At 59.1% G+C, this 55431-nt stretch carries 62 protein-coding genes (1 of these 62 only partly in view); 46 read left to right on the forward strand and 16 right to left on the reverse strand.

All coding sequences use genetic code 11. The features are described from left to right. The 36 genes from J1G34_RS02355 to bfr all read left to right on the forward strand — a co-directional run. The coding region (locus J1G34_RS02355; RefSeq protein WP_459077108.1) for a DNA-directed RNA polymerase subunit beta at window positions 1–541 on the forward strand (541 nt) is incomplete at its 5' end. A 64-nt stretch (window positions 542–605) separates the two neighbouring features. Continuing rightward, window positions 606–4805 carry a DNA-directed RNA polymerase subunit beta' gene (gene rpoC / locus J1G34_RS02360; protein ID WP_065888415.1) on the forward strand — a complete coding sequence of 1400 codons (4200 nt, stop codon included), beginning with the start codon at window positions 606–608 and terminating at the stop codon, window positions 4803–4805. Between the two features lie 216 nt (window positions 4806–5021). Further along, window positions 5022–5393 (forward strand): 30S ribosomal protein S12, encoded by a 372-nt coding sequence (gene rpsL, locus J1G34_RS02365; RefSeq protein ID WP_002555494.1) that lies wholly within the window; start codon window positions 5022–5024, stop codon window positions 5391–5393. 118 nt (window positions 5394–5511) lie between these two features. Next, on the forward strand, window positions 5512–5982 hold the full coding sequence (rpsG, locus tag J1G34_RS02370) for a 30S ribosomal protein S7 (protein WP_002555493.1): 471 nt from the start codon (window positions 5512–5514) through the stop codon (window positions 5980–5982). A gap of 30 nt (window positions 5983–6012) precedes the next feature. Further along, the gene (gene fusA, locus J1G34_RS02375; RefSeq protein WP_015886136.1) at window positions 6013–8118 is read left to right on the forward strand and encodes an elongation factor G; all 2106 of its coding nucleotides are present in this window, start codon (window positions 6013–6015) and stop codon (window positions 8116–8118) included. 30 nt (window positions 8119–8148) lie between these two features. After that, window positions 8149–9342, forward strand: a complete 1194-nt coding sequence (gene tuf / locus J1G34_RS02380; protein WP_003176426.1) for an elongation factor Tu — start codon at window positions 8149–8151, stop codon at window positions 9340–9342. A gap of 159 nt (window positions 9343–9501) precedes the next feature. Beyond that, the gene (gene rpsJ / locus J1G34_RS02385) at window positions 9502–9813 is read left to right on the forward strand and encodes a 30S ribosomal protein S10 (RefSeq protein WP_003186070.1); all 312 of its coding nucleotides are present in this window, start codon (window positions 9502–9504) and stop codon (window positions 9811–9813) included. A gap of 81 nt (window positions 9814–9894) precedes the next feature. Continuing rightward, window positions 9895–10530, forward strand: coding sequence for a 50S ribosomal protein L3 (gene rplC, locus J1G34_RS02390; RefSeq protein WP_003194649.1), 636 nt, complete (start codon window positions 9895–9897; stop codon window positions 10528–10530). Between the two features lie 12 nt (window positions 10531–10542). Next, window positions 10543–11145, forward strand: coding sequence for a 50S ribosomal protein L4 (gene rplD / locus J1G34_RS02395; protein ID WP_057014518.1), 603 nt, complete (start codon window positions 10543–10545; stop codon window positions 11143–11145). Continuing rightward, window positions 11142–11441 carry a 50S ribosomal protein L23 gene (gene rplW / locus J1G34_RS02400; RefSeq protein ID WP_002555488.1) on the forward strand — a complete coding sequence of 100 codons (300 nt, stop codon included), beginning with the start codon at window positions 11142–11144 and terminating at the stop codon, window positions 11439–11441. Before rplD ends, rplW begins: the two co-directional genes overlap by 4 nt. A 14-nt stretch (window positions 11442–11455) precedes the next feature. Then, window positions 11456–12280, forward strand: a complete 825-nt coding sequence (gene rplB / locus J1G34_RS02405) for a 50S ribosomal protein L2 (RefSeq protein ID WP_003176423.1) — start codon at window positions 11456–11458, stop codon at window positions 12278–12280. A 16-nt stretch (window positions 12281–12296) separates the two neighbouring features. Beyond that, window positions 12297–12572, forward strand: a complete 276-nt coding sequence (gene rpsS, locus J1G34_RS02410) for a 30S ribosomal protein S19 (protein WP_002555486.1) — start codon at window positions 12297–12299, stop codon at window positions 12570–12572. 11 nt (window positions 12573–12583) lie between these two features. Continuing rightward, complete coding sequence (rplV, locus tag J1G34_RS02415) at window positions 12584–12916, forward strand: 50S ribosomal protein L22 (RefSeq protein WP_003103908.1); 333 nt, start codon at window positions 12584–12586, stop codon at window positions 12914–12916. Window positions 12917–12929: 13 nt separating this feature from the next. Continuing rightward, window positions 12930–13616 carry a 30S ribosomal protein S3 gene (gene rpsC / locus J1G34_RS02420; protein ID WP_003176422.1) on the forward strand — a complete coding sequence of 229 codons (687 nt, stop codon included), beginning with the start codon at window positions 12930–12932 and terminating at the stop codon, window positions 13614–13616. Window positions 13617–13628: 12 nt separating this feature from the next. Next, window positions 13629–14042, forward strand: a complete 414-nt coding sequence (gene rplP, locus J1G34_RS02425) for a 50S ribosomal protein L16 (RefSeq protein WP_003232424.1) — start codon at window positions 13629–13631, stop codon at window positions 14040–14042. Beyond that, window positions 14042–14233 carry a 50S ribosomal protein L29 gene (rpmC, locus tag J1G34_RS02430; RefSeq protein ID WP_002555481.1) on the forward strand — a complete coding sequence of 64 codons (192 nt, stop codon included), beginning with the start codon at window positions 14042–14044 and terminating at the stop codon, window positions 14231–14233. Before rplP ends, rpmC begins: the two co-directional genes overlap by 1 nt. A gap of 2 nt (window positions 14234–14235) precedes the next feature. Continuing rightward, window positions 14236–14502 (forward strand): 30S ribosomal protein S17, encoded by a 267-nt coding sequence (gene rpsQ / locus J1G34_RS02435; protein WP_003176419.1) that lies wholly within the window; start codon window positions 14236–14238, stop codon window positions 14500–14502. Between the two features lie 23 nt (window positions 14503–14525). Beyond that, window positions 14526–14894, forward strand: coding sequence for a 50S ribosomal protein L14 (gene rplN / locus J1G34_RS02440; protein ID WP_002555479.1), 369 nt, complete (start codon window positions 14526–14528; stop codon window positions 14892–14894). 11 nt (window positions 14895–14905) lie between these two features. Further along, window positions 14906–15220 (forward strand): 50S ribosomal protein L24, encoded by a 315-nt coding sequence (gene rplX, locus J1G34_RS02445; protein ID WP_003176416.1) that lies wholly within the window; start codon window positions 14906–14908, stop codon window positions 15218–15220. A gap of 20 nt (window positions 15221–15240) precedes the next feature. After that, a complete protein-coding gene (gene rplE, locus J1G34_RS02450; protein WP_003176415.1) occupies window positions 15241–15780 on the forward strand; it encodes a 50S ribosomal protein L5 in 540 nt (179 codons plus the stop codon). Between the two features lie 13 nt (window positions 15781–15793). Beyond that, a complete protein-coding gene (gene rpsN / locus J1G34_RS02455; RefSeq protein WP_003176414.1) occupies window positions 15794–16099 on the forward strand; it encodes a 30S ribosomal protein S14 in 306 nt (101 codons plus the stop codon). Between the two features lie 209 nt (window positions 16100–16308). Next, complete coding sequence (rpsH, locus tag J1G34_RS02460) at window positions 16309–16701, forward strand: 30S ribosomal protein S8 (protein WP_003176413.1); 393 nt, start codon at window positions 16309–16311, stop codon at window positions 16699–16701. Between the two features lie 12 nt (window positions 16702–16713). Next, window positions 16714–17247: a 50S ribosomal protein L6 gene (gene rplF, locus J1G34_RS02465; RefSeq protein WP_003176412.1), complete on the forward strand. Its 534-nt coding sequence runs from the start codon at window positions 16714–16716 to the stop codon at window positions 17245–17247. 10 nt (window positions 17248–17257) lie between these two features. Next, window positions 17258–17608: a 50S ribosomal protein L18 gene (gene rplR, locus J1G34_RS02470; protein WP_017135964.1), complete on the forward strand. Its 351-nt coding sequence runs from the start codon at window positions 17258–17260 to the stop codon at window positions 17606–17608. A gap of 3 nt (window positions 17609–17611) precedes the next feature. Then, a complete protein-coding gene (gene rpsE, locus J1G34_RS02475; protein ID WP_003176409.1) occupies window positions 17612–18112 on the forward strand; it encodes a 30S ribosomal protein S5 in 501 nt (166 codons plus the stop codon). A gap of 2 nt (window positions 18113–18114) precedes the next feature. Further along, window positions 18115–18291 carry a 50S ribosomal protein L30 gene (gene rpmD / locus J1G34_RS02480; protein ID WP_003176408.1) on the forward strand — a complete coding sequence of 59 codons (177 nt, stop codon included), beginning with the start codon at window positions 18115–18117 and terminating at the stop codon, window positions 18289–18291. 3 nt (window positions 18292–18294) lie between these two features. Next, window positions 18295–18732: a 50S ribosomal protein L15 gene (gene rplO / locus J1G34_RS02485; RefSeq protein WP_003176407.1), complete on the forward strand. Its 438-nt coding sequence runs from the start codon at window positions 18295–18297 to the stop codon at window positions 18730–18732. Continuing rightward, window positions 18733–20061, forward strand: a complete 1329-nt coding sequence (gene secY, locus J1G34_RS02490; protein ID WP_003194637.1) for a preprotein translocase subunit SecY — start codon at window positions 18733–18735, stop codon at window positions 20059–20061. Between the two features lie 28 nt (window positions 20062–20089). Next, complete coding sequence (gene rpmJ / locus J1G34_RS02495) at window positions 20090–20206, forward strand: 50S ribosomal protein L36 (RefSeq protein ID WP_002555468.1); 117 nt, start codon at window positions 20090–20092, stop codon at window positions 20204–20206. Window positions 20207–20335: 129 nt separating this feature from the next. Beyond that, window positions 20336–20692, forward strand: coding sequence for a 30S ribosomal protein S13 (rpsM, locus tag J1G34_RS02500; protein ID WP_003210063.1), 357 nt, complete (start codon window positions 20336–20338; stop codon window positions 20690–20692). 30 nt (window positions 20693–20722) lie between these two features. Continuing rightward, the gene (gene rpsK, locus J1G34_RS02505) at window positions 20723–21112 is read left to right on the forward strand and encodes a 30S ribosomal protein S11 (RefSeq protein WP_002555466.1); all 390 of its coding nucleotides are present in this window, start codon (window positions 20723–20725) and stop codon (window positions 21110–21112) included. Between the two features lie 18 nt (window positions 21113–21130). After that, window positions 21131–21751, forward strand: a complete 621-nt coding sequence (gene rpsD, locus J1G34_RS02510) for a 30S ribosomal protein S4 (RefSeq protein WP_003210056.1) — start codon at window positions 21131–21133, stop codon at window positions 21749–21751. 22 nt (window positions 21752–21773) lie between these two features. Further along, entirely contained in the window at window positions 21774–22775 is a 1002-nt protein-coding gene (locus tag J1G34_RS02515; RefSeq protein ID WP_003176403.1) for a DNA-directed RNA polymerase subunit alpha, read from the forward strand. 41 nt (window positions 22776–22816) lie between these two features. Further along, window positions 22817–23203, forward strand: coding sequence for a 50S ribosomal protein L17 (gene rplQ / locus J1G34_RS02520; protein WP_007918448.1), 387 nt, complete (start codon window positions 22817–22819; stop codon window positions 23201–23203). 235 nt (window positions 23204–23438) lie between these two features. Then, window positions 23439–24887, forward strand: coding sequence for a catalase (locus tag J1G34_RS02525; RefSeq protein ID WP_065935554.1), 1449 nt, complete (start codon window positions 23439–23441; stop codon window positions 24885–24887). 155 nt (window positions 24888–25042) lie between these two features. Further along, complete coding sequence (gene bfr / locus J1G34_RS02530; RefSeq protein WP_003176400.1) at window positions 25043–25507, forward strand: bacterioferritin; 465 nt, start codon at window positions 25043–25045, stop codon at window positions 25505–25507. Between the two features lie 65 nt (window positions 25508–25572). Here the strand turns inward: bfr and uvrA are convergent, their stop codons facing one another. Continuing rightward, on the reverse strand, window positions 25573–28407 hold the full coding sequence (gene uvrA / locus J1G34_RS02535) for an excinuclease ABC subunit UvrA (protein ID WP_065888412.1): 2835 nt from the start codon (window positions 28405–28407) through the stop codon (window positions 25573–25575). 178 nt (window positions 28408–28585) lie between these two features. Here uvrA and J1G34_RS02540 point away from each other — a divergent pair, with 178 nt between their 5' ends. The 3 genes from J1G34_RS02540 (at window position 28586) to tam (ending at window position 31360) form a co-directional block, all read left to right on the forward strand. After that, entirely contained in the window at window positions 28586–29980 is a 1395-nt protein-coding gene (locus J1G34_RS02540; RefSeq protein ID WP_065895691.1) for an MFS transporter, read from the forward strand. A gap of 9 nt (window positions 29981–29989) precedes the next feature. After that, window positions 29990–30505, forward strand: a complete 516-nt coding sequence (locus tag J1G34_RS02545) for a single-stranded DNA-binding protein (RefSeq protein ID WP_003232445.1) — start codon at window positions 29990–29992, stop codon at window positions 30503–30505. A 93-nt stretch (window positions 30506–30598) separates the two neighbouring features. After that, window positions 30599–31360: a trans-aconitate 2-methyltransferase gene (gene tam / locus J1G34_RS02550; RefSeq protein WP_122462394.1), complete on the forward strand. Its 762-nt coding sequence runs from the start codon at window positions 30599–30601 to the stop codon at window positions 31358–31360. A gap of 16 nt (window positions 31361–31376) precedes the next feature. Here tam and J1G34_RS02555 read toward each other — a convergent pair whose 3' ends face one another. Next, window positions 31377–31940 (reverse strand): cysteine hydrolase family protein, encoded by a 564-nt coding sequence (locus J1G34_RS02555; RefSeq protein ID WP_065891607.1) that lies wholly within the window; start codon window positions 31938–31940, stop codon window positions 31377–31379. A gap of 249 nt (window positions 31941–32189) precedes the next feature. Here J1G34_RS02555 and J1G34_RS02560 point away from each other — a divergent pair, with 249 nt between their 5' ends. Together J1G34_RS02560 and J1G34_RS02565 are read left to right on the forward strand one after the other, a co-directional pair. Continuing rightward, complete coding sequence (locus tag J1G34_RS02560) at window positions 32190–33299, forward strand: DUF3182 family protein (protein WP_130138823.1); 1110 nt, start codon at window positions 32190–32192, stop codon at window positions 33297–33299. Then, window positions 33289–34044 carry an alpha/beta hydrolase family protein gene (locus J1G34_RS02565; protein WP_065935550.1) on the forward strand — a complete coding sequence of 252 codons (756 nt, stop codon included), beginning with the start codon at window positions 33289–33291 and terminating at the stop codon, window positions 34042–34044. Before J1G34_RS02560 ends, J1G34_RS02565 begins: the two co-directional genes overlap by 11 nt. 4 nt (window positions 34045–34048) lie before the next feature. On the opposite strand, the gene J1G34_RS02570 is transcribed toward J1G34_RS02565, so the two are convergent. The 4 genes from J1G34_RS02570 to J1G34_RS02585 are packed head-to-tail and all read right to left on the reverse strand — an operon-like array spanning window position 34049 to window position 37953. After that, the gene (locus J1G34_RS02570) at window positions 34049–35005 is read right to left on the reverse strand and encodes a lysylphosphatidylglycerol synthase domain-containing protein (RefSeq protein ID WP_065888406.1); all 957 of its coding nucleotides are present in this window, start codon (window positions 35003–35005) and stop codon (window positions 34049–34051) included. Continuing rightward, window positions 34995–36257 (reverse strand): cardiolipin synthase ClsB, encoded by a 1263-nt coding sequence (gene clsB, locus J1G34_RS02575; protein WP_065932508.1) that lies wholly within the window; start codon window positions 36255–36257, stop codon window positions 34995–34997. The genes J1G34_RS02570 and clsB overlap by 11 nt, the downstream gene beginning before the upstream one ends. Beyond that, window positions 36254–37030 (reverse strand): endonuclease/exonuclease/phosphatase family protein, encoded by a 777-nt coding sequence (locus J1G34_RS02580; protein ID WP_065895686.1) that lies wholly within the window; start codon window positions 37028–37030, stop codon window positions 36254–36256. Before J1G34_RS02580 ends, clsB begins: the two co-directional genes overlap by 4 nt. Further along, the gene (locus tag J1G34_RS02585; protein ID WP_222993222.1) at window positions 37027–37953 is read right to left on the reverse strand and encodes a DUF72 domain-containing protein; all 927 of its coding nucleotides are present in this window, start codon (window positions 37951–37953) and stop codon (window positions 37027–37029) included. Before J1G34_RS02585 ends, J1G34_RS02580 begins: the two co-directional genes overlap by 4 nt. Window positions 37954–38140: 187 nt before the next feature. Here J1G34_RS02585 and J1G34_RS02590 point away from each other — a divergent pair, with 187 nt between their 5' ends. Continuing rightward, window positions 38141–40222 carry a mechanosensitive ion channel family protein gene (locus tag J1G34_RS02590; protein WP_065891613.1) on the forward strand — a complete coding sequence of 694 codons (2082 nt, stop codon included), beginning with the start codon at window positions 38141–38143 and terminating at the stop codon, window positions 40220–40222. 111 nt (window positions 40223–40333) lie between these two features. Here the strand turns inward: J1G34_RS02590 and J1G34_RS02595 are convergent, their stop codons facing one another. Further along, window positions 40334–44581, reverse strand: a complete 4248-nt coding sequence (locus J1G34_RS02595) for an Lhr family helicase (protein ID WP_222993224.1) — start codon at window positions 44579–44581, stop codon at window positions 40334–40336. A 167-nt stretch (window positions 44582–44748) separates the two neighbouring features. On the opposite strand from J1G34_RS02595, the gene J1G34_RS02600 reads away from it, so the two are divergent. Next, a complete protein-coding gene (locus J1G34_RS02600) occupies window positions 44749–45633 on the forward strand; it encodes a sugar nucleotide-binding protein (protein ID WP_083203146.1) in 885 nt (294 codons plus the stop codon). Between the two features lie 124 nt (window positions 45634–45757). Here the strand turns inward: J1G34_RS02600 and J1G34_RS02605 are convergent, their stop codons facing one another. The 5 genes from J1G34_RS02605 to J1G34_RS02625 all read right to left on the reverse strand — a co-directional run bounded on the left by J1G34_RS02605 (window position 45758) and on the right by J1G34_RS02625 (window position 49882). Next, a complete protein-coding gene (locus J1G34_RS02605; RefSeq protein WP_065888399.1) occupies window positions 45758–46456 on the reverse strand; it encodes an OmpW/AlkL family protein in 699 nt (232 codons plus the stop codon). A gap of 288 nt (window positions 46457–46744) precedes the next feature. Beyond that, window positions 46745–47266 (reverse strand): DUF3299 domain-containing protein, encoded by a 522-nt coding sequence (locus J1G34_RS02610; protein ID WP_222993226.1) that lies wholly within the window; start codon window positions 47264–47266, stop codon window positions 46745–46747. Window positions 47267–47277: 11 nt separating this feature from the next. Beyond that, window positions 47278–48543, reverse strand: coding sequence for an ABC transporter permease (locus J1G34_RS02615; RefSeq protein ID WP_222993229.1), 1266 nt, complete (start codon window positions 48541–48543; stop codon window positions 47278–47280). A gap of 1 nt (window position 48544) precedes the next feature. Beyond that, complete coding sequence (locus J1G34_RS02620) at window positions 48545–49255, reverse strand: ABC transporter ATP-binding protein (protein WP_065891618.1); 711 nt, start codon at window positions 49253–49255, stop codon at window positions 48545–48547. A 6-nt stretch (window positions 49256–49261) separates the two neighbouring features. Continuing rightward, window positions 49262–49882 carry a DUF2796 domain-containing protein gene (locus J1G34_RS02625; protein ID WP_222993231.1) on the reverse strand — a complete coding sequence of 207 codons (621 nt, stop codon included), beginning with the start codon at window positions 49880–49882 and terminating at the stop codon, window positions 49262–49264. 131 nt (window positions 49883–50013) lie between these two features. On the opposite strand from J1G34_RS02625, the gene J1G34_RS02630 reads away from it, so the two are divergent. Then, window positions 50014–50358, forward strand: coding sequence for a hypothetical protein (locus J1G34_RS02630; RefSeq protein ID WP_065888394.1), 345 nt, complete (start codon window positions 50014–50016; stop codon window positions 50356–50358). Window positions 50359–50462: 104 nt separating this feature from the next. Here J1G34_RS02630 and trxA read toward each other — a convergent pair whose 3' ends face one another. The 4 genes from trxA to J1G34_RS02650 form a co-directional block, all read right to left on the reverse strand. Then, a complete protein-coding gene (gene trxA / locus J1G34_RS02635; protein ID WP_222993233.1) occupies window positions 50463–51335 on the reverse strand; it encodes a thioredoxin in 873 nt (290 codons plus the stop codon). A gap of 73 nt (window positions 51336–51408) precedes the next feature. Continuing rightward, complete coding sequence (locus J1G34_RS02640) at window positions 51409–52410, reverse strand: Abi family protein (RefSeq protein ID WP_222993235.1); 1002 nt, start codon at window positions 52408–52410, stop codon at window positions 51409–51411. 262 nt (window positions 52411–52672) lie between these two features. Continuing rightward, window positions 52673–53326: a class I SAM-dependent methyltransferase gene (locus J1G34_RS02645; protein WP_065895969.1), complete on the reverse strand. Its 654-nt coding sequence runs from the start codon at window positions 53324–53326 to the stop codon at window positions 52673–52675. Continuing rightward, complete coding sequence (locus J1G34_RS02650; RefSeq protein WP_065891623.1) at window positions 53323–53778, reverse strand: YbaY family lipoprotein; 456 nt, start codon at window positions 53776–53778, stop codon at window positions 53323–53325. The genes J1G34_RS02645 and J1G34_RS02650 overlap by 4 nt, the downstream gene beginning before the upstream one ends. A 140-nt stretch (window positions 53779–53918) precedes the next feature. Here J1G34_RS02650 and nrdR point away from each other — a divergent pair, with 140 nt between their 5' ends. Beyond that, on the forward strand, window positions 53919–54389 hold the full coding sequence (nrdR, locus tag J1G34_RS02655; protein ID WP_065888389.1) for a transcriptional regulator NrdR: 471 nt from the start codon (window positions 53919–53921) through the stop codon (window positions 54387–54389). Then, window positions 54386–55431 carry the 5' portion of a bifunctional diaminohydroxyphosphoribosylaminopyrimidine deaminase/5-amino-6-(5-phosphoribosylamino)uracil reductase RibD gene (gene ribD / locus J1G34_RS02660; RefSeq protein WP_222993237.1) on the forward strand. It continues 82 nt past the right edge of the window, so the window shows 1046 of its 1128 coding nt (coding positions 1–1046); its start codon is at window positions 54386–54388; the stop codon falls past the right edge of the window. Before nrdR ends, ribD begins: the two co-directional genes overlap by 4 nt.

Here is a 55431-nt window from a genome sequence, read left to right on the forward strand (position 1 = left end):
CTTCACCGACCAGGAAATCCTGGATCTGGCGAAGAACCTGCGCGGCGGCGTTCCAATGGCTACCCCGGTGTTCGACGGTGCCAAGGAAAGCGAAATCAAGGCCATGCTGAAACTGGCGGACCTGCCGGAAAGCGGCCAGATGCAGCTGTTCGATGGCCGTACCGGCAACAAGTTCGAGCGCCCGGTTACTGTTGGCTACATGTACATGCTGAAGCTGAACCACTTGGTAGACGACAAGATGCACGCTCGTTCTACCGGTTCGTACAGCCTGGTTACCCAGCAGCCGCTGGGTGGTAAGGCTCAGTTCGGTGGTCAGCGTTTCGGGGAGATGGAGGTCTGGGCACTGGAAGCATACGGTGCTGCATACACTCTGCAAGAAATGCTCACAGTGAAGTCGGACGATGTGAACGGTCGTACCAAGATGTACAAAAACATCGTGGACGGCGATCACCGTATGGAGCCGGGCATGCCCGAGTCTTTCAACGTGTTGATCAAAGAAATTCGTTCCCTCGGCATCGATATCGATCTGGAAACCGAATAACACGTGACGCGAATCGAGAGCGAGGCCGTTTGGCCCGCTCTCTGCTCCGCCAGGAGGAAAGGCCTTGAAAGACCTACTGAATTTGCTGAAAAACCAGGGTCAAGTCGAAGAGTTCGACGCCATCCGTATTGGGTTGGCATCGCCTGAGATGATCCGTTCGTGGTCGTTCGGTGAAGTTAAAAAGCCGGAAACCATCAACTACCGTACGTTCAAACCTGAGCGTGACGGCCTGTTCTGCGCCAAGATCTTTGGCCCGGTAAAGGATTACGAGTGCCTGTGCGGTAAGTACAAGCGCTTGAAGCACCGCGGTGTGATCTGCGAGAAGTGCGGCGTTGAAGTTGCACTGGCCAAGGTTCGTCGTGAGCGCATGGCGCACATCGAACTGGCTTCGCCGGTTGCCCACATCTGGTTCCTGAAATCGCTGCCGTCCCGTATCGGCTTGCTGATGGACATGACCCTGCGTGATATCGAACGCGTTCTCTACTTCGAGAGCTACGTCGTTATCGATCCAGGCATGACCACCCTTGAAAAAGGTCAGCTGCTGAACGATGAGCAGTACTTCGAAGCGCTGGAAGAGTTCGGTGACGATTTCGATGCCCGCATGGGTGCCGAAGCTGTCCGCGAACTGCTGCACGCTATCGACCTGGAGCACGAGATTGGCCGTCTGCGCGAAGAAATTCCGCAAACCAACTCCGAAACCAAGATCAAGAAGCTGTCCAAGCGTCTGAAGTTGATGGAAGCCTTCCAGGGTTCCGGCAACCTGCCAGAGTGGATGGTGCTGACCGTTCTGCCGGTTCTGCCGCCAGACCTGCGTCCGCTGGTACCGTTGGACGGTGGTCGTTTCGCGACGTCCGACCTCAACGACCTGTACCGCCGCGTGATCAACCGTAACAACCGCTTGAAGCGCCTGCTTGATCTGTCCGCTCCGGACATCATCGTGCGCAACGAAAAGCGTATGTTGCAGGAAGCCGTCGACGCCTTGCTCGACAACGGTCGTCGTGGCCGTGCTATCACCGGTTCCAACAAGCGTCCTCTGAAATCCCTGGCTGACATGATCAAGGGTAAGCAGGGTCGTTTCCGTCAGAACTTGCTCGGTAAGCGTGTTGACTACTCCGGTCGTTCGGTAATTACCGTAGGCCCGACCCTGCGTCTGCACCAGTGCGGTCTGCCCAAGAAGATGGCACTCGAGCTGTTCAAGCCGTTCATCTTCGGCAAGCTGGAAATGCGCGGTCTGGCGACCACCATCAAAGCGGCCAAGAAAATGGTCGAGCGCGAACTGCCAGAGGTTTGGGACGTTCTCGCTGAAGTGATTCGCGAACACCCGGTTCTCCTCAACCGTGCACCGACCCTTCACCGTCTGGGTATCCAGGCGTTTGAACCGGTACTGATCGAAGGTAAGGCTATCCAGCTGCACCCTCTGGTCTGTGCTGCGTACAACGCCGACTTCGACGGCGACCAAATGGCCGTGCACGTACCGCTGACACTGGAAGCCCAGTTGGAAGCGCGCGCGTTGATGATGTCGACCAACAACATTCTGTCGCCAGCCAACGGTGAGCCAATCATCGTTCCGTCGCAGGACGTTGTATTGGGTCTGTACTACATGACCCGTGAAGCGATCAACGCCAAGGGCGAAGGTCGCGTATTCGCTGACCTGCAGGAAGTTGACCGTGTGTTCCGTGCCGGCGAAGCCGCACTGCACGCCAAGGTTAAAGTGCGGATCCACGAAACCGTCAACGACCGTGATGGCGGCAGCGTGAGCAATGTCCGTATTGTCGACACTACTGTCGGCCGTGCGCTGTTGTATCAAGTTGTGCCAAAAGGTCTGTCGTACGACGTCGTCAACCTGCCGATGAAGAAAAAGGCGATCTCCAAGCTGATCAACCAGTGCTACCGCGTGGTTGGTTTGAAAGAGACCGTTATCTTCGCTGACCAGTTGATGTACACAGGTTTCGCTTACTCGACTATCTCCGGCGTTTCCATCGGCGTTAACGACTTCGTTATCCCGGATGAAAAAGCTCGCATCATCAGTGCCGCCACTGACGAAGTGAAAGAGATCGAGAGCCAGTACGCCTCCGGCCTGGTAACCCAGGGCGAGAAGTACAACAAAGTGATCGACCTTTGGTCCAAGGCCAACGACGAAGTGTCCAAGGCGATGATGGCCAACCTCTCGAAAGAGAAAGTCATCGACCGTCATGGCGTCGAAGTCGATCAAGAGTCTTTCAACTCGATGTACATGATGGCCGACTCGGGCGCACGGGGTTCTGCTGCGCAGATCCGTCAGCTCGCCGGTATGCGTGGCCTGATGGCCAAGCCGGATGGCTCCATCATCGAAACGCCGATTACCGCGAACTTCCGTGAAGGTTTGAGCGTACTTCAGTACTTCATCTCCACTCACGGTGCTCGTAAAGGTCTGGCGGATACCGCGTTGAAAACCGCTAACTCCGGTTACCTGACGCGCCGTCTGGTAGACGTTGCACAAGATCTGGTTGTAACCGAGATCGATTGCGGCACCGAGCACGGCCTGCTGATGACTCCGCACATTGAAGGCGGTGACGTTGTAGAGCCACTGGGTGAGCGCGTATTGGGTCGTGTGATTGCCCGTGACGTGTTCAAGCCAGGTACCGAGGAAGTTATCGTTCCTGCCGGCACCCTGGTAGACGAGAAGTGGGTCGAGTTCATCGAACTCAACAGCATCGACGAAGTGATCGTTCGCTCGCCGATCAGCTGCGAAACCCGCTACGGCATCTGCGCCAAGTGCTACGGCCGTGACTTGGCTCGTGGTCACCAGGTGAACATCGGTGAAGCGGTCGGCGTTATCGCTGCCCAGTCCATCGGTGAGCCGGGTACCCAGCTGACCATGCGTACGTTCCACATCGGTGGTGCGGCAAGCCGGACCTCCGCAGCCGACAGTGTTCAGGTGAAGAATGGCGGTACCGTCCGCCTGCATAACCTCAAGCACGTTGAGCGAGTGGATGGCCACCTGGTCGCTGTGTCCCGTTCCGGTGAGCTGGCAATCGCTGATGACTACGGTCGTGAGCGTGAGCGTTACAAGCTGCCGTACGGTGCTGTGATTTCGGTCAAGGAAGGTGACAAGGTCGACGCTGGCGCAATCGTGGCCAAGTGGGACCCGCACACCCACCCAATCGTTACCGAAATGAAAGGTACCGTGACCTACGTGGGCATGGAAGAAGGCATCACGATCAAGCGTCAGACTGACGAATTGACCGGTATGACCAACATTGAAGTACTCGACGCCAAAGATCGTCCAGCTGCCGGCAAAGACATCCGTCCTGCCGTGAAGATGGTCGACGACAACGGCAAGGATCTGTTGCTGCCAGGCACTGACGTAATCGCTCAGTACTTCCTGCCAGCCAACGCCCTGGTCGGTGTAGCGGATGGTGCGAAGATCGCGATCGGTGATGTTATCGCGCGTATCCCGCAAGAAACGTCGAAAACTCGCGACATCACCGGTGGTCTGCCGCGTGTTGCCGACTTGTTCGAAGCGCGTCGCCCGAAAGAAGCGTCGATTCTGGCTGAAGTCAGCGGCACCATCGCGTTCGGTAAAGAGACCAAGGGCAAGCGCCGTCTGGTCATTACCCCGAACGACGGTAGCGATCCGTACGAAGAGCTGATTCCGAAGTGGCGTCACCTGAACGTCTTCGAAGGCGAACAGGTAAACCGCGGCGAAGTTATCTCCGACGGCCCGAGCGATCCACACGACATCCTGCGTCTGCTGGGTGTGAGTGCGCTGGCCAAGTACATCGTTAACGAGATCCAGGACGTTTACCGCCTGCAAGGCGTGAAGATCAACGACAAGCATATCGAGACCATCCTGCGTCAGATGTTGCGTAAAGTTGAAATCGCTGAATCCGGCGATTCCAGTTTCATCAAGGGCGACCAGATGGAACTGACTCACGTACTGGTGGAAAACGAGCGCCTGGCGAACGACGAGAAATTCGTTTCCAAGTTCACTCGCGTGCTGCTGGGTATCACTAAGGCGTCGTTGTCCACTGAGTCGTTCATCTCGGCGGCCTCCTTCCAGGAGACCACTCGTGTACTGACCGAAGCAGCGGTAACCGGCAAGCGCGATTACCTGCGCGGCCTGAAAGAAAACGTAGTCGTGGGTCGTTTGATCCCGGCCGGTACCGGTTTGGCTTACCACAGCGAGCGCAAGCGCCGCCGTGATGCTGACAAGCCGTTGCGCGTGAGCGCCAGTGAAGTGGAAGCTGCACTGACCGAAGCGCTGAACTCAAGCGGTAACTGAGTTCTGCGATAGATGAGGCCGGGCCCTGACACCCCCATTCGTCGGATCGAGGCATATATGCCCCGATTCGACGAGAGGGGAGGTCGGGGCCTTGCCTTGACTGGGGACAAGATCCTCTTTAGACTCTTGTACCCCTAAATTTGGCGGGAATTCGTTCCTGCCATTTTGCTTTTCTTGCAAGACAATAGCGTCGCAAGACAACAGTGGAGCTAGTAGATGGCAACTATCAACCAGCTGGTACGTCAGCCGCGTAAGCGTATCGTCGAGAAATCCGACGTGCCTGCGCTGCAGAACTGCCCGCAACGTCGTGGCGTATGCACCCGTGTGTATACCACCACGCCGAAAAAACCTAACTCGGCACTGCGTAAAGTATGCCGTGTGCGCCTGACCAACGGTTTCGAGGTTTCCTCGTACATCGGCGGTGAAGGCCACAACCTGCAAGAGCACAGCGTGGTACTGATCCGCGGCGGTCGTGTAAAAGACTTGCCAGGTGTTCGTTACCACACCGTACGCGGCTCCTTGGATACTTCCGGCGTTAAAGGTCGTAACCAGGGTCGTTCGAAGTACGGTACCAAGAAGCCTAAGTAGTAGCGGCTTTTTGTAAAACTGAATCATCTTATTTTCTGAGTCGATAAGAGTAAGGTCGGAGGCGTCCCGAAAGGGCACCGATTCCGAGCGAACCTGAAGACCGTTTGAGGGCTTATCCATGCCAAGAAGACGCGTAGCAGCCAAGCGCGAAGTGCTTGACGATCCAAAATACGGAAGCCAAATTCTGGCCAAGTTCATGAACCACGTGATGGAAAGCGGCAAGAAAGCCGTTGCCGAGCGTATCGTTTATGGCGCGCTGGAAAAGGTTAAAGAACGCAAGAACAGCGACCCCCTGGAAATCTTCGAGAAAGCTCTCGACGCCATCGCTCCGCTGGTCGAAGTGAAGTCGCGCCGTGTAGGCGGTGCTACTTACCAGGTTCCGGTTGAAGTTCGTCCGTCCCGTCGTAACGCCCTGGCAATGCGCTGGTTGGTAGACTTCGCCCGTAAGCGCGGCGAGAAGTCTATGGCTCTGCGTTTGGCCGGCGAACTGTTGGACGCTGCTGAAGGTAAAGGTGCTGCTGTTAAGAAGCGTGAAGACGTGCACCGTATGGCTGAAGCCAACAAAGCTTTCTCGCACTACCGCTTCTAATTTTAGCTTCACTAATTTTGCGAGGGCTTTATGGCTCGTACTACTCCGATTAGCCGCTACCGTAACATCGGTATCGTCGCTCACGTGGATGCTGGTAAAACCACCACCACCGAGCGCGTACTGTTTTACACCGGCAAAAGTCACAAGATGGGCGAGGTGCATGATGGCGCCGCGACCACAGACTGGATGGTTCAGGAGCAGGAGCGTGGTATTACCATTACTTCTGCTGCCATTACCGCCTTCTGGAAGGGTTCCGAGAAGCAGTACAAAGATGAGCACCGCTTCAACGTAATCGATACCCCGGGCCACGTAGACTTCACCATTGAAGTTGAGCGTTCCCTGCGCGTACTCGACGGCGCTGTCGTTGTGTTCTGCGGTACCTCGGGTGTTGAACCGCAGTCGGAAACCGTATGGCGTCAAGCCAACAAATACGGCGTTCCACGTCTTGTTTACGTAAACAAGATGGACCGTGCCGGTGCGAACTTCCTGCGCGTGATCGGTCAGATCAAGCAGCGCTTGGGTCACACCCCGGTGCCAATCCAGTTGGCTATCGGTTCCGAAGATAATTTCCAGGGTCAGATCGATCTGTTGACCATGGAAGCTGTCTACTGGAACGATGCCGACAAAGGTATGGTTCCTGTTCGCAAGCCTATCCCTGCTGAACTGCAGGAACTGGCTGACGAATGGCGCAACAACATGGTTGAAGCTGCGGCCGAAGCCAACGAAGAGCTGATGAACAAGTACCTCGAAGGTGAAGAACTCACCAACGTGGAAATCAAGGCCGCTCTGCGTCAGCGTACTATCGCTGGCGAAATCGTCCTGGCTGTTTGCGGTTCCTCGTTCAAGAACAAGGGCGTTCCCCTGGTTCTCGATGCTGTGATCGACTACCTGCCGGCACCGGTTGATATTCCTGCCATCAAGGGTACTGACCCGGATGACGAGACTATCGAGCTGGAGCGTCATGCAGACGACGCAGAACCGTTCTCCGCTCTGGCATTTAAAATTGCCACCGACCCATTCGTGGGTACCTTGACCTTCGTCCGCGTTTACTCGGGCGTGTTGAACTCCGGCGACGGCGTGATCAACTCGGTTAAAGGCAAGAAAGAGCGCGTGGGTCGTATGGTGCAAATGCACGCAAACGCCCGTGAAGAGATCAAGGAAGTACGCGCTGGTGACATCGCGGCCTTGATCGGCATGAAGGACGTCACCACCGGTGAAACCTTGTGCAACGCTGACAAGCCAATCATCCTGGTTCGCATGGACTTCCCGGAGCCGGTTATTTCGGTTGCCGTTGAGCCAAAGACCAAGGATGACCAGGAAAAAATGGGTATCGCTCTGGGCAAGCTTGCTCAGGAAGATCCATCTTTCCGCGTCAAGACTGATGAAGAGACTGGTCAAACGATCATCTCCGGCATGGGCGAGCTGCACCTGGACATCCTGGTTGACCGGATGCGCCGTGAGTTCAACGTCGAAGCCAACATCGGTAAGCCTCAGGTTTCCTATCGTGAGCGCATCACGAAGAACTGTGAAATCGAAGGCAAGTTCGTTCGTCAGTCCGGCGGTCGTGGTCAGTTCGGTCACTGCTGGATCCGTTTTGCTCCTGCTGACGAAGGTCAGGAAGGTCTGCAATTCGTGAACGAAGTAGTAGGTGGTGTTGTTCCTAAGGAATACATCCCTGCTATCCAGAAGGGTATCGAAGAGCAGATGAAGAACGGTGTTGTTGCCGGCTATCCGCTGATCGGCCTGAAAGCAACCGTTTTTGACGGTTCTTACCACGACGTCGACTCCAACGAGATGGCGTTTAAGGTGGCTGCCTCCATGGCAACCAAGCAACTGGCCCAGAAGGGCGGTGGTGAGTTGCTTGAGCCAATCATGGCGGTAGAAGTTGTTACACCTGAAGACTATATGGGTGATGTCATGGGCGACCTTAACCGTCGTCGCGGCATGATCTTGGGTATGGAAGACACGGTTTCCGGCAAAGTGATTCGCGCCGAGGTTCCGTTGGGTGAGATGTTCGGTTATGCGACCGACGTTCGCTCCATGTCCCAGGGTCGCGCAAGCTACTCTATGGAATTCAAAAAATACAACACAGCTCCGGCGCACATCGCTGAAACTGTATCCAAAAAACAAGGCTGATTCAGTCCTTTAGGCAAGGAGTTAATTGTCGTGGCTAAAGAAAAATTTGATCGTTCCCTACCGCACGTCAACGTTGGCACCATCGGTCACGTTGACCACGGTAAAACCACTCTGACTGCTGCTCTGACTCGCGTTTGCTCCGAAGTATTCGGTTCCGCAATCGTTGATTTCGATAAAATCGACAGCGCACCAGAAGAGAAAGCTCGTGGTATCACCATCAACACCGCGCACGTTGAATACAACTCGCTGATCCGTCACTACGCTCACGTTGACTGCCCAGGTCACGCTGACTATGTGAAGAACATGATCACCGGTGCTGCCCAGATGGACGGCGCAATCCTGGTTTGCTCGGCCGCTGATGGTCCGATGCCACAAACCCGTGAGCACATCCTGCTGTCCCGTCAGGTTGGCGTTCCGTACATCGTGGTTTACCTGAACAAGGCTGACCTGGTAGACGACGCTGAGCTGCTGGAACTGGTTGAGATGGAAGTGCGCGACCTGCTGAGCACTTACGACTTCCCAGGTGACGACACTCCGATCATCATCGGTTCTGCTCGTATGGCTCTGGAAGGCAAAGACGATAACGAAATGGGCACCACGTCCGTTCGTAAACTGGTTGAGACTCTGGACAGCTACATCCCAGATCCAGTCCGTGTTATCGACAAGCCGTTCCTGATGCCAATCGAAGACGTATTCTCGATCTCCGGTCGCGGTACTGTTGTAACTGGTCGTATCGAGCGCGGTATCGTCAAGGTTCAAGATCCACTGGAAATCGTTGGTCTGCGTGACACTACCGTCACCACCTGCACCGGTGTTGAAATGTTCCGTAAGCTGCTCGACGAAGGTCGTGCTGGCGAGAACTGCGGCGTTCTGCTGCGTGGTACCAAGCGTGACGACGTTGAGCGTGGCCAGGTTCTGGTCAAGCCAGGTTCGGTTAAGCCGCACACCAAGTTCGAAGCTGAAGTGTACGTGCTGAGCAAAGAAGAAGGCGGCCGTCACACTCCGTTCTTCAAAGGCTACCGTCCACAGTTCTACTTCCGTACTACCGACGTAACTGGTAACTGCGAACTGCCGGAAGGCGTAGAAATGGTAATGCCAGGCGACAACATCAAAATGGTTGTCACCCTGATCAAAACCATCGCTATGGAAGACGGTCTGCGTTTCGCAATCCGTGAAGGCGGCCGTACCGTTGGTGCTGGCGTTGTAGCTAAAATCATCGAGTAATTATCTCTTCTGAGATAGCTCTGATGTTTTGAAAAGGCCCCCGCTCAGCGGGGGCCTTTTTTATTGGGTTGACACCTATCAGGGCCGTCTATAGAATTGCGCCTCCTTTTAACGGGCGTATTGCGCTCGCTGGGAATAGCAGCCGGAGTCTGAAATCCAATGCAAAATCAGCAAATCCGTATCAGGTTGAAGGCTTTTGACCATCGCCTGATCGACCAATCCACCCAGGAAATCGTGGAAACCGCGAAACGTACTGGTGCTCAAGTGCGTGGTCCAATTCCACTGCCTACCCGTAAAGAGCGGTTCACCGTTCTGGTCTCCCCGCACGTCAACAAAGACGCGCGTGACCAGTACGAGATCCGCACTCATAAGCGCGTACTGGACATCGTCCAGCCAACGGATAAAACCGTTGATGCACTTATGAAGCTTGATCTGGCGGCCGGTGTGGAAGTACAGATCAGCCTCGGCTAAGACTTGGGTCTTAGTCGTGTAACGCTCTGAAATGGGCGGCCATAGCGGGTGAAAGCCCCGTACACTCATGAGGTTTACAACATGACTATTGGTGTAGTCGGTCGTAAATGCGGTATGACCCGTATTTTCACCGAAGAAGGTGTCTCCATTCCGGTCACGGTCATTGAGATCGAACCGAATCGCGTCACCCAGTTCAAAACTGAAGAAACCGATGGCTATCGTGCAGTGCAAGTCACTGTCGGCGAGCGTCGTGCTTCGCGCGTGACTGCTGCTCAAGCAGGTCACTTCGCTAAAGCAAACGTTGCAGCTGGTCGCACCGTCATGGAGTTCCGTCTTGAAGACGGCGACTACCAGGCTGGCGATCTGATCAACGCTGAAATCTTCGCCGCTGGTCAACTGGTTGATGTAACCGGTCAGTCCAAGGGTAAAGGCTTCCAGGGTACGATCAAGCGTTGGAATTTCCGTGGTCAAGACAACACTCACGGTAACTCCGTTTCCCACCGCGTCCCGGGCTCTATTGGCCAGTGCCAGACTCCTGGTCGTGTATTCAAGGGCAAAAAAATGTCCGGTCATATGGGCGCTGAGCGCGTGACCGTGCAGTCCCTCGAAGTAGTGCGCGTCGACGCTGAACGCAATCTGTTGTTGGTCAAGGGTGCTGTTCCTGGCGCTACTGGCGGCAACCTGGTTGTACGTCCAGCGGCCAAGGCTCGCGGTTAAGGGGAAGCTGACATGCAATTAAATGTAAATGACGCTCAAGCGATCGAAGTTTCCGAACTGACATTTGGCGGCGAATTCAACGAGACGCTCGTTCACCAAGCAGTCGTGGCCTACATGGCCGGCGGCCGTCAAGGTAGCAAGCAGCAAAAGACCCGTTCCGACGTACGTGGTGGCGGTAAGCGCCCTTGGCGTCAGAAAGGCACTGGCCGTGCTCGTGCCGGTACTATCCGTAGCCCAATCTGGCGTGGCGGCGGTACCACTTTCGCAGCTCGTCCACAGGATCACTCGCAGAAGCTCAACAAGAAGATGTACCGCGCAGCACTGCGCTCCATCCTTGCTGAACTCGTGCGTACCGATCGTCTGGTCGTGGTTCAGGACTTCGCTGTTGAAAGTCCAAAAACCAAAGAACTGCTGGGCAAACTGACCAACATGAGCCTGACCGACGTTTTGATCGTGTCCGAAGCTGTTGATCAGAACCTGTACCTGGCTGCTCGCAACCTGCCACACGTTGATGTACGTGACGTGCAAGGTTCCGATCCAGTTAGTCTGATCGCATACGACAAGGTGTTGATCACCGTGTCGGCCGTGAAGAAATTCGAGGAGCTGCTGGGATGAACCAGGAACGCGTATTTAAAGTTCTGCTTGGCCCGCACGTTTCCGAAAAGGCTACGGTTCTGGCTGACAAGAAAGGCCAGTTCGTTTTCAAGGTTGCAACTGACGCAACCAAGCTGGAAATCAAGAAGGCCGTCGAAAGCCTGTTCAGCGTGAAAGTAGAGCGTGTTACTACCCTGAATGTTCTGGGTAAGAGCAAGCGCACTGCTCGCGGTCTGGGCAAGCGTAATGACTGGAAGAAGGCGGTTATCTCCCTTCAGCCAGGCCAAGATCTCGATTTCAGCAGCAGTGCTGAGTAAGGAAGGGGTGCATCATGGCAATCGTTAAATGCAAACCGACTTCCCCTGGCCGCCGTTTTGTGGTCAAGGTGGTCAACCAGGAGCTGCATAAAGGCGCTCCTCACGCACCGCTGCTCGAGAAAAAATCGAAGACTGGTGGTCGTAACAACAATGGTCGCATTACCACTCGTCACATCGGTGGTGGCCATAAGCAGCATTATCGTCTGGTCGATTTCCGTCGCAACGACAAAGATGGCATCTCCGCCACTGTCGAGCGTATTGAATACGATCCAAACCGTACTGCTCACATCGCTCTGCTGCTGTACGCAGATGGCGAGCGTCGCTACATCATCGCCCCTAAAGGCGTGAGTGCTGGCGACCAGCTGATCGCAGGTGCCTTGGCACCGATCAAGCCGGGCAACGCTCTGCAACTGCGCAACATTCCAGTTGGTAGCACCGTACACGGCATCGAATTGAAGCCAGGTAAAGGCGCGCAAATCGCTCGTTCCGCTGGTGCTTCGGCTCAGCTGATCGCCCGTGAAGGTGTCTACGTGACCCTGCGTCTGCGTTCTGGTGAGATGCGTAAAGTGCTGGCTGAATGCCGTGCGACCCTGGGCGAAGTCTCGAACTCCGAGCACAGCCTGCGTTCGCTGGGTAAAGCTGGTGCCAAACGCTGGCGTGGCGTTCGCCCAACCGTTCGTGGTGTTGCCATGAACCCGGTTGACCACCCACACGGTGGTGGTGAAGGTCGTACCTCTGGTGGTCGTCATCCGGTATCGCCATGGGGCTTCCCGACTAAGGGCGCGAAGACTCGTGGTAATAAGCGTACCGACAAAATGATCGTCCGTCGTCGCAAGTAAATAGAGGGATACGACAGTGCCACGTTCTCTGAAAAAAGGTCCTTTTATTGATCTTCACCTACTGAAGAAGATCGAAGTGGCGGCGGAAAAGAACGATCGCAAACCAGTTAAAACCTGGTCGCGTCGTTCGATGATCCTGCCACAAATGGTCGGTTTGACCATCGCAGTACACAACGGTCGTCAACACGTCCCAGTTCTCGTTAACGAAGACATGGTCGGCCACAAACTGGGCGAGTTTGCCGGTACCCGCACTTATCGTGGGCACGTGGCAGACAAGAAAGCCAAGCGTTAAGGGGTTAGGAAATGGAAGTAGCCGCTAAGTTGTCGGGCGCTCGAATCTCCGCCCAGAAAGCCCGCTTGGTCGCCGACCAGATCCGCGGGAAGAAGGTGGGCGAAGCGCTCAACCTGTTGGCTTTCAGCAGTAAGAAAGCCGCCGAGATCATGAAGAAAGTGCTGGAGTCGGCCGTAGCCAACGCCGAGCATAACGAAGGCGCAGACGTTGATGACCTTAAAGTCAGCACCGTTTTCGTCAACGAAGGGCGTTCGCTGAAGCGAATCATGCCACGTGCCAAAGGCCGTGCTGATCGCATCGTCAAGCGGTCTTGCCATATCACTGTCAAGGTTGCTGACAAGTAACGGAGTCGAAGAGATGGGTCAGAAAGTACATCCCATTGGCATTCGCCTGGGAATCGTCAAGGAACACACCTCCGTCTGGTACGCAGACGGCCGGACTTATGCGGACTATTTGTTCGCTGATCTGAAGGTGCGTGAGTATCTCCAAGACAAACTAAAAAGCGCGTCCGTAAGCCGTATCGATATCCATCGCCCGGCGCAAACCGCACGTATCACCATCCACACCGCTCGTCCAGGTATCGTTATCGGGAAGAAAGGTGAAGATGTTGAGAAACTGCGTCAGGACCTGACCAAGCAAATGGGTGTGCCTGTGCACATCAATATCGAAGAGATCCGCAAGCCGGAGCTCGACGGTATGCTGGTTGCGCAGAGCGTAGCTCAGCAGCTGGAGCGTCGTGTAATGTTCCGTCGCGCTATGAAGCGCGCTGTACAGAACGCTATGCGCATTGGTGCCAAAGGCATCAAAATCCAAGTGAGCGGTCGTCTCGGCGGTGCTGAAATCGCACGTACTGAATGGTATCGCGAAGGTCGTGTGCCACTGCACACCCTGCGTGCCGACATCGACTATGCCAACTACGAAGCTCACACCACTTACGGTGTGATCGGTGTAAAGGTTTGGATCTTCAAAGGCGAAGTAATTGGTGGTCGCCAAGAAGAACTGAAACCACAAGCACCAGCGCCTCGTAAAAAAGCTGCTAAGTAAGGGGTACGCCAAATGTTGCAACCTAAGCGTACGAAGTTCCGCAAGCAGATGACAGGCCACAACCGTGGTCTGGCTCAGCGCGGTAGCAAAGTCAGCTTCGGCGAGTTCGCGCTGAAGTCTGTAGCTCGTGGTCGTCTCACCGCTCGTCAGATCGAGTCAGCGCGTCGTGCTCTGACCCGTCACGTAAAACGTGGCGGCAAGATCTGGATCCGTGTATTCCCGGACAAGCCGATCTCCAAAAAACCTCTCGAGGTTCGTATGGGTAAAGGTAAGGGTAACGTGGAATACTGGGTAGCCCAGATTCAGCCAGGCAAAGTCCTGTATGAAATCGAGGGTGTAACTGAAGAGCTGGCGCGTGAGGCTTTTGCCCTGGCTGCTGCAAAGCTGCCGCTCGCCACCGCCTTTGTTAAACGGACGGTGATGTGATGAAAGCGAATGAACTTCGTGAAAAATCCGCACAGCAGCTGAACGAGCAACTGCTCGGCCTGCTGCGCGACCAGTTCAATCTGCGTATGCAGAAAGCAACTGGCCAGTTGGGGCAGTCTCATCTGCTCTCGCAAGTTAAGCGTGACATCGCTCGCGTGAAGACTGTGCTCAACCAGCAGGCAGGTAAGTGATCATGGCTGAAGCCGAAAAGACTGTCCGTACGCTGACTGGCCGTGTTGTCAGCGACAAGATGGACAAAACCATCACCGTTTTGATCGAGCGTCGCGTTAAGCACCCGATTTACGGTAAATATGTTAAGCGTTCGACTAAGCTGCACGCGCACGACGAAACCAATCAGTGCCACATCGGCGACAAAGTCACTATTCGTGAAACTCGTCCGCTGGCCAAGACCAAGTCTTGGGCACTGGTTGATGTTCTCGAACGCGCTGTGGAAGTCTAAGGACTAGGGGTCGGAGAAATTATATGATTCAGACTCAATCCATGCTCGATGTGGCCGATAACAGCGGCGCTCGCCGCGTTATGTGCATCAAGGTGCTGGGTGGCTCCCATCGTCGTTACGCTGGTATCGGTGACATCATCAAGGTTACCGTCAAGGAAGCAATTCCTCGCGGTAAAGTGAAAAAAGGCCAAGTGATGACTGCTGTTGTAGTCCGCACTCGTCACGGCGTACGCCGTGCTGATGGCTCCATTATCCGCTTTGATGGCAACGCTGCTGTTCTTCTGAACAACAAGCAAGAGCCTATCGGCACCCGTATCTTTGGGCCAGTGACCCGTGAACTTCGTACTGAGAAGTTCATGAAGATCGTCTCGCTCGCCCCAGAAGTGCTGTAAGGAGATCCGACATGCAAAAGATTCGTCGTGACGACGAGATCATCGTGATCGCCGGCAAAGACAAAGGTAAGCGCGGTAAGGTGCTTAAGGTTCTCGCTAATAACCGTCTGGTTATCGGTGGTCTGAACCTGGTCAAGCGTCATACCAAGCCTAACCCGATGTCGGGCGTGCAAGGCGGTATCGTCGAAAAAGAAGCTCCATTGGACGCTTCTAACGTCGCCATTTTCAACGGCGAAACCAACAAGGCTGACCGCGTTGGTTTCAAAGTAGAAGATGGCAAGAAAATTCGTGTCTTCAAGTCGACCCAAAAAGCGGTTGATGCTTGAACACTGCTAGGTAGAAGACCATGGCACGACTAAAAGAGATTTACTGGAAAGAAATCGCACCGAAACTTAAGGAAGAACTTAAGCTTTCGAACGTGATGGAAGTTCCACGCGTTACCAAAATCACCCTGAACATGGGTTTGGGCGAAGCGGTCGGTGACAAAAAAGTCATCGAGCACGCTGTTGCTGACCTGGAAAAGATCACCGGTCAAAAAGTCGTTGTGACTTACGCTCGGAAATCCATCGCAGGCTTTAAAGTCCGCGAAGGCTGGCCGATCGGCGTCAAAGTGACTCTGCGCCGTGAGCGTATGTACGAATTCCTGGATCGTCTGCTGTCGATCTCCCTGCCTCGGGTCCGCGACTTCCGCGGCCTGAATGCCAAGTCCTTCGATGGTCGTGGTAACTACAGCATGGGCGTGAAAGAGCAGATCATTTTCCCGGAAATCGACTACGACAAGATCGATGCTCTCCGCGGTCTGGACATCACCCTGACCACCACTGCCAAGAACGATGATGAAGGTCGCGCCCTGTTGCGTGCTTTCAAATTCCCGTTCCGCAACTGATTGGAGTAGGACCATGGCCAAGATGAGCATGAAAAACCGCGAGCTGAAACGTCAGCTCACGGTTGCCAAGTACGCCAAGAAGCGTGCAGCACTGAAAGCAATCATCGTTGATCTGAACGCAAGTCCAGAAGCGCGTTGGGAAGCTACAGTTGCTCTGCAGAAGCAGCCACGTGACGCAAGCGCTTCGCGCATGCGTAACCGCTGCCGCCTGACCGGTCGTCCACACGGCGTTTACCGCAAGTTCGGCCTCGGCCGTAACAAACTGCGTGAAGCGGCAATGCGTGGTGACGTACCAGGTCTGGTTAAAGCCAGCTGGTAAGTACTTTCAACGTCAAGGTGGTCGGTTTCGCAAGATACTGACCGCCGGTGGCCTTGAATCTGGAACAAGCCCCTTTTGGGGCTTGTTTCATTTCCGGACTGTGTCTAAAATACGCGGCTCGCCTGAGCCCGTGTTTTTTACGCTCGGAAGATTCTCGGCGACATATGTAGCCGCAAGGCTAATTTTTTTGTATTAGGAGCGTCTAGCCCATGAGTATGCAGGACCCGTTAGCGGACATGCTAACTCGTATCCGTAATGCCCAGATGGCTGAAAAGTCCGTCGTAAGCATGCCATCTTCCAAGTTGAAGGTAGCTGTTGCCAAAGTCCTGAAAGACGAAGGCTACATTGCGGGTTATCAGATCAGCAGCGAAATCAAGCCACTGCTGTCCATCGAGCTGAAGTACTTCGAAGGCCGTTCAGTCATCGAGGAAGTGAAGCGCGTTAGCCGTCCAGGCCTGCGTCAGTACAAGTCCGCTGAAGATCTGCCGAAAGTTCGTGGCGGTCTGGGCGTGTCTATCGTCTCCACCAACAAAGGTGTGATGACGGATCGTGCTGCGCGCGCTGCCGGTGTCGGCGGCGAAGTTCTTTGCACTGTGTTCTAAGGGGGGATAAGCATGTCTCGCGTCGCTAAGAACCCCGTTAAGCTGCCAGCCGGTGTCGAAGTCAAATTCGCAGGCCAACAGCTTTCGGTGAAGGGTGCCAAGGGCACTCTTGAACTGAACATCCATTCGTCCGTTGAGATCGTTGAAGAAGCTGGTGAGCTGCGTTTCGCTGCTCGCAATGGCGATCAACAAACTCGCGCAATGGCCGGTACCACGCGTGCGTTGGTAAACAACATGGTCCAAGGCGTAAGCCAAGGCTTCGAGCGTAAGCTCCAGCTGGTCGGTGTTGGTTACAAAGCGCAAGCAAAAGGCACGGTTTTGAACCTGGCCCTTGGCTTCTCGCACCCAGTGGATTACGAACTGCCGGAAGGCATCACCGCTGAGACCCCTAGCCAAACCGATATCCTGATCAAGGGCATCGATAAGCAGCTGGTAGGTCAGGTGGCCGCTGAGATCCGCGACTTCCGTCCACCAGAGCCGTACAAAGGCAAAGGTGTGCGCTACGCGGACGAAGTCGTCCGTCGTAAAGAAGCCAAGAAGAAGTAGGGCATAGCAAATGACCGACAAAAAAGTTACTCGACTGCGTCGCGCTCGCAAAGCACGCCTGAAAATGCACGAACTCGAAGTCGTGCGTCTCTGCGTGTATCGCTCGTCGCAGCACATCTACGCCCAGGTCATCTCGGCCGACGGCAACAAAGTCCTGGCAAGCGCCTCGACTTTGGATAAAGAACTGCGTGATGGTGCCACCGGCAACATCGACGCGGCCACAAAGGTTGGCCAGCTGGTCGCTACACGTGCTAAGGCCGTGGGCGTCTCGCAAGTGGCTTTCGACCGCTCTGGCTTCAAGTACCACGGCCGCGTTAAAGCGCTGGCTGATGCTGCTCGTGAAGCTGGGCTGGAGTTCTAAGTTATGTCAAATAACGACCAAAAGCGCGACGAAGGCTACATTGAGAAGCTGGTTCAAGTTAACCGCGTAGCCAAAACCGTTAAAGGCGGCCGTATCTTCACTTTCACCGCGTTGACCGTGGTGGGTGATGGTAAAGGGCGTGTTGGCTTCGGCCGTGGCAAGTCACGTGAAGTGCCTGCTGCGATCCAGAAGGCAATGGAAGCTGCTCGTCGCAACATGATCCAGGTTGATCTGAACGGCACTACCCTGCAGTACGCAATGAAGTCCGCCCATGGCGCTTCGAAGGTGTACATGCAGCCTGCTTCTGAAGGTACCGGTATCATCGCTGGCGGCGCTATGCGTGCTGTCCTCGAAGTTGCTGGCGTTCAGAACGTTCTGGCCAAGTGCTACGGCTCGACTAACCCGGTAAACGTGGTTCACGCCACTTTCAAGGGTTTGAAAGCTATGCAATCTCCTGAGTCCATCGCTGCCAAGCGTGGCCTGACTGTGAAGGAGATCTTCTGATCATGGCTACCGTTAAAGTAACGCTGATCAAAAGCATGACCGGCCGCATTCCTAACCACAAACTGTGCGTTAAGGGTTTGGGTCTGCGTCGCATCGGTCACACTGTAGAAGTCCAGGATACTCCCGAGAATCGCGGGATGATCAACAAGGCTTACTACATGCTGCGTGTAGAGGGTTAATCGATGAAACTCAATGATCTGAGTCCAGCGCCGGGTTCCCGTCGCGAAAAGCATCGTCCGGGCCGTGGTATCGGTAGCGGTTTGGGTAAGACTGGTGGCCGTGGCCACAAAGGTCAGACCTCCCGCTCCGGTGGCACCATCGCTCCAGGCTTTGAAGGCGGTCAACAGCCGCTGCATCGTCGCCTGCCTAAGTTCGGTTTCGTATCCCTGAAAGCCATGGACCGCGCAGAAGTGCGTCTGTCCGAGCTGGCTAAAGTGGAAGGCGACATCGTTACTGTGCAGACCCTGAAAGATGCCAACGTGATCAACGTCAACGTACAGCGTGTGAAAATCATGCTGTCCGGTGAAGTGACTCGCGCTGTCACTATCGGCAAGGGAATCGGCGCCACCAAAGGTGCGCGTTCGGCTATCGAAGCAGCTGGCGGCAAGTTCGAGGAATAAATGGCTAAGCAAGGTGCTCTCTCAGCGCTCGGCAAAGGCGGTATGTCTGAACTTTGGGCTCGTCTGCGTTTTCTGTTCCTGGCGATTATCGTCTACCGAATAGGCGCACACATCCCGGTTCCAGGTATCAACCCGGACCGACTCGCAGACCTGTTTCGACAGAATGAGGGGACCATTCTTAGCTTGTTCAACATGTTTTCCGGCGGCGCGCTGGAACGGATGAGCATCTTTGCACTGGGGATCATGCCGTACATTTCGGCATCGATCATCATGCAACTGATGACCGCCGTCAGCCCGCAGCTGGAGCAGTTGAAGAAGGAAGGTGAAGCTGGCCGTCGCAAGATTAGCCAGTACACCCGCTACGGCACTGTCGTCCTCGCTCTGGTTCAAGCTATCGGCATGTCCGTTGGCCTGGCAGGGCAGGGCGTTGCGTTCACTGGTGACTTTGGCTTCCATTTCGTCGCGGTATCCACGTTTGTGGCTGGTGCGATGTTCATGATGTGGCTGGGTGAGCAGATTACTGAGCGTGGTGTTGGTAACGGTATCTCGATGTTGATTTTCGCAGGTATCGTCGCCGGTCTTCCGAGAGCAATTGGGCAGTCTTTCGAGTCTGCGCGTCAGGGGGATATCAATATCTTCGCCCTGGTTGCTATCGGTTTGCTGGCAGTAGCGATTATCGGTTTTGTGGTGTTCATTGAGCGTGGTCAGCGTCGTATTGCTGTTCACTACGCCAAGCGTCAGCAGGGCCGTAAGGTGTTTGCTGCGCAGACCAGCCACTTGCCGCTGAAGGTGAATATGGCCGGCGTTATTCCGGCAATTTTCGCGAGCAGCATCTTGCTGTTTCCGGCTTCGTTGGGTACCTGGTTTGGTCAGTCTGAAAATATGGGCTGGCTGCAGGACCTCTCTCAGTCGATCGCTCCTGGTCAGCCGTTGAATATTCTGCTGTTTAGTGCAGGGATTATTTTCTTCTGCTTCTTCTATACGGCGTTGATGTTCAATCCGAAAGACGTAGCGGAAAACCTGAAGAAGTCCGGTGCCTTTATTCCGGGTATTCGTCCGGGTGAGCAGTCTGCGCGCTACATTGATGGCGTTCTGACTCGTTTGACCCTGTTCGGTGCTCTATATATGACGGCCGTCTGTTTGCTTCCCCAGTTCCTGGTGGTTGCGGCAAACGTTCCGTTCTACCTTGGCGGGACCTCGTTGCTGATCGTGGTCGTGGTTGTGATGGACTTCATGTCCCAAGTACAATCGCACCTCGTTTCGCACCAGTACGAATCCCTGATGAAGAAAGCCAACCTGAAGGGCTACGGCAGCGGCATGTTGCGCTGAGTACCCCATAAGGTTCGAGGAGTTGGTGATGAAAGTTCGTGCATCGGTGAAAAAGCTGTGCCGTAACTGCAAGATTATTCGCCGCGAAGGTGTTGTTCGAGTAATTTGCAGCGCGGAACCGCGTCACAAACAGCGCCAAGGCTGAGTGTGATCCGCTTGAAGCCCGGCAGCTAGTGCGCTGCCGGGTTGATTATTTGTTATTACAGCGATATTATCTCGCGCCCTATTTCTTGGCTTCCGGGGCGTAGGTAGCTGTCAATTGGAGTCCCACTGAATGGCCCGTATTGCAGGCGTTAACATTCCAGATAACAAGCACACTGTTATCTCGCTGACCTACATCTATGGTGTTGGTCGCACTACTGCGCAGAAAATTTGCGCAGACACTGGGGTAAACCCAGCCGCAAAGATCAAGGATCTGAGCGACGAGCAGATTGAGCTGTTGCGTGGCGAAGTGGCGAAGTTCACCACTGAAGGTGACCTGCGTCGCGAAATCAACATGAAAATCAAGCGTTTGATGGACCTCGGTTGCTACCGTGGTCTGCGTCATCGTCGTGGTCTTCCAGTGCGCGGTCAGCGTACCAAGACTAACGCGCGTACCCGTAAAGGTCCGCGTAAGCCGATCCGCAAGTAATCGCCCACGCGAATCGACAGGAAAATTATCATGGCAAAACCTGCTGCTCGTCCTCGTAAAAAAGTTAAAAAGACAGTGGTTGATGGCATCGCCCACATCCATGCTTCTTTTAACAACACAATCGTGACCATCACCGACCGTCAAGGTAACGCGCTTTCTTGGGCTACCTCCGGTGGTTCGGGTTTCCGCGGTTCCCGCAAGTCCACCCCGTTTGCTGCTCAAGTAGCTGCTGAACGTGCTGGCCAAGCTGCGCTGGAATACGGCCTGAAAAACCTCGACGTTAACGTCAAAGGTCCAGGTCCAGGTCGTGAGTCTGCTGTCCGTGCTTTGAACGGCTGTGGCTATAAGATCGCCAGCATCACCGACGTGACGCCAATCCCGCACAACGGGTGCCGTCCGCCGAAGAAGCGCCGCGTGTAATCCAGGAGATTGTAAAGAATGGCTCGTTACATTGGTCCAAAATGCAAACTCGCTCGTCGTGAAGGCACCGATCTCTTCTTGAAGAGCGGCGTGCGCGCGATCGAATCGAAGTGCAACATTGAAGCAGCACCTGGTATCCACGGCCAACGCCGCGGTCGCCAGTCCGATTACGGCACCCAACTGCGTGAAAAGCAGAAGGTCCGTCGTATCTACGGCGTTCTCGAGCGTCAGTTCAGCGGCTACTACAAAGAAGCTGCTGGCAAGAAAGGTGCAACCGGTGAAAACCTGCTGCAACTGCTCGAATGCCGTCTGGACAACGTTGTATACCGTATGGGCTTTGGTTCGACTCGCGCCGAATCCCGTCAGCTGGTATCGCACAAATCCGTCAGCGTAAACGGCCAAACCGTTAACGTACCGTCTTACCAGGTTCGTGCTGGTGACGTGGTCGCGATTCGCGAGAAAGCAAAAAACCAACTTCGCATTGTCCAAGCTCTCGATCTGTGTGCCCAACGTGGCCGCGTAGAATGGGTAGAAGTAGACACTGAGAAGAAGTCGGGCGTTTTCAAGAACGTTCCTGCTCGCAGTGATCTGTCCGCCGACATCAACGAAAGCCTGATTGTCGAGCTCTACTCCAAGTAAGGGCTAGAAAATAGGTGCATCCATGCAGATTTCGGTAAATGAGTTCCTGACACCCCGCCACATTGATGTGCAGGTTGTCAGTCCAACCCGCGCTAAAATTACTCTCGAGCCTCTCGAGCGTGGTTTTGGCCACACCCTGGGCAACGCGCTGCGCCGCATCCTGTTGTCCTCAATGCCCGGCTGTGCAGTAGTCGAGGCCGAGATTGACGGTGTGCTCCACGAGTACAGCGCCATCGAAGGTGTACAGGAAGACGTAATTGAAATCCTGTTGAACCTTAAAGGTCTGGCTATCAAGCTGCACGGCCGTGACGAAGTTACGCTGACCTTGTCGAAGAAGGGTTCGGGGGTGGTTACCGCTGCCGATATTCAGCTGGATCATGATGTCGAGATCGTTAATCCCGATCACGTAATCGCTAACCTGGCGTCTAACGGCGCCCTGAACATGAAGCTCACCGTAGCTCGTGGTCGTGGTTATGAACCGGCCGACTCGCGTCAGAGCGATGAAGACGAAAGCCGCAGCATTGGTCGCTTGCAGCTTGACTCTTCGTTCAGCCCGGTTCGCCGTATCGCATACGTGGTGGAAAACGCCCGTGTCGAGCAGCGTACTAACCTGGACAAGCTGGTTATTGATCTGGAAACCAACGGTACTCTGGATCCTGAAGAGGCTATCCGCCGCGCTGCAACCATTCTGCAACAGCAGTTGGCTGCGTTCGTCGACCTCAAGGGTGACAGCGAACCAGTGGTAATCGAGCAGGAAGACGAGATCGATCCGATCCTGCTTCGCCCGGTTGACGATCTGGAACTGACTGTACGTTCGGCTAACTGCCTTAAGGCGGAAAACATCTACTACATCGGCGACCTGATTCAGCGTACCGAAGTAGAGCTGTTGAAGACTCCGAACCTTGGCAAGAAATCCTTGACTGAAATCAAGGACGTTCTGGCCTCCCGCGGTCTGTCCCTCGGCATGCGCCTCGACAACTGGCCGCCTGCAAGTCTTAAGAAGGACGACAAGGCGACTGCCTGATCGTCGTAATCACCGAACGTGAGTTTGGTAAGGAATGAACCATGCGTCATCGTAAAAGTGGTCGTCACCTGAGCCGTACCAGCTCGCACCGCAAGGCCATGTTCCAAAACATGGCGGTGTCGCTGTTCGAGCACGAGCTGATCAAAACTACACTGCCGAAAGCTAAAGAACTGCGTCGCGTTGCTGAGCCGCTGATCACTTTGGCCAAGACAGACAGCCTGGCTAACCGCCGTTTGGCTTTCGACCGTACTCGTTCGAAAGCTATCGTTGGTAAGCTCTTCAACGACCTGGGCAAGCGTTATGCTACCCGTGAGGGTGGCTACCTGCGCATCCTCAAGTGCGGCTTCCGCACTGGCGACAACGCGCCTATGGCGTACGTCGAGTTGGTTGATCGTGCTACTGCCGGCGAAGCTGTAAGCGCCGAGTAACACGACAGTCTGCAACGAAGAACCGGGCCTGGCGCCCGGTTTTTTGTGCGCGTAATAAAAGCGCATTAGGTCCCGGTTTCCCGGGGACGCTGGGCGAGATGGACGTTGGCTCGGTTGGTAGTAATTTTCTATTGAAGCCTACAATTTAATAAATTTGTAGGTGTCATGTTGTTGATTGATACTCCCTCCAAGCCGATTAGCCGGCAGTTCCAAGCCAGACCTGAGGAAATTGCGCATGAGCCAGAATAAAGTCCTTACCACCGCCAGCGGTGCACCCGTTGCGGATAATCAGAATTCCCGTTCTGCCGGCCCCCGTGGCCCGCTGCTGCTCGACGACTTCCACCTGATCGAGAAGCTCGCTCACTTCAACCGTGAAAATATTCCGGAGCGCCGTGTACACGCCAAAGGTTCGGGCGCCTACGGTACGTTCACCGTCACCCGAGACATCACTCAATACACCAGCGCCAAGCTGTTCGAGTCAGTGGGTAAGCAAACCCCAACGTTCCTGCGGTTCTCCACTGTAGGTGGTGAGCGCGGTTCGGCTGACACTGAGCGCGACCCACGCGGCTTCGCCTTGAAGTTCTATACCGAGGAAGGCAACTGGGACATCGTTGGCAACAATACGCCTGTGTTCTTCATCCGTGACCCGCTGAAATTCCCGGATTTCATCCACACCCAAAAGCGTCTGCCGCAGAGCAACCTGAAAAGCGCACAGATGATGTGGGACTTCTGGTCGCACTCCCCAGAGGCGCTGCACCAGGTCACCATCCTGTTCTCGGACCGTGGCATCCCTGATGGCTACCGCCACATGCACGGCTTCGGCAGTCACACCTACAGCCTGATCAACGCCAACGGCGAGCGTCACTGGGTGAAATGGCACTACAAGACCAAGCAAGGCATCAAGAACCTGGCGCCGGCTGAAGCTGCGCGCCTGGCGGGTACCGATCCTGACTATGCCCAGCGCGATCTGTTTGGCGCCATTGAACGTGGTGATTTCCCAAAATGGCGCGTTTGCATCCAGATCATGACCGAGGCTCAAGCGAACGCTCACTACGAAAACCCGTTTGACGTCACCAAGACCTGGTCGCAAAAAGAATTCCCACTGATCGAGGTGGGCGAGCTGGAACTCAACCGCAACCCGCAGAACTACTTCGCCGAAGTGGAACAGGCCGCGTTCGGCCCAAGCAATATGGTCCCAGGCGTTGGCCTGTCGCCGGACCGTATGCTGCAAGGTCGCGTCTTTGCCTACGCAGATGCTCACCGGTACCGTGTTGGCACCAATCACCAGCAACTGCCGGTGAATGCTCCACGTAACCCGGTCAACAGCTACCAGCGTGACGGTTCGATGGCCTTTGGCAGTAATGGTGGCGCTGCGCCTAACTACGAGCCAAACAGCTACGGCGATGCGCCAAAGCAGGCGCCACAGTACGCGGAGCCTGCACTGGCCTTGAGCGGCGCAGCTGATCGTTACGATCATCGCGAAGACACTGATTACTACAGCCACGCCGGTGCACTGTTCCGCTTGATGAATGACGAGCAGAAAGCGCTGCTGACCAGCAACATCGCCGGTGCGATGGGCGGTGTTTCCAGTGATGTGGTCCAGCGTCAGTTGCAGCATTTTTACAAAGCGGATCCCGCTTATGGAGAAGCAATCGCAAATGCACTGGGTGTATCGCTTAACTGACTCTAAACGATAAGCAGAACCGCCCTCATTTGGGCGGTTTTTGCGTTATTTCAGCTACTTTTCTCCGGAAATCTTCGCTTTTCTGCCGTTGATCCCGTGACCTTCAGGTCAGCATGGTTCAAACTACAGACTTTCAAGCAGGGAGATGTAGGGCGATGCAAGGTCACCCCGACGTAATCGATTACCTCAACACGTTGCTGACGGGCGAACTGGCAGCTCGTGACCAATATTTCATCCATTCGCGTATGTACGAAGACTGGGGCTTTACCGAGCTCTATGAACGTATTAACCATGAGATGGAAGAAGAGGCGCAGCACGCTGACGCACTGATGCGTCGTATCCTCATGCTCGAAGGCACGCCGCGCATGCGTCCCGACGACCTGGATGTGGGCACCACAGTGCCGGATATGCTCGCTGCCGACCTTCGTCTCGAATACAAGGTCCGTGCCGCGCTCTGCAAGGGCATTGAGCTGTGCGAGCAGCACAACGACTATGTCACTCGCGAGATCCTGCGCGTGCAGTTGAATGACACCGAAGAAGATCATACCTACTGGCTGGAAAAGCAGTTGGGTCTGATCAAGCTGATTGGCCTGGAAAACTACCTGCAATCGCAGTTCTGATTCCGGCTACGAAAAAGCCCCTGCCACCGATGAGGTGACAGGGGCTTTTTATCGGGCCCGGTAAATCAGGCCCGGTCGCGCTCCAGCAACGGCTTCAGATAGTAGCCAGTATGGGATTGCGACATCTCGGCAACTTGCTCCGGTGTACCCACAGCAATGATCTGCCCGCCCTTGGAACCGCCTTCCGGCCCCAGGTCCACCAGCCAGTCGGCAGTCTTGATCACATCCAGGTTGTGTTCAATCACCACCACCGTATTGCCGTGATCGCGCAAGCGATGCAGCACGTCCAGCAGTTGCTGAATATCGGCAAAGTGCAGGCCAGTGGTTGGCTCATCAAGGATATACAAGGTTTTACCTGTATCCCGTTTGGACAACTCACGCGACAACTTCACCCGCTGCGCTTCACCACCCGACAGCGTGGTCGCCGACTGCCCCAGCTTGATATAAGACAGGCCGACATCCATCAATGTCTGCAGCTTGCGCGCCAACGCCGGAACTGCGTCGAAGAACACCCGAGCTTCCTCGATGGTCATCTCCAGGGTTTCGTGAATGTTCTTGCCCTTGTATTTGATTTCCAGGGTTTCACGGTTATAGCGCTTGCTCTTGCACACATCGCAGGGCACATAGATATCCGGCAGGAAGTGCATCTCGACCTTGATCAAGCCATCGCCCTGGCAGGCTTCACAGCGACCGCCCTTGACGTTGAACGAGAACCGGCCCGGCCCGTAGCCGCGAGAGCGGGATTCCGGAACACCGGCGAACAACTCGCGAATCGGCGTGAACAGCCCGGTGTAAGTCGCCGGGTTGGACCGCGGCGTACGGCCAATCGGGCTCTGGTCGATGTCGACCACCTTGTCCAGATGCTCCAGGCCCTTGATGCTGTCGTGGGCCGCCGCTTCCAGGGTGGTAGCGCCGTTCAGGGCGGTGGCACTGAGTGGGAACAACGTGTTGTTGATCAGCGTCGACTTGCCCGAGCCGGAAACCCCGGTCACACAGGTCAGCAGGCCCAGGGGGATTTCCAGATCCACATTGCGCAAGTTGTTGCCACGAGCACCCTTGAGGTGCAACGCCATCTTCTTGTTGCGCGGCGTGCGCTTGGCCGGCACCGCAATTTTCACGCGGCCCGACAGGTACTTGCCGGTCAGTGAATCCGGATGCGCCATGACTTCGGCAGGCGTGCCCTCGGCGACAATATGTCCGCCATGCACACCCGCGCCAGGGCCGATATCGACCACGTAATCCGCCAGGCGAATCGCGTCCTCGTCGTGCTCGACCACAATCACCGTGTTGCCGATATCCCGCAGGTGTTTCAACGTACCCAGCAAGCGATCGTTGTCGCGTTGATGCAAGCCGATCGACGGCTCATCGAGGATGTACAACACGCCCACCAGTCCCGCGCCGATCTGGCTGGCCAGGCGAATCCGCTGGGCCTCGCCGCCCGACAGGGTATCGGCACTGCGGTCCAGCGACAGATAGTCCAGGCCAACGTTGACCAGGAACTGCAGGCGCTCGCGGATTTCCTTGAGGATCTTGTCGGCAATCTCCCCACGGCGGCCGGTCAGCTTGAGCACACCAAAGTACTCACAGGCATCGCCGATTGGCAAGTTGGTCACCGCCGGCAACGTCTTCTCGCCAACCCACACATGCCGCGCTTCGCGGCGCAGGCGAGTGCCACGGCAATCAGGGCAAGGTTGGGTGCTGAGGAATTTCGCCAGCTCTTCGCGCACGCTGGCCGATTCGGTCTCGCGGTAACGGCGCTCAAGGTTCGGCACGATGCCTTCGAACGGGTGGGAGCGCTTGACGATGTCACCACGGTCGTTCAGATACTTGAAGTCGACGTTCTGCGAGCCGCTGCCGTTGAGGATGACCTTCTGCTGGTCCGCCGGCAGTTGGTTGAACGGCACTTCGAGGCTGAACTTGTAGTGCGACGCCAACGACCCCAACATCTGGAAGTAGTAGACGTTGCGCCTGTCCCAGCCACGAATCGCCCCCTCCGCCAACGTCAGGTCGCCGTTGACCAGGCGCTTGATGTCGAAGAACTGCTTGACGCCCAGGCCGTCACAGGTCGGGCAGGCGCCGGCCGGGTTGTTGAAGGAAAACAGCTTGGGTTCCAGTTCGCTGATGGCATGGCCGCAGATCGGGCAGGCAAAGCGCGCGGAGAAGATGATCTCTTCGCCCGGCTCGTCGTCCATGGGCGCGACCAGGGCAATACCGTCGGCCAGCTTCAACGCGGTCTCGAAGGATTCCGCCAGGCGCTGCTGCAGGTCGGCACGCACCTTGAAACGGTCGACCACCACGTCGATGGAGTGCTTCTTCTGCTTGTCTAGCTTGGGCGCTTCATCCAGCTCATAAAGCTTGCCGTTGATGCGGGCGCGCACGAAACCTTGCGCCCGCAGCTCTTCAAAGACCGAGAGATGCTCGCCCTTGCGCTCGCGGATGACGGGCGCCAGCAGCATCAGCTTGGCGCCCTCCGGCTGGGCCAGCACCAGGTCAACCATCTGGCTGACGGTCTGGGCTTCCAGGGGAATATCGTGGTCCGGGCAGCGTGGAATACCCACGCGTGCATACAGCAGACGCAGGTAATCGTAGATTTCGGTAATGGTGCCCACGGTGGAGCGCGGGTTATGGGACGTCGATTTCTGCTCGATGGAAATGGCCGGCGACAAACCTTCGATGGTGTCGACGTCGGGCTTTTCCATCATGGACAGGAACTGCCGGGCATAGGCCGACAGCGATTCCACATAGCGGCGCTGGCCTTCGGCATACAGCGTGTCGAACGCCAGGGACGATTTGCCCGAACCGGACAGGCCGGTGATGACGATCAGTTTGTCCCGGGGCAGGGTCAGGTCGATGTTCTTCAGGTTGTGGGTTCTAGCCCCACGAATCAGGATCTTGTCCAAGATGGCCTCGCACGGCGGGCGTAAATAATGCCGGAGTATACGGCTAAAGACTGGATGAATATACACTGTCAAAAGGCCGCTTGCAGCCTTACATGAAAGCTGCGCGGCAAAGCGCCGCATATACCCTCTCAATCGATGGGACTGGTAGAATCGCCGCCGGTTCACACGAGGTTTTTCCATGCACGATCCCCACAGCGAACGCATGAGTAGCGGCGAGACCCGAGCGGCAAGCGGTCTGGCCCTGGTGTTCGCCTTCCGTATGCTGGGCATGTTTATGGTGTTGCCGGTGCTGGCGACCTATGGAATGGATCTCGCAGGCGCGACCCCCGCATTGATCGGCCTGGCGATTGGCGCCTATGGCCTGACCCAGGCGCTCTTCCAGATACCGTTCGGCATCATTTCCGACCGTATAGGCCGTCGCCCGGTGATTTACCTGGGGCTGATCGTGTTCGCCCTCGGCAGTGTGCTCGCGGCGCAGTCCGATTCGATCTGGGGCGTGATCGCCGGACGTATCCTGCAAGGCGCCGGGGCGATTTCCGCTGCGGTGATGGCGTTGCTGTCGGACCTGACCCGCGAACAGCATCGCACCAAGGCCATGGCCATGATCGGCATGACCATTGGTTTGTCGTTTGCCGTGGCGATGGTGGTCGGCCCGCTGCTGACTCGCGCTTTCGGCCTGCACGGGTTGTTCCTGGCCACCGGCGGCATGGCGTTGGTCGGTATCGTGATCGTGGCCTTCATGGTGCCGCGCTCGACCGGCACGCTGCAGCACCGTGAGTCCGGCGTCGCGCGCAAGGCGCTGTTGCCGACGCTCAAGCACCCGGACCTGCTGCGTCTGGATTTAGGTATCTTCGTGTTGCACGCAATGCTGATGTGCAGCTTCGTCGCCTTGCCCCTGGCGCTGGTGCAGAAAGCCGGTTTGCCCAAGGAGCAGCACTGGTGGGTCTACCTGACCGCCCTGTTGGTTTCGTTCTTCGCCATGATCCCGTTCATCATCTACGGCGAGAAGAAACGCAAAATGAAACGAGTTCTGCTCGGCGCCGTCGCGACATTGATGCTCACTGAACTATTCTTCTGGCAGTTCGGCGACAGCCTGCGGGCGCTGGTGATCGGCACGGTGGTGTTCTTCACCGCGTTCAACCTGCTGGAAGCGTCATTGCCGTCGCTGATCAGCAAGGTTTCACCGGCCGGCGGCAAGGGCACGGCGATGGGCGTGTATTCCACCAGCCAGTTCCTCGGTTCGGCGCTGGGCGGGATCATGGGTGGCTGGATGTTCCAGCATGGCGGTTTGTCGGTTGTGTTCCTCGGATGCGCCGGGCTGGCTGCACTTTGGCTGGTCTTTGCTGTTACCATGCGCGAACCTCCGTATGTGACGAGCCTACGCCTGCCGTTATCGCCTGAAGCGATGCGCGAAGCCGGCTTGGCCGAGCGCCTGAAGGCCGTCGTTGGAGTAACGGACGCAGTAGTGGTCGCAGAAGAAACTGCGATTTACATCAAATTGGACACCGAATTATTGGATCGCGCGACGCTCGAGCACCTGGTCAACCCAGTGCCGACAGCGCGCCCAGCCTAGGAGAACGTTATGGCCCGTGGGGTTAACAAAGTCATATTGGTCGGTACATGCGGCCAGGATCCCGAAGTTCGCTACCTGCCTAACGGTAACGCCGTGACGAACCTGAGTCTGGCGACCAGCGAACAGTGGACCGACAAGCAGACAGGCCAGAAGGTCGAGAAAACCGAATGGCACCGCGTGTCGATGTTCGGCAAAGTGGCCGAGATCGCCGGTGAGTACCTGCGCAAAGGTTCGCAGGTCTACATCGAAGGCAAACTGCAAACCCGCGAGTGGGAAAAAGACGGCATCAAGCGTTACACCACTGAAATCGTGGTCGACATGCAAGGCACCATGCAATTGCTGGGCGGCCGTCCACAGGGCGACCAACAGGGCCAGGGCGGCATGTCCAACTCGGCACCGCGTCCACAGCAATCGCGTCCGCAGCCAAGCCAGCAGCCTCAGCGCGAGTCGCGCCCGGCGCCACAACAGGCCGCTCCGCAGCCGGCTCCGGATTTCGACAGCTTTGATGACGATATCCCGTTCTGAGGCCTAAACCTCCAGACACAACAAAACCCCCGATAGCCCTGGCGTCGGGGGTTTTTTATGGGCGATGCTTAACCACCAAGAGAGGAGAACCCGATGACCTGGTCCGCCAAGCAGTACACGATGTTCGAGCAGCAGCGCACGCGCCCCGTCCGCGACCTGGTGGCCGCGATTCCCAATACCGATGTGGGCACGGCCGTTGATCTGGGCTGTGGTCCCGGCAATTCCACCCAGGTGTTGGCCGAACGCTTTCCACACGCCCACATTACCGGCATGGACAGCTCCGATGACATGCTGCGCGACGCCCGCAAGCGCCTGCCGGCCTTGAGCTTCGAACTGGCGGATATCGGCGCCTGGAGCCCGGCGCAGCCCTTCGACGTGATTCTCGCCAATGCGTCTCTGCAATGGCTGCCTGACCACGCCTCGCTCTATCCGCACCTGGTCAACCAACTGACCCCCGGCGGCACGCTGGCGGTGCAGACGCCGGACAACCTCGACGAGCCTGCCCACCGGCTCGCCCGTGAGGTCGCAGCGCAGGGGCCATGGGCCGCGAAGATCGGCGCGGTCAAGCATAACGAGCGGCATTCGGCGAGCTATTACTTCGAACTGCTGAACCGGCATTGCAGCACCGTCGATGTCTGGCGTACCACCTACCACCATCCGTTGGCAGACCACGGGGCAGTGGTGGAGTGGTTCAAGGGTTCAGCGCTGCGGCCTTTCCTGGCGCCACTGAACGATGACGAAAAAGCCGCTTTCCTGCAGGCGTACCAGGCACGGATTACCCAGGCTTATCCAGCCCTGGCGGATGGCACGGTACTGCTGCCATTCCCACGCCTGTTTATCATCGCCACGCGCTGAACGCGCCAAGCGGCGGTCAAGCCACCGCCGCTTGGGCTTTCAAATAGTCTTGCGTCGACACCACACTCGCATAGCCGAAGGCCAGCGCGGCCATGTAGGCGCCATGCACCTGCGCGGCGGGAATCACCTGCCCATTGAAATTCTGGTCACAGGTAGCGCAGGCGTCATGAATGACCGTGACCTTGTAGCCCAAGTCTGCCGCCGCCCGCACTACAGCGTCGATGCACATATGGCTCATGCTGCCGACCACCACCACGTCGGTAATGCTGCGCCGTTCCAGCAACTCGCGCAGGTTGGTCTGGCGAAAGGCATTCACAAAGTGCTTGAGCACCACCGGCTCGTTACCCTGGTTCAGCACGTTGGCATGCAACTGCGCGCCTTCGGAGCCCGGCGTGAAGAACGGCGCGTCATCGTCCGCGAACTCGTGACGCACGTGGATCACCGCATCGCCGGTCTGACGAAAGGCCTTCAGCACCTGCGCGGCGTTGTCCGCAGCGGCCTCCACACCGTCAAGCGGCCACTTGCCCTGGGGGAAGTAGTCGTTCTGGATATCGATCAGGATGAGTGCTTGCTTGGCCATGTGGGTTGCCTCGTGATGGGTTGATAGGTCCAGTATCTTAGCTGGCGCCGCCGTCGGATATCGGCTGCCGTACACGTGAATCGTGCAGAACGCCGCGTGCCCGAGGCCGCATCGTGCAGAATGGCGCGGGCTAACTGATATTGCGTGCCCGCCAACTGATTGATTTTCAAGCGCTCCTGCTCAACGCGAGCTTGGCCTGATCCCTGCTACGCTTCTTTTACACACATGGCCGGATGCCAAGGGGGATGCATGACCCCGATTTCACGTAAAAAGCTGGCGCTCTCTCATTCAACGCGCAGCGGCGCACCCCAGCATGAAGTGGAGACCAATCGCGCTCTGGCGCGCTGGCTCGCGCAGATACTGGGGCTAAAATTCGGCGGCAGCTACGACCCGCTCAAGCACGCCGGCCACGATCTGTACCTGCTTCCCACACAAACGCTGGTCGGGGCCGCCCAGGCACAAGCGCTCGATATCAAAGGCCCGCAAGACCTGTGGGGCGGTTATGTCGATCATGCGTTCATCTGTACCAAAGCCATCACTCATGGCCTGCTGAGCCCGCAAGCCCAGGCGCCCGAGGGCTGGTCGCCGCTGTTTTGTGAGCGCGTGCGCGACGTAGTCCTCGATGGCTTGAGTGTCTTCGCGCTGGAAGATGCACGGCCAGCCGCGACCCGTTTGCTCTACAGCGGGCCGATTCGCTTGAAGCCCGTAAACGCCTGCGCGGGGCGCGGGCAAGAGGTGATCCGCAGCCTCGACGAATTCGATGCCCTGCTGGCGCGTCCCGAAGCCGCCGCAATGTTTAATGATGGGGTGGTGCTGGAACAAGACCTGCAGGACGTAGTCACTCACAGTGTTGGCCAAAGCTTTATCGGCGATCACGTCATCAGTTACTGCGGCGAGCAATACCTGACCCGGGACGGGCAGGGCGAAGAGGTCTACGGCGGCTCCAAGCTGCTGGTGGTGCCCGGCGGTTACGACGACTTGCTCGCTCTGGCTCTGCCTGACGACGTACGCGAAGCCGTCAGGCAAGCGCAGGTTTTCGACAAGGCTGCCGATGAAGCCTACCCCGGCTTCTACGCCTCGCGCCGCAACTACGACATCGCCCAGGGGCTGGACAGCGACGGCCAACGCCGCAGTGGCGTGCTCGAACAGTCCTGGCGCATGGGCGGGGCCAGCAGCGCGGAAGTCGCGGCGCTGCAAAGCTTCGTCAACCACCCCGGCTTGCGCGCGATCCGCGTGGCCTCGGTGGAAACCTATGTGGACCGGACGTTACCGGCAGACGCCATCGAGGTGTACCGCGGCCCGGCTGAAAACAGCGACTTTCTCCTCAAATATGTGACGGTTAACGCTTATGACGGCTAGAAGCGAGAGCATCGCAATCGACATTGACGACGAACAGATGAGCGGGACCTTCCTCAGCCCCAAATCCAAAGTGCCGGGCGTGTTGTTCGTGCACGGCTGGGGCGGCAGCCAGGAGCGCGACCTGGAGCGCGCCAAAGGCATCGCGGGGCTCGGTTGCGTGTGTTTGACTTTCGACCTGCGCGGCCATGCAGGCACGGGTATCCCGCTTTCGCGCGTAACCCGTGAAGACAACCTGCGCGACCTGTTGGCCGCCTACGACCGCCTGCTGTCTCACCCGGCCATCGATACCTCGGCGGTGGCGGTCGTGGGCACCAGCTATGGGGGCTACCTGGCGGCGATCCTCACCTCATTGCGCCCGGTGCGCTGGCTGGCGTTGCGGGTGCCTGCGCTGTACCGCGATCAGGAATGGCTCAAGCCCAAGCGTGACCTGGATAAAGCCGACCTGATGGATTACCGCAGTACGCTGGTGCAGGCCGAAACCAACCGGGCCCTGCATGCCTGCGCAAAATTCAGCGGTGATGTGCTGATCGTCGAATCGGAGACCGACGACCACGTGCCCCACGCCACCATCATGAGTTATCGCGCGGCCTGCCAGCACACCCATTCCCTGACCCACCGCATCATCGATGGCGCCGACCATTCGTTGAGCGACCCGGTGTCGCAACAGGCCTACACCTCGATCCTGGTGGACTGGATCACCGAGATGGTGGTGGGTGAACGTTTGAGCATCATCCAGTCTCGCTAACACGCTAAGCGGGTGTTTTCTTCACCCGCAACGCCTTGGCCTTCGCTTCCACCCCCAAATACATCACCAGCGCGATCAACAACGGGCAAATGAAATAGATTGCCCGATAGGCAATCAACCCGGCCAGCAGACTGCCGCGCGACGCCTCATGTTGCAACAGCCCGATAAACACTGCTTCCAGCACCCCAAGGCCCGCTGGAATATGCGTGAGCACCCCGGCAATCGCGCTGATCAGCAGCACCCCCAGCACCAGCGGATAATCCAGTTTCGCCGGCAACAGCGTGAAAATCACCGCCGCCATCAGCGACCAGTTCAGCGCGCCCAACATCAATTGCAAGCACGCCATGCGCAGCGACGGCAGGTTGATTTCCATGCCGCGAATCGTCCACGCACGTTTTTTCGAAAACTGGCAGGCCACCAGGTAACCGAGGCTTGCCAGCACCAACAGCGCACCGATGCCTTGCAATGCCGTAGTGCTGACCTTCCAGCCCGGCGGCATGGTGACCAGGCCGCTGCTGAAGATCACGCCCGAGATCGCCATATAGCCGAACCAGTTGGTGGCCAGGCTCAGCCCCAGGATCTTGGCGATATTGCCGGTGCTCACCCCCAGTCGCGAATACAGCCGATAACGCATGGCGATGCCGCCCACCCACGCGCTCAGGTTGAGGTTGAACGCGTAGCTGATGATGCCCACGGGCAGGATCTGCTTCCAGCGCAAGGGCTGGCGAATGTAGGTGCGGCCGATCAGGTCGAAGCAGGCATACACAATAAAGCTGCACACGGTCAGCGCGCCGGCGATCAGCAGGGTGCGCACCTTGAATTCGCTCAACGTCTGCAGCACTTCGCTCCAGTCGATGCGTCGGGCAAGCAAGGTGAACAGCACGATCAGCAGCACAAAGAACGCAAGGGTCAGGGGCTTCTTCCAGCGCTGGAACCGCGAGCCGTTTTTTTCAGACGTCATGGGCCGGACTCTCAATGGGTTTCAAACGCGGCTTGTGTGCCGGCAGCCAGCCGGTGAGGGCGGGGAAGTGACGCATCACATGAAAGACCAGGAAGCCCACGGTCAGGCGCCACAACCACAGGCGCGGTTTGCGTTTTGCCGGCATGGTCTGGCAATGGTCCCTGGCGAGCGCTTCCAGGCTTTCGTACAACTGCTGATTGAACGCCCGGTCGCGAATCAGCACATTGGCTTCAAGGTTCAATGCCAGGCTCAACGGGTCCAGGTTGCTTGAGCCTACGGTGCTCCAGTCATCGTCTATCAACGCCACCTTGCCGTGCAGGGGGCGCTGGCAGTACTCGTGAATGACCACGCCGTCCTTGAGCAGATAGTCATACAGCATGCGCGCCGCCAGCTTGGCGAGCAGCACATCCGGTTGGCCCTGCATGATCAATTGCACGTGCACGCCACGGCGCGCGGCGTTGCGGATTTCACGCAGCAGACGGTAACCGGGGAAGAAATACGCGTTGGCAATCACGGCGCGCGTACGCGCTTTGCTCAAGGCGTGAATATAGGCTTCTTCGATGTCATCGCGATGCTGCACGTTGTCGCGATAAATCAGGCGTACCAGACCGTCTTCGTCAGACGTTGCCCATGGCGTAGGACGTTGCTGGCGCCGCCGCCATCCACGCCGCGTACGCACCTGGCGACCACTTTGCGCCAGGGCGAAGTGGTGCAGGTCGGCCACCGCCGGGCCAACGATTTGCACCGCATAGTCCTGCTTGGCTTCAGGGCCGAAGTCACCCAGATGGTCGGCGGAAAAGTTGATACCGCCGATGAACGCCACGCTGGCATCCACCACCACGATTTTGCGGTGCAGGCGACGGAACCAGTTGGTGCGGATACCCAGCGTCTTCGAGGCCGGATCGAACATCTGCACCACCACCCCGGCCTCGGCCAGCTCGCGCAAAAATGCCGTGCTCAGTTCGCCGCAACCAAAGCCATCCAGGCTGGCCACCACCTTCACTCCGCGCTGCGCGGCTTCGATCAGGATGGCTTTGAGCTCAAAGCCGACCTTGTCTTCGAAGAGGATAAACGTCTCCAGCAGAATCTCGCGCTGCGCCGCGCGCATGGCCTCGAACACCTTGGGAAAGTAGGCCTCGCCATTTTCCAGCAACTCGATGCGGTTGCCGCTCTGCCAGCCGTAGTCGAGGTCGCGCGCCTTGGCATCATCCGGCGGCTGATCGGTGGCGATATGTTCTACAGCAACGTTCATAGCTCAATCTCCACCGACAGCGGCACGTGGTCAGACAAATGGGACCAGGGCCGCGTGGTCAGCACCCGGGGGTTATGCACCTTCAGATTGCGCACATAAATGCGGTCCAGCGGCAACAACGGCAGGCGCGCGGGAAAGGTGCGTGCCGGCTTGCCCAAGGTCTGCATGAAGACTTCCTCGAGGCCGCTTTGGCTCAGGTCGGCACGCTGGCGCCAGTCGTTGAAATCGCCGGCGACCACCACTGGCGCGTCGGCCGGGATCTCGCTGATGCGTTGCTCCAGCAGGCGCAATTGCTGCTGGCGATGCACTTCACGCAGGCCCAGGTGGATGCAGATCGCATGCACTTCCTGCCCGCTGCCCGGCAGGCGCAGGACGCAATGCAGCAGGCCGCGGTTTTCGTGGCCGCTCTGGGAGATGTCGAGGTTGTCGTGACGGATGATCTGGAATTTCGACAGCAACGCGTTGCCGTGGTCGCCATGGGGGTAGACCGCGTTGCGCCCGTAGGCGAACTGCGGCCAGATGCTGTCGGCGAGAAACTCGTACTGCGGCATCTTCGGCCAGTCGCTGTAGCGCTGCGGATGCTGCTCGTGGGTGCCATGGATTTCCTGCAGGAACACCATGTCGGCGCCCACGCTGCGCACGGCTTCGCGCAATTCGGGCAGGATGAAACGCCGATTCAAGGCGGTGAAACCCTTGTGGATATTGACCGTCAGCACGGTAAAGCGAGTAATGGGGGCAGTGGGTGTGATGGGAATCAACTCCGGCTGTGTCATGGCAGCACTCCAGGTTCCGGCAGTTGCCCCGGCGCTGTCGCCAGGTGCTCATCCAGACCCAAAAGCTGTAACAATTGACGGGCATCGAAAGGCGCACGCACCTTGATGTCGTTATCGAAAAAGCAGAACACGTCGCGCTGTTTGCGCGTGCGTGGCTTGTGTTGCGGGTCGATCAACTGCGCATCCGCGGGCTGTTTGCCGTGCTGCCAACGCTCGATGCGCTCGCCCCAGCGCGCGAGGGCGTCGTCGGTGTAGCCACTGGCGTACAACTGCTTGTCGCCATGCAGGCGCAGGTACAGGAAGTTGGCGGTGACGTCTTCGGCATACGGCCACTTGCCAGCAGTGTCCGCCACCACCAGGGCGACGCCGTACTTGTCCAGTAACTGCACAAACTCAGGCACCGCAAAGCTCTTGTGGCGAATTTCCACCGCATGGCGCAACGGCTGCTTGCCGTAGGCCTTCATGCTCGCCTTGCCATTGAGGCGTGGCTCATGCTGATGGGCGAGGGCGGCGGCCTGCAAGGTGGTGGTGGGCAGCTCGGCCAGAAAGGCTTCGAACAGGGGCGGGTCGAACTTGAAACTGGGCGGGAACTGCCAGAGGATCGGCCCAAGCTTGTCCTTGAGCTCCAATACCCCGGAGGCGAAGAAATTCGCCATGGGCTTGTGTACATCGCGCAGGCGCAGGATGTGGGTGATATAGCGCGGGGCCTTGACGCTGAACATGAACCCTTCGGGCGTGTCGGCATACCACTCGGCGTAGCGCTTGGGGGTTTGCAGCGCGTAGAACGAACCGTTGATTTCGATCGCATTGACGGCGCGTGAGGCAAACTGCAACTCGCGTTTCTGGGTCAAGCCTTCGGGGTAGAAATCGCCCCGCCAGGGCGTATAGCGCCAGCCGGAAATGCCGATGTGAATCGCCGCCATGCTTACTCCCGTTGATCCAGGGTCGATTGCCCCGCGTTTTGGGATGACTACGATCTTTGGCCGAAAGTTTCCACATTCCTACAGGCGGTAGAGGGGCAGGAGGTGGGGCAGGGCCGGGCGAATCAGGGGAACGATCACGGCTCAAACCCGTCAGTTCCTTACAGACCCCCAGAAGGAGCCCGGTGTTTTGCTGAATTTAAAGACTGCATTACTGCTCGTCGCGCTGCTGCTATGCGGCAACGGCGCACTGCAAGCCGCGGCCACCGCGCCTGAACCCGAAGCCCCGGCCAAGCCGGAATTGCTGGTGGAGGGCGGGCTGCTCGGGGCCATCAGCTCCAGCATCGATGATGTGCAACAGAAGCTGGACCTCAACCAAAATTTCATCGACGAGTGGCGCCTGCGTGCCGACCGGGCCGCGAATGAAGTCGGGCGTCTGGTCGACCAGACGGCGGCGCGCTCGCCATGGAGCGTGGCCGGAGATTTCCTGCTGCTGTCGGCCGTGTGGATCGGTGCCTTTGCAGTGCTGACGCTGGTGGGCCGCCTTATCGTGCGGCGCTTGGGCCTGCGGGGTTTTTTCCAGCGCCGGGCGCGCCTGCTGGCGGTGCTGGGGTATGTGGTGCCCTACACCCTCCCGGCCATTATCTGCCTGCCGTTGACGCTGTATGTCAGCCACTTTTTAGCCACCTCCGTGGGCCGGGCGCTGGCGCTGTGTTTTGCCTACGCCACCAGCAGCGGCATCTTCTCCACCTCGATGCTGCTGTGCGTCATCGTCATGTTCAACCTCGGCCACAAGCGCCCGGCGGTGCGGTTGATCCGCGACTATTGCCCCAAACCGCTGTTCCTGATCGGCTTCCTCGCCGCCCTCAGTGACGCGTTGACCAGCCCGCAGATCGCCCGTCAGCTCGGCGGCAATATTACCAGCAGTATCGCGGTGTTTACCGGCCTGTTCGCGACGGTGATCTTTGGCGTGCTGGTGGTGCGTCTGCGCCGTCCGGTGGCGCACCTGATCCGTAATCGGCCGCTGGCCCAGCGTCTCAAGCATCCGGCGTTGCAGCAGTCGTTGCGGGTATTTTCCGGGCTCTGGTACTGGCCGATTCTGCTGATGGTGCTGGTCTCGGCAATCAACCTGATCGGTGCCGGCGACGACAATCAAAAGGCCCTGCGCTGTGCCTTGTTCACCACCATCCTGCTGATCGGCACGGTGTTTCTCAGCACCGTGCTGCAACACCTGTTCAAGTCTCGCAGCCAAGTGGCGATCCAGCGCAGCAGCGCCTACAAGGAGCGCTTCCTCAGCCTGTTGCACGCGATATTGCGCATCGTCATGGCGGTGGCTTTTATCGAAATCCTCGGGCGTATCTGGGGCGTGTCGTTGTTCGAGTTTGCCCAGCGCAACTCGGTGGGCCGGGCGATCAGCGATTCCCTCAGCAGCATCGGCTTGATCCTGCTGATGACCTGGCTGTTCTGGGTGGTGCTCGATACGGCGATTCAGGAAGCGCTCAAACCGCCGGTGAACAAGCGCTCCAGCCGCCAGCCCAGTACCCGTGTGAAAACCATCCTGCCGCTGTTGCGCAACGCCGTGAAAATCATCCTGGTGGTGATTTGTGCGATCACCACCATGGCCAACCTGGGCATCAACGTCGCGCCGCTGCTGGCGGGTGCGGGTGTGGTCGGCCTGGCCATCGGTTTCGGCTCGCAGCAACTGGTGCAGGACGTGATCACTGGCCTGTTCATCATCATCGAAGACACCCTGTCGATCGGCGACTGGGTGGTACTCGACTCCGGCCACGCCGGCACGGTCGAGGGCCTGACTATTCGCACCCTGCGCCTGCGCGACGGCAAGGGCTTTGTGCATTCGGTGCCGTTCGGGCAGATCAAGGCGGTTACCAACCAGTCGCGCCAGTTTGCGTATGCGTTCTTCTCGGTGCAGTTCACCTATGACACCGATGTGGACAAAGCCGTGGAACTGATCCGCGAAGCCGGCCAGTCGATCCGCGACGACGTGTTCCTCAAGTACAACCTGCAAGGGCCACTGGAGGTGTTCGGCGTCGACAAGATGGACCTCAATGGCGTGGTGCTGACGGCGCAGTTCCGTACCGTGTCGGGTGGGCAATATGCGGTGAGCCGCGCGTTTAACCAGCGCTTGAAGAAGCTTGTGGATAACTGCGACGAGGTGCATTTCGCGCAGACTTATCCACAGCAGGTTGTGTTGCCCAAGCGGGTGGGGCAGGAGCATGAGGTGGAGATGACCGAGCAGCCGCGTGCCGAATGAATGATTGGGGTGCCTGAGCTGGCGCCATCGGGGGCAGGCCCCCTCCCACCTTTGATTTGTGAACACAGTTCAAATGTGGGAGGGGGCTTGCCCCCGATGAGGCCCTCAAACTCACCGCCTGAGCAACTTCTCCTGAATCGCCTGCTGATCCACCTCCAGCAACACCTGCTGCTTACCCCCCACCATCACCCCCGCCGGCACGCCATCCTTGTACACAATCCGATTGCCACTCACCGCCGGCACTTTGCTTCCCGGCAGCAGTGTGCCGACAAGGTTCAGCGGGTCGGCCCCGCACACTGCGATCAAGCTGCCGTCATGGGGCCGGCGCCGTACTTCACGCAGCAACGGGATCGCCTCCGGCAGTGCGAACTGTTCCCCCGCCAGGCCACTGACAAACCGCCCGCCGCGAATCTCGCCCCGCGCTTCGAGGCGGTGGTAGGTGCGCAGCAATTCGCGCCAGCTCGGCAACCAGTCCGCTTCGCGCTCCAGCAGGCGCCAGAACACCACGCCATAGCGGCGCAGCAGGGTCATCGCGACATGCTCCAGCGTCTCGGCCGAATGCGCACCGGGCTCGCCTGGCGCGCGGCGAATCAAGGCCCAGCGCCCGGCATCGTCCATGCCGCCAATAAAGGCGCCGCGTCCACGCCGGCTGCTACGCGCCTGGCGTTTGCTGGCGGGCGTGGTCAGGGCGCGCAGCCCGGCGAAGCTGTCGGCATTCACCAACCCCGCGCCGACCAGCTCCTGCAACGCGGTTTCCAATTCGCTGCGCAGCAGATGGGCTTCATGTACCAGTTCATCGAAAAACAACGCGCCTTGTTCGCGCAGGGCCAAATGGACTTTCTGCGCCTTGGGCGACAGCGTCGTGCTGTCGGTCTGTTCGGTCAGCCCGCTCCACAACGGCAACTGGCTGCGCGGTAACAGCACGATTGGCGTGCTGCGCAAGGCAATGGCGCCGGCTTTGTGGCTCAGGCGCGTCCACACCAGCTTGCCACTGCGGCACAGGTCGTCGAGCCAGGTCGAGGCGTAATCCTTGATACGCGCACTGAGCAGGTCACTGTCCCAGGCCGACGTGGCGGCGGCGTAGCCTTCGAACTGGGCGACTATCTGCGGCAACACCGCGCTGCCCTGGCCGCGCGTGCTGTCGGACAAGTGCTGCCAGTCGAACAGAAAACGCATGAAATCCTGCAGCGCCACCGGTTCGATCTCCCGGCGCAGGCGCTTGACCGTGTAGCGATGAATACGCGCCAGCAGGTGCCGTTCGCACCATTGCTCATCACCACAGCCTGGGCTGAAGTGCCCGCGCAGCACGTAGCCTTCCTGCTCCAGCCGCGCCAACCCCTGGGCCACGGTAGCGGGCGGCAGCGCCAGGGGCGCGGCAATCTCGGGCAGCGTCAATGGGCCGAAACCGCCCAGGCGCGCGCGCAGCACTTCCACCAAGGCCTCATCGGATGTCCACGGCTCATCGAAACCCGGCAGCAGCGGCAGGTTGTGCGGGTAGATTGCCTGCAAACAGCTCAAGCGTTCCACGGCCACCCACAAGCCGTTGGGCAACGGATAAGCGCGTCCGGCCTTGTGCAAAGCCCGCAACCACTTGGCCCATTCTGGCGTGACCTCCTGTTCTGCAATACAGGCCAGGCTCATCAGCGCTTCGTGCATTTCATCCGGCCCCTGGGGCGCGGGCCAGGCCTCCTCGCGTACCCCGGCGATCGCCTCGGCATCCAGTGCGCCGAGATCGTCGGTACTCTGCGGGTCGCTCCAGCGGCGGTTGAGCACCGCCTGGGTGCGGCGTTCTTCCAGTGGCGCGTCATCGAGAAAGGTGTAGGGGCGCGCGCTGAGAATTTCGGCGGCCATCGGCGAGGGCGCGGGCAGGTCGCGGCTGACCATGCGCACGTCGCCTGCTTCCATGCGTCGCAACAGGGCCAGCCAGCCTTCGCTGTCCATGGCTTCGTGCAGGCAGTCATCGAGGGTTTGTTCCACCAGCGGGTGGTCGGGCACTTCGCGCTCGCCGGCGAGGTTTTCCAGGCAGGCAATCTGGTCGGGAAACACATTGGCGATCAGGTCTTCGCTTTTCATGCGCTGGATCTGCGGCGCCACCTTGCGCCCGCCGGTGTAGCGCGGCAATGCCAGGGCCACGCCAGCGTTCCAGCGCCAGCGCACGCCGAACAGCGGCGCATCCAGCACGGCCTGGATCAGCAGGTGTTCGGCGCTGTTGCTGTTGAGGTAGCGCCACACGTCATCCAGCGCAAAGCTGTGGCTGGTGGACAGCGACAGCACAATCGCATTTTCGCTGGCCGCCGCTTGCAGCTCGAAGTTGAAGGTGCGGCAAAAGCGCTTGCGCAGGGCCAGGCCCCAGGCGCGGTTGATACGGCTGCCAAAGGGCGTGTGGATGATCAACTGGGTGCCCCCGGACGCGTCGAAAAACCGCTCCATGATCAAGGTGTCCTGCGACGGCAAGGCGCTGAGGGCCAGGCGCGTGCGGGCCAGGTAATCCAGCAGTTGTTCGGCGCTGGCGCGGTCCAGGCCGAGGGTGTCGGTGAGCCACGCTTGCGCCGGTTGCAGGTCACCGGGGCTGGCGCCGAGCAGGTGGTCCAACTGCCCCTGCAGACGGGCCACCGCCGCCGACAACTCGTTGCTGCGCCCCGGCGCTTCGCCTATCCAGAACGGAATGGTCGGCGGCTGACCGTGGGCGTCCTCGACGCGCACCTTGCCGGCGTCCACCCGCAGGATGCGGTAGGACGTATTGCCGAGCTGGAAAATATCGCCGGCGATGCTTTCCACCGCAAAGTCTTCGTTGACGCTGCCGATGTTCAGGCTCTGGGGCTCGAGCAGCACGCTGTAGTCGGCGTTGTCGGGGATGGTGCCGCCGCTGGTCACGGCCGTGAGCCGGGCGCCACGGCGGCCGCGCAGGGTGTGAGTCACGGCGTCCCGATGCAGATAAGCGCTGCGCATGCCCTGGCGGCCGTTGTAGCCGTCGGCGAGCATGTGCAACAGCGCCTGGTAATGGCGCTCGTCCAGCGTGGCATAGGGCGCGGCGCGGCGGACAAGCGTCAGCAGGGCAGCTTCCGACCATTCGCGCGCGCTGACCTCGGCGATGATCTGCTGGGCCAGCACGTCCAGCGGCGCCACGGGGATGTGCAAGGTGTCGAGCTCGCCACGGCGCACGCAGTCGAGGAGGGCGGCGCATTCGATCAAGTCGTCGCGGGTGGTGGCAAACAGGCGGCCCTTGGGCGTACCGCCGACCTGGTGCCCGGAGCGGCCGACCCGTTGCAGAAACCCGTTGATCGAGCCGGGCGAGCCGATCTGGCAGACCAGGTCCACATCGCCGATATCAATGCCCAGCTCCAGCGACGCGGTGGCGATCAGCACTTGCAGCGCACCGGCCTTGAGGCGTTGCTCGGCGTCCAGGCGCATTTCCTTGGCCAGGCTGCCGTGGTGGGCGGCCACCGCCGTCTTGCCCAAACGCTCGCTCAGATGCCGCGCCAAGCGTTCGGCCAGGCGCCGGGTGTTCACGAATATCAGCGTGGTGCGGTGTTCGCGCGCCAGCTCGGCGAGGCGGTCGTAGACCAGCTCCCACACATCATTGGCCATCACCGCGGAGAGCGGCACTGGCGGCACTTCGATAGCCAGGTCGCGCGGGCGGGCGTGGCCGATGTCGACAATGGCGCACTCGCGGCCGCTACCGACCAAAAACCGCGACACCGCATCGATAGGCTTTTGCGTGGCCGACAGGCCGATGCGCGTCAGCGCCTCGGCGCACAAGGCTTGCAGGCGCTCCAGGCTTAACACCAGGTGGCTGCCGCGCTTGCCGGCGGCAATCGCGTGGATCTCATCGACGATCACCGTGCGCGTGCTGGCGAGCATCTGCCTGCCCGAGTCCGAGCCCAGCAGCACATACAGCGATTCCGGGGTGGTGACCAGGATGTGCGGCGCACGCTTGCGCATCTGCGCGCGGTCTTTTTGCGGAGTGTCGCCGGTGCGCACTGCGGTGCGGATCACCAACGGCGGCAGGCCGGATTTTTCAAGATGCTCGGTGATGCCGGCCAGCGGGTTTTGCAGGTTGAGTTGAATGTCGTTGGACAGCGCCTTGAGCGGCGAAATGTAGACCACCAGGGTTTCATCGGGCAGTTGGCCGCCGTTGGCCAGACCCTGGTGGACCAGGTCGTCCAGCACCGCGAGAAAGGCGGTCAGGGTCTTGCCCGAACCGGTCGGCGCGGCGATCAGCGTCGAACGGCGCTGACGGATCAGCGGCCACGCCCGGGCCTGCGCGTCGGTCACCGAGGGGAAGGTGCTGCGAAACCAGGTACTGACGGCGGGGTGGAAGCCGTCCAGTGCCCTGTCTGTTGAGTCGGGAAGGTTCATGTAGTGATTGATACCCGTCGCTCCAACAAGTTGCAAACACCTACTTTGTCCGTGACGGTTGCGCTACAAACCCGCAAAATGCAACGATTCTGGAATAAACCTACGGCAAGGCTCACGCGCCTGCCGACAACAACCATCGTTCCAAACAGACCGGGCCTGCTCAATCTATGCGAATGCGCCTTATGTTACTGGGCGGCGGGAATGCCCTCGGGCAGGCGCTGATTCGCCTCGGTGCAGAGGAAGACATCGGTTTCCTCGCCCCCAAACCGCCCCAAGACGGCTGGGATGCCGCGAGCCTCACCCAATTGCTCGACGACACCCGTCCCGATGCATTGATCAACCTCGCCTACTATTTCGACTGGTTCCAGGCCGAAGCCGTCAGCGAAACCCGCCTGGCTTCCCAGGAATTCGCCATCGAACGCCTGGCCGAACTGTGCCAGCACCACAGCATTACCCTGGTGCAACCGTCCAGCTACCGCGTGTTCGATGGTTCCCGCGCCACCGCCTACAGCGAAAAAGACGAGCCGGTGCCCCTGGGCCTGCGCGGCCAGGCGTTGTGGCGTATCGAGCAAAGCGTACGCGCCACCTGCCCGCAGCATGTGCTGCTGCGGTTTGGCTGGTTGCTGGATGACAGCGTCGACGGCACCCTCGGCCGCTTCCTCGCCCGGGCCGAACAGCCGGATGAGTTGTTGATGGCCGACGACCGTCGCGGCAACCCGACGCCGGTGGACGATGCGGCGCGGGTGATCATTTCCGTGCTCAAGCAACTCGATTGCGCGGCGCCGCTGTGGGGCACCTACCACTACGCCGGTCACGAGGCGACCACACCGCTGGCGCTGGGCCAGGCGATCATCACCGAAGCCCGCAACTTCCACGCCCTGGCCATCGAGTCGCCCACCGCCCAGGCCCACGCCGCGCGGCCGGATGCGGCGGACGAGCCACAGCACGCGGTGCTGGCCTGCAAGAAAATCCTGCATACCTTTGGCATCAAGCCACGGGCATGGCGGGCAGGCTTGCCGGCGTTGCTAGACCGGTTCTACCGCCACTTCTGAAAACAACACAGAACCCAATGTGGGAGGGGGCTTGCCCCCGATAGCAGAGTGTCAGTCAAAGATTTATTGACTGGTCCACCGCTATCGGGGGCAAGCCCCCTCCCACATTGTTATGCCGTGTTATTTAGAACTTGTAGCCAATACCCACCATGTAGACCATCGGGTCGACATCCACATTGACCTTGGCCCGAGTGCCCTGGCCCAGTGCGTTGTTATCCACAGTCGCCTTGGTGCTGATGTCGATGTAGCGCGCCTGGGCGTTGATCATCCATTTGTCGTTGATCATGTAGTCGGCGCCGATCTGCGCGGCCCAGCCCCAGGAGTTCTCGGCCTTGAAGTTGCTGAAGCCGGCTTGCTCGGCGCGGCTGCCGACGTGTTCGTCATAGATCCAGGTGTAGTTGATACCGGCGCCCACATAGGGTTGAAACGCGGACTGGTGGTCCAGCGGGTAGTAGACGACGCTCAGGGTCGGCGGCAGGTGTTTGAGTGTGCCGAGCTTGCCGTTGGCGGCGCCGAGGGCGGTGTTCTTGATCTTGACATCGTGCTCGAACGGTGTGGCGGCCAGCAGTTCGATACCGACGTGATCGGTGATCATGTAGGCGAAGTTCAAGCCCAGTTGGGTGTCGCTGCTCATGGTCGCCTTGCCGCCCAGGTTGGCGCCGGCCAATGGGCCCTGGTCAACCTTGACGCTGCTGCTGTCGGCCTTCGGGTTCACGGTGATTGCACCGGCACGAACCAGAATGTCGCCCGCCTGGTGGGCGTGAGCGACAGGGACGACGAGGGCGAGCGCGAAGAGGGACGCGCCGAGCAGAGACTTGTTCATGGGAGCTCCAAAAGGACGTTAAAAGTTGTACGTCCAATGGTAAAGATCGTTCCGCACGATCTTTTGACTCAGCTCAATGAAAGGCTAACCACGTCGCAAAAAACTGTGGGAGGGGGGGCTTGCCCCAGTACCGGTCAGTTAGCGCAGATCCCCTGTGGGAGGGGCGGTGCGACGATTCGACTTGCCCCCGATAGCGGTGGGTCAACCAACATCAGTGTTTGCTGGGCCGACGTCGTCGCGGGCAAGCCCCCTCCCACATTTGATCTTCGGTGTGTTCGCAGGTGGTGATTATTCCTCCAGCTCGTACATATAAATCTTCTCGGCATCCATCTGGTAACCGGCGTCAGCCAACTCACTGGACGACGGCTTGACCTGCATCGCGCCTTCGATCCAGTACGGCTGGTACAGCTCGTCGAGTTTCACCCCGATTTCGCTTTTCACATGCACGATCTGGTTCGACGGCGGTGGCGGCACATGGATGCACGCGCCGAAATACGGCACCAGCAGGAACTCGGTGGTGCGGCCCTCTTCGCTCACTTCCAGCGGCACGATGTACCCCGGCAGACGAATGTGCCGGCCGTTGAGGCTCTGCACCACCGGCGCGTTGGGCAAGTCCTGTTTGGCGGCGGGCGCGGCCTCGACGGACAAGGCATCGGCCATGTTCGACAGGTCGTGCAGCGGTTTCATATTGGGCACTTCCGGTGGCGCATCCGCTGGGATCATTTCCTGCCACGACAAATCCCGGGGCTGCTCCTCGGCCCAGGCAGGTACGGCCACCAGCAGCAACAGGGCAAACAGGGCACGACGCATCGACAGCTTCCTCATAAACGAATGGACAGGCCATCGGCCAACGACTGGCGATAGGCACGCCAGGCAGGCACGCTGCCCATCAGCAGCGCCGCCGCCAGGATACCGGCGAGCAACGTCCATTCATATTCGCTCGGCCATGCCATCGGCAGGTCCAGCCCGTAGTTGGCCTGCAAATAACCGCGCGATACGCCGATGCACAGGTACAGTAAACCAAGACCTGCCACCACGCCGGACAGCGCCAGCGCGAAGGCCTCGAAGATCAAAAGCGTGGCGATATGCCACGGCCGTGCGCCCACCGAGCGCAGGATCGCCATCTCGCGGCGGCGTTCGTTGAGGCTGGTGAGGATCGCCGTGAGCATGCCGATCAACCCGGTCAGCACCACGAACAACGAGATCACGAACAAGGCTTTTTCCGCCGTGCCCATCATGCTCCACAGCTCTTGCAACGCCACGCCCGGCAGGATCGCCAGCATCGGTTCGCCACGGAACTCATTGATTTCCCGTTGCAGGGCGAAGGTGGAAATCTTGTTGTTCAAACCGAGCATGAACGCGGTGATGGCTTGCGGGGTCAGGTCCATATTGCGCGCCTGATCGGCGCTGATACGGCCTTTGCCCTGGGCCGGGACACCGTTGTGCCAGTCGATGTGGATCGCCTCCATGCCGCCGAGGCTGATATGCAGCGTGCGGTCCACCGGCGTGCCGGTGCGCTTGAGGATGCCGACCACGGTGAAGGGCTTGTCATCGTGCTTGACCAGGCTGACCACCGCCACGCCATGGGCCAGCACCAGCTTGTCGCCGAGCGTGTAGTGCAGGGCCTCGGCGACCTCGGCGCCGAGCACCACTTCGAACGGGTCGGTGGCAAACGCGCGGCCGCTGGCCAGTTCAAGGTTCTGTTTGCGACCGTACTGGTAATGCTCGAAGTAGGATGCGTTGGTACCCATCACCCGGTAACCGCGATGGGAATCGCCCAGGGAAACCGGAATCGCCCATTTCACCTGGGGGTTGGCGGCGAAGTGCTCGTAGCTGTCCCAGCGGATGTTATTGGTGGCGTTGCCGATGCGAAACACCGAGTACAGCAGCAGGTTCACCGAGCCCGAGCGCGCCCCGACGATCAGGTCCGTGCCGCTGATGGTACTGGCGAAGCTGTTGCGCGCTTCAACGCGCACGCGTTCCACCGCCAGCAACAGGCAGACGGAAAGCGCGATGGCGAAGGCGGTGAGGATCGCGGTAAAGCGGCGGTTGGCCAGGCTGGCCATGGCCAGACGAAACAAATACATCTCAAACCTCTGCAGGCGTGGCGGCGCGATTGAGTTCGGCCAGCGACAGGTTGCGGTCGAACAGCGGGGCCAGGCTTTGGTCGTGGCTGACAAACAACAGGCTGGCGCCCGCTTCGCGGCATTCGGCGAACAGCAGTTGAATGAATGCTTCGCGGGCGTCGTAGTCGAGGGCCGAGGTGGGCTCGTCGGCGATCACCAGTTCCGGTTGACCGATCAGCGCACGGGCGGCGGCCACCCGTTGTTGCTGGCCGATGGACAGCGAATCGGCGCGGCGCTCGAGCAAGTCCGGGTCGTTCAAACCCAGGTGCGCGAGCAAGGTCGCTGCGGCCTGGTCGACACTGCCGTGGCGCTGGGCCGCGCGCCGGGCCCGCAGCTTGGAAAAGTGGCAAGGCAGCTCGACGTTTTCACGTACCGACAAAAACGGCAGCAGGTTGAACTGCTGGAAGATGTAGCCGGTGTGGTCCACACGAAAACGGTCACGGGCACCGGCAGACAGTTCGGTCAGCTCCTGGCCGAGCAGGCGGATACTGCCTCGGCTGGGTTTGTGCACACCGCCAAGCAACCCGAGCAAGGTGGTTTTGCCACTGCCGCTCGGGCCCTTGAGGAACAGGGTTTGCCCCGGCTCCAGGCGGAACGCGGGGATGTCCAGCAACTGGGGGTGACCGGGCCAGTTGAAGCCCAGGTCGGACAGTTCGATCAGTGCAGGGGTCATGTGAACTCAGAACTTCAGGGTGGCTGCAGTGGCGGTCGCGTCAGCACCTTGCTGGCCGCTCGGGCCGATCAGTTGTACCTGAATTTTCCGGGTGGCGGGGAAGGTCTTGAACACTTGGCTCAGGTCCAGGTTGCTCAGTGCCTCTGGCTTGGCGCAGGTGAACTGGTAGTGGGCATGGATTTCGCTGTGGTCATGATGATGCTCATGGGCGGCAGCGCCTTTGCCGTCGGTGGCATGGTCATTGTTATCGTCATCGTCATCGTCATCATCGTGATCGGCTTCGGGCTTGTCGCCGAACAGCGGGCTGTTGAGTTCCTGGGTGCTGACGACGCAACCGGCGGCCTTGGGTACGTTGAACAGTGCCAGCGGACTTTCCAGCTGTTTGCGCGCGGCGGCGACTTTGGCTTTGTCGGCGGCGCTGGTCGCGACGTGTTCGAAACCCACCAGGTTCATCGCCGGGCTGTCCAGCTCAAGCTCCAGGCTCTGGCCGTCCAGCACTGCATTGAGACGGCCCACACCGTGTTCGTGAGCGCCGAGGCTGCCATGCTCATGATCGTGATCTTCATGGGCGTGAGCGACAGCCAGAGGCAGCAGGGCAAACGGCAAAGCAAGCAGCAGACGGCGCATGACAGGACTCCACAGATGAAAGTTTTGTTATGTGATCTTATAACAATAGTGCCGAGAGTTTGACCGTCCGCTTGGCGTTGCGCAAGCTGCATGGGAGCATGTCCGTCAGAAAAAATGCGGGAGTAAGGACGATGTTGCGAATTCGTGGAACCGTCGGCGACCTGCCGGTGGACTTGACCCTGGAACTGGACGACGGCGATTGGGCGCGACTGGGCGCACACTTGCAGGCCGCCCCGGTGCCGGCCGAGTCGACGGCGGTACCGGTCAGGCAAAGTGAGGATCTATGGCAGAACGCTCAGGATCTGTTGCGCAACGCCGGGCAGCTCAGCGGCCTGGAATTGCTCGATCAACTGGAAGGGTTGGCCGGCGATGCCGCCGCGGGCAAGCGCCTGCTGGTGCGCCTGCGCCACAGCGCCAAAGTGAAGGTGACCAGCGGCGCAGACACGCCGCTGTACACCTGGATCGACGCGTCGTAGGAGCGAGCTCGCTCGCGAAAAACGCATAGGCGCCGCGTTCATTCAGGATGCCCGCGTTATCGTTGACGGCCTTCGCGAGCAAGCTCGCTCCTACAAGGTGAGGGTTAGTACAGCGCGGCAAACAATTTGCGGCGGTACACCGTGACCAGCGTGTGATCATTGCCCAGCAGTTCGAACACCTGCAGCAAGGTCTTGTGTGGCAAGCCCTCGCTGTAGCTGCGATTGCGCACGAACAGCTTGAGCAGGCCTTCCAGGGCGGCGTCGTATTGCTGGCGCGCCAGTTGTTGAATGCTCAACTGATAGGCCGCTTCGTCATCCTGCGGGTTCTGCGCCAGGCGGCTTTTCAGGTCGGCGCTGTCCGGCAGGTCGGCAGCCTGGCGCAGGAAGGTGATTTGCGCCTTGGCCCCGGCGAGGGCGGCCTTGTGGTCGTCGCCTTTTACGGCGTCCAGCACGGTTTGGGCTTCATCCAGTTCACCGCGCTCGGCCAGGCAACGCGCGTACAGGATCAGCGCGGCGGCGTTGGTGTTGTCCTCGCCCAGCAGCGCAACCAAAATGGCCTCGGCATCGCTGATGCGGCCCTCGGCAAACAACGCTTGTGCCTGCTCCAGTGGATCGGCCGCAGCCGGTGGCGGCATCTGCACATGGGGCTCGAGCATCGCCCGCACCGACGACTCCGGCTGCGCCCCGGCAAACCCATCCACCGGCTGACCGTCCTTGAACAGCACCACCGTCGGCAGGCTCTGGATACCGAAACGTGCAACGATGTCCTGCTCGGCTTCGCAATCGACCTTGGCCAGCAGCAACTCACCGCGATAACTCTCGGCAATCTGCGCCAGCATCGGCATCAGCGCCTTGCACGGCGCGCACCACTCGGCCCAGAAGTCCACCAGCACAGGTTTTTCGAAAGAGTTCTGAATCACTGCCTGCTCGAAGTTGGCGGCAGTGACGTCGAAGATGTACGGCGTGGGCTCACTCATGAGGCGTCTCGAATAAAGCGGGAATGGGGGCAACTATAAGGGCTGGCGCTGGCTATCGGAAGCCGTATGGGGATTAGTGTTCAGGCGCATGCCAAAACGGATCGAGGTACCAGTCTTGAGGAAAACCCATTGCTTTGAGACTGACCTCGGGAAATTCACGGATAAGCACATGCAGGCTGTGGCCCCAGGGAGTCTGTGGACTCACTTGGCGCATCAGATGATTGAGCATGCAAAGAACCGCGAACATTCGACTATGTGGTCCTGGTTCAAGCAAATGCCCGGGCCATGCAAAGGTGGCCTTCCTGGGTAATTCGGGTCGAACACCCAATTGCCGGTTCCACATTCGCGAATGGTGGGCGCACATATTTCGGATGGTGGTCAGCGTGTGCAGCCAGGACTGCATCAGTGGCGCCGGGAGCAGCAAGCGCTTGGCGACGGCTTTTTTATCGGCGTCCCTGGCCAAGCCTTTGTACAGGTGGGACAGGTCCCCCAGCGTAAGTTCTTCGAGCATCGCCCAGCCAGGCATCAGCGTTGGGTGGGCATAGGTCGCGGGGTAATGGCGGGCGTAGCTCTCTTTTGACCGTTGGCGTTTGAGCAGCGCCTTTCTCGCATCGCTCGCGTGCGACCTGTCGATCCGGTCACATTCGCGCATGTACTCACGCGTTGCCGTGTCTTGTTTGCCGCAGAGTGTTGTCAGCAGGCGCTGATGATCAAAGGTGGGGTGAAACAGCAGCGGGTTGGTATACCAATGACTGCCATGCGTGGGGCCCATTTGGTTGCTGATAACGCAACGCGAGGCAATTTCGACGCGTTCGATGGCATCCATGGTCAGTAAACGAAGCCGCCGGTCGAAGTCGTAAAGGCGGGTCAACTGACCAAACTGGCTGCCTTCACGAAAGCGATGATCGATATCTTCCGGCTGCTGGAAGGGTCGCATATGAGGGCTAAGTCGAAAGAAACTGACGGCCTGCAGGAAGCGCTCAGCGCGAGCTTCATTGTGAATGATCAGTCCGCGTAGCTTGAGCAGTTCCAGTTGAGCAGGAACATCTATGGCTGGCTTGCTGAATGACCTCATGCCCCAAAAGCGCCGGGCATAAAAAACCCGCACAATTTGTGCTTGGTTACTGAAGTAACCAGAGGCATGGCGGGTGTATTAGCGCAAAGGTTAGGCAGATGCCCAGCGTTTGGCAAGGCCTGCGCTTCGTTGGACATCAGTGAGTTTGAATACGAAGACATTGCAGTCGATTGTCAGAGATGCGGGCGAGGACTGGCATTTTCCATACCGCGGCTTTTCTTGTCTCAATCAATATATTGCCGGGAATTTGTAACGTGGACGGTTATCGCCGCGAATGGTACAGGCTCACCTTGCGAAACTCCCACGGCTCGGCCAGGTCCGGCAGGGTCAGTGCCTCGAGGATGTCCAGCCGCTGATAATCCGGATGCTGGAAGTCGCGCACCCGCGAGTCCGCCACCAGCGCTTCGCGGGCTCGGGTCAGGAAGTGATCCAGCAGCGGCAGGTTGGCGCGATCGTAAAGCACGTCGGCCACCAGGATCAGGTCGAAGCGATCGGCCTCTGCAAAGAAGTCGGTTGAATAACCCAGCTGCACGTCGTTGAGTTCGGCATTCGCCCGGCAAGCCGCCAGCGCCAGCGGATCAAGGTCGCACGCCACCACCTCCAATGCCCCAGCCTTGGCGGCTGCAATCGCGGCCACGCCGGAGCCGGTACCGAAATCCAGCACGCGCTTGCCCGCTACCCACGCCGGGTTCGCCGCCAGATAGCGCGCCAGCGCCAGGCCGCTGGCCCAGCAGAAGCTCCAGTAGGGCGGCTCATGCAAGATGCGCCGGGTTTCTTCCTGGCTGAAGGCACGGTCCATGTTGTCGGCGTCGAGCAACCACAACCACAGCTCGGTGCCCGGCAGCGGGCAGGGCACCAGGTGTGCGTCGCCAATCAGTTCACTCAGGGCGCGTTGCAGGTGCAGCGGTGGTGTCATGGCGCCTTGACGAGTTGCAGCGGGCCGGTGGTCTGGGTAATCGCCTGGGTGATGCGCACGGCGGGCAGGTGCAGGATCAACTGGCCGGACTGGCTGGCGCGACCGCGCAATTCAACCCGCGCACCGGCCGGGAACGCTTCGGGGTTGAAGCGCAGGCGAAAGGCCAGGGGCTTGCCGTTGCCGGTCAATACGCTGCTGGCGAGCAGTTGCTGCGGGCGCGAGCGCTCGTCGATCACCAGTAGCGCCAACTCGACTTCGGCGCCGGCCGGCACATTGGTCAGGTTGCCGCTGATTTCCCGCTGGTAGGCAGGCAGGGGGCCGAGGTCTTCGATGCCGGGGACTTTTTTCTCTTGTGCCGGCGTTGGCTGAGGTGCGGCCGGCTTGGGGGCTTCGCTGCTGCAGGCGACCAGAAAACTGAACAGGGTGAGTAGAACGAGTGGTCGTAACTGCATGTACGGCTCCAGAAAGGACAAAATCCGTGGCTTAAAAAATAGAAACATATAAGCCTGCCTATATACCGTAAAGGCTATGGCTTGTCTTGCGACGGGGATGCGCTACCATGGCCCTCCCTATTATTTGTTGCCTGCCAACCATGCACTGTCCCTTCTGCGGTGCCAACGACACCAAGGTCATTGACTCGCGTCTGGTCGCCGAGGGCGATCAAGTGCGTCGCCGGCGCGAATGCCTGGCCTCTGGCTGCGGTGAACGTTTCACCACCTTCGAAACCGCCGAACTGGTATTGCCGCGCCTGATAAAATCCGACGGCAGCCGCCAGCCCTTCGACGAAGAAAAACTGCGCGCCGGTATGCAGCGCGCCCTGGAAAAACGCCCGGTGAGTGTCGAGCGTCTGGAGGCGGCGCTGGCGCATATCAAGCACAAGTTGCGCGCGACCGGCGAGCGCGAGGTCAAGAGCCTGGTGGTCGGCGAGCTGGTGATGGGCGAGCTGCAAAAGCTCGACGAAGTCGCCTATATCCGTTTCGCCTCGGTGTATCGACGCTTCCAGGACCTCAATGAGTTCCGTGAAGAGATCGACCGCCTGGCCCGTGAGCCTTCCAAGCAATGACGTCTGAACAGGCAGTCCTCGACGCCCACTACATGGCGCGCGCCCTCGAGTTGGCGCGCAAGGGCCTGTACACCACCCACCCCAACCCACGGGTAGGCTGCGTGATCGTGCGTGACGGGCAGATTGTCGGCGAAGGCTGGCACGAACGCACCGGCGAGCCCCACGCCGAACCCAACGCCTTGCGCGCCGCCGGTGACAAGGCCCGTGGCGCGACGGTCTACGTCACCCTCGAACCCTGCAGCCACCATGGCCATACGCCGCCCTGCGCCGATGCGCTGGTGACAGCCGGCGTGGCGCGCGTGGTGGCCGGCATGCAGGACCCGAACCCGGAAGTGGCCGGGCGCGGCATGCAGCGCCTGGCCCAGGCCGGCATCGAGGTTCGCAGCGGTGTGCTGGAAGCTCAAGCGCGTGCGCTGAACCCGGGCTTTCTCAAGCGTATGGAACACGGCCTGCCATTTGTGCGGGTCAAGTTGGCGATGAGCCTGGACGGCCGCACCGCCATGGCCAGCGGCGAAAGCCAATGGATTACCGGCCCTGCCGCCCGTGCCGCCGTGCAGCGCCTGCGCGCCGAAGCGAGCGTGGTGCTGACCGGCGCCGATACGGTGCTGGCCGACGGTGCCCGCCTGACCGTGCGCGCCGCCGAGCTGGGCCTGGATGCAGAAACCACCGCCCTGGCCATGTCGCGCCCGCCGTTGCGTGTGTTGATCGACGGCCGTCTGCGAGTGCCGCTCGATGCGCCGTTCTTCAAGGCGGGCCCGGCTTTGGTCATCACCTGCGTAACCCCGGAAAACCAGTTCCCCCGTGGTCCCGAGTGCCTGGTGGTACCGGGTGTGGAGGGCCAGGTCGACCTGCGATCGGCGCTGGTGGCGCTTGCCAACCGTGGCGTCAACGAAGTGCTGGTGGAAGCCGGCCCGAGCCTGGCGGGCGCGTTTGCCCAGCAAGGGCTGGTCGACGAGTACGTGATTTTCGTCGCCGGCAAGTTCCTCGGTTCCGCTGCCCGACCCTTGCTGGACTGGCCGCTTGAGAAGCTGGCCGATGCTCC

It is taken from the genome of Pseudomonas sp. Wu6 (assembly GCF_019891515.1).
In the GTDB taxonomy this organism is placed as follows: Bacteria; Pseudomonadota; Gammaproteobacteria; order Pseudomonadales; family Pseudomonadaceae; genus Aquipseudomonas; species Aquipseudomonas orientalis_A.

Coding starts and splice junctions, on each gene's coding strand:
- rpsL (WP_002555494.1), top strand. CDS start 5,022: ATGGCAACTATCAACCAGCTGGTACGTCAGCCGCGTAAGCGTATCGTC.
- rpsG (WP_002555493.1), top strand. CDS start 5,512: ATGCCAAGAAGACGCGTAGCAGCCAAGCGCGAAGTGCTTGACGATCCA.
- fusA (WP_015886136.1), top strand. CDS start 6,013: ATGGCTCGTACTACTCCGATTAGCCGCTACCGTAACATCGGTATCGTC.
- rpsJ (WP_003186070.1), top strand. CDS start 9,502: ATGCAAAATCAGCAAATCCGTATCAGGTTGAAGGCTTTTGACCATCGC.
- rplC (WP_003194649.1), top strand. CDS start 9,895: ATGACTATTGGTGTAGTCGGTCGTAAATGCGGTATGACCCGTATTTTC.
- rplD (WP_057014518.1), top strand. CDS start 10,543: ATGCAATTAAATGTAAATGACGCTCAAGCGATCGAAGTTTCCGAACTG.
- rplW (WP_002555488.1), top strand. CDS start 11,142: ATGAACCAGGAACGCGTATTTAAAGTTCTGCTTGGCCCGCACGTTTCC.
- rplB (WP_003176423.1), top strand. CDS start 11,456: ATGGCAATCGTTAAATGCAAACCGACTTCCCCTGGCCGCCGTTTTGTG.
- rplV (WP_003103908.1), top strand. CDS start 12,584: ATGGAAGTAGCCGCTAAGTTGTCGGGCGCTCGAATCTCCGCCCAGAAA.
- rpsC (WP_003176422.1), top strand. CDS start 12,930: ATGGGTCAGAAAGTACATCCCATTGGCATTCGCCTGGGAATCGTCAAG.
- rplP (WP_003232424.1), top strand. CDS start 13,629: ATGTTGCAACCTAAGCGTACGAAGTTCCGCAAGCAGATGACAGGCCAC.
- rpmC (WP_002555481.1), top strand. CDS start 14,042: ATGAAAGCGAATGAACTTCGTGAAAAATCCGCACAGCAGCTGAACGAG.
- rpsQ (WP_003176419.1), top strand. CDS start 14,236: ATGGCTGAAGCCGAAAAGACTGTCCGTACGCTGACTGGCCGTGTTGTC.
- rplN (WP_002555479.1), top strand. CDS start 14,526: ATGATTCAGACTCAATCCATGCTCGATGTGGCCGATAACAGCGGCGCT.
- rplX (WP_003176416.1), top strand. CDS start 14,906: ATGCAAAAGATTCGTCGTGACGACGAGATCATCGTGATCGCCGGCAAA.
- rplE (WP_003176415.1), top strand. CDS start 15,241: ATGGCACGACTAAAAGAGATTTACTGGAAAGAAATCGCACCGAAACTT.
- rpsN (WP_003176414.1), top strand. CDS start 15,794: ATGGCCAAGATGAGCATGAAAAACCGCGAGCTGAAACGTCAGCTCACG.
- rpsH (WP_003176413.1), top strand. CDS start 16,309: ATGAGTATGCAGGACCCGTTAGCGGACATGCTAACTCGTATCCGTAAT.
- rplF (WP_003176412.1), top strand. CDS start 16,714: ATGTCTCGCGTCGCTAAGAACCCCGTTAAGCTGCCAGCCGGTGTCGAA.
- rplR (WP_017135964.1), top strand. CDS start 17,258: ATGACCGACAAAAAAGTTACTCGACTGCGTCGCGCTCGCAAAGCACGC.
- rpsE (WP_003176409.1), top strand. CDS start 17,612: ATGTCAAATAACGACCAAAAGCGCGACGAAGGCTACATTGAGAAGCTG.
- rpmD (WP_003176408.1), top strand. CDS start 18,115: ATGGCTACCGTTAAAGTAACGCTGATCAAAAGCATGACCGGCCGCATT.
- rplO (WP_003176407.1), top strand. CDS start 18,295: ATGAAACTCAATGATCTGAGTCCAGCGCCGGGTTCCCGTCGCGAAAAG.
- secY (WP_003194637.1), top strand. CDS start 18,733: ATGGCTAAGCAAGGTGCTCTCTCAGCGCTCGGCAAAGGCGGTATGTCT.
- rpmJ (WP_002555468.1), top strand. CDS start 20,090: ATGAAAGTTCGTGCATCGGTGAAAAAGCTGTGCCGTAACTGCAAGATT.
- rpsM (WP_003210063.1), top strand. CDS start 20,336: ATGGCCCGTATTGCAGGCGTTAACATTCCAGATAACAAGCACACTGTT.
- rpsK (WP_002555466.1), top strand. CDS start 20,723: ATGGCAAAACCTGCTGCTCGTCCTCGTAAAAAAGTTAAAAAGACAGTG.
- rpsD (WP_003210056.1), top strand. CDS start 21,131: ATGGCTCGTTACATTGGTCCAAAATGCAAACTCGCTCGTCGTGAAGGC.
- J1G34_RS02515 (WP_003176403.1), top strand. CDS start 21,774: ATGCAGATTTCGGTAAATGAGTTCCTGACACCCCGCCACATTGATGTG.
- rplQ (WP_007918448.1), top strand. CDS start 22,817: ATGCGTCATCGTAAAAGTGGTCGTCACCTGAGCCGTACCAGCTCGCAC.
- J1G34_RS02525 (WP_065935554.1), top strand. CDS start 23,439: ATGAGCCAGAATAAAGTCCTTACCACCGCCAGCGGTGCACCCGTTGCG.
- bfr (WP_003176400.1), top strand. CDS start 25,043: ATGCAAGGTCACCCCGACGTAATCGATTACCTCAACACGTTGCTGACG.
- J1G34_RS02540 (WP_065895691.1), top strand. CDS start 28,586: ATGCACGATCCCCACAGCGAACGCATGAGTAGCGGCGAGACCCGAGCG.
- J1G34_RS02545 (WP_003232445.1), top strand. CDS start 29,990: ATGGCCCGTGGGGTTAACAAAGTCATATTGGTCGGTACATGCGGCCAG.
- tam (WP_122462394.1), top strand. CDS start 30,599: ATGACCTGGTCCGCCAAGCAGTACACGATGTTCGAGCAGCAGCGCACG.
- J1G34_RS02555 (WP_065891607.1), bottom strand. CDS start 31,940: ATGGCCAAGCAAGCACTCATCCTGATCGATATCCAGAACGACTACTTC.
- J1G34_RS02560 (WP_130138823.1), top strand. CDS start 32,190: ATGACCCCGATTTCACGTAAAAAGCTGGCGCTCTCTCATTCAACGCGC.
- J1G34_RS02565 (WP_065935550.1), top strand. CDS start 33,289: ATGACGGCTAGAAGCGAGAGCATCGCAATCGACATTGACGACGAACAG.
- J1G34_RS02570 (WP_065888406.1), bottom strand. CDS start 35,005: ATGACGTCTGAAAAAAACGGCTCGCGGTTCCAGCGCTGGAAGAAGCCC.
- clsB (WP_065932508.1), bottom strand. CDS start 36,257: ATGAACGTTGCTGTAGAACATATCGCCACCGATCAGCCGCCGGATGAT.
- J1G34_RS02580 (WP_065895686.1), bottom strand. CDS start 37,030: ATGACACAGCCGGAGTTGATTCCCATCACACCCACTGCCCCCATTACT.
- J1G34_RS02585 (WP_222993222.1), bottom strand. CDS start 37,953: ATGGCGGCGATTCACATCGGCATTTCCGGCTGGCGCTATACGCCCTGG.
- J1G34_RS02595 (WP_222993224.1), bottom strand. CDS start 44,581: ATGAACCTTCCCGACTCAACAGACAGGGCACTGGACGGCTTCCACCCC.
- J1G34_RS02600 (WP_083203146.1), top strand. CDS start 44,749: ATGCGAATGCGCCTTATGTTACTGGGCGGCGGGAATGCCCTCGGGCAG.
- J1G34_RS02605 (WP_065888399.1), bottom strand. CDS start 46,456: ATGAACAAGTCTCTGCTCGGCGCGTCCCTCTTCGCGCTCGCCCTCGTC.
- J1G34_RS02610 (WP_222993226.1), bottom strand. CDS start 47,266: ATGCGTCGTGCCCTGTTTGCCCTGTTGCTGCTGGTGGCCGTACCTGCC.
- J1G34_RS02615 (WP_222993229.1), bottom strand. CDS start 48,543: ATGTATTTGTTTCGTCTGGCCATGGCCAGCCTGGCCAACCGCCGCTTT.
- J1G34_RS02620 (WP_065891618.1), bottom strand. CDS start 49,255: ATGACCCCTGCACTGATCGAACTGTCCGACCTGGGCTTCAACTGGCCC.
- J1G34_RS02625 (WP_222993231.1), bottom strand. CDS start 49,882: ATGCGCCGTCTGCTGCTTGCTTTGCCGTTTGCCCTGCTGCCTCTGGCT.
- J1G34_RS02630 (WP_065888394.1), top strand. CDS start 50,014: ATGTTGCGAATTCGTGGAACCGTCGGCGACCTGCCGGTGGACTTGACC.
- trxA (WP_222993233.1), bottom strand. CDS start 51,335: ATGAGTGAGCCCACGCCGTACATCTTCGACGTCACTGCCGCCAACTTC.
- J1G34_RS02640 (WP_222993235.1), bottom strand. CDS start 52,410: ATGAGGTCATTCAGCAAGCCAGCCATAGATGTTCCTGCTCAACTGGAA.
- J1G34_RS02645 (WP_065895969.1), bottom strand. CDS start 53,326: ATGACACCACCGCTGCACCTGCAACGCGCCCTGAGTGAACTGATTGGC.
- J1G34_RS02650 (WP_065891623.1), bottom strand. CDS start 53,778: ATGCAGTTACGACCACTCGTTCTACTCACCCTGTTCAGTTTTCTGGTC.
- nrdR (WP_065888389.1), top strand. CDS start 53,919: ATGCACTGTCCCTTCTGCGGTGCCAACGACACCAAGGTCATTGACTCG.